Source organism: Bizionia sp. (assembly GCF_048259285.1).
Classification (GTDB): domain Bacteria; phylum Bacteroidota; class Bacteroidia; order Flavobacteriales; family Flavobacteriaceae; genus Algorimicrobium; species Algorimicrobium hallyeonense.
The window spans coordinates 1-57,671 of record NZ_JBLXHU010000017.1 but is presented as its reverse complement, the minus strand read 5'-3'; the positions used below and the strand labels follow the sequence as shown (position 1 = coordinate 57,671).

The following is a 57,671-nucleotide window of genomic DNA, read 5'->3' as shown; positions in this document are numbered from 1 at the left end:
GACAAGTTTTTGAAGGTGAAAAACGTTTTGATTTGGCCATTCGACTCGATGAAAAGAGCCGGCAGAACTTAAGCGACTTACAGAATTTGTATGTGGATATCCCTTCAGGTGGAAAAATTCCCTTAAGCGAGTTAGCCGATATTTCTTACACAACTGGACCAGCACAAATTTCTAGAGATGATACCAAACGACGCATTGTAATTGGTGTAAATGTTAGAAATAGAGATTTACAATCCGTTGTAAATGATATTCAAGCGCGTATTGCCTCAGATATTCAGTTACCAGTAGGATATAGTATAACGTATGGTGGTCAGTTTGAAAACCTACAAAGTGCAAAAGACCGATTATTGGTGGCCGTTCCTGTAGCGCTTGTTCTTATATTTATACTGCTCTATTTCGCTTTTAATTCTGTAAAAGATGCCTTGATGGTTTATTCCGCCATTCCATTGGCAGCCGTTGGTGGTGTTCTGCTATTATGGTTACGCGATTTACCGTTTAGTATTTCCGCTGGTGTTGGTTTTATAGCATTATTTGGTATTGCTGTTTTAAACGGTATTGTCCTTATTGAACATTTTAAAGAATTAAAATCTCAAGGTGTTACAGATATTGAAATACGTATAAAACGTGGAACAACGGAACGTTTACGTCCTGTTTTGCTTACCGCATCAGCAGCAGCTTTGGGTTTCTTACCTATGGCTATTTCTACCAATGCAGGAGCCGAGGTACAACGTCCTTTAGCCACAGTTGTTATTGGTGGTTTAGTAACAGCTACTATTCTAACCCTAGTAGTTCTCCCTGTTTTATACGCTTGGATTGAAGAAAAGAAAACACTAAAAATGAAGAAAAATCATATAACAACGCTAATCATTCTGTTCATTTCGTGGACCGGTTTTGCACAACAGAAACCACTAAACATTCAAGAAACTTATGAATTAGCTCTGAAAACCAATGCACAAATTAAAGCATCAGGTCTTCAAGCAGATGAAGTCGATGCGCGCATTTCAAGTGCCTTCGACTTTGATAAAACGGCTATTTATTATAGCTATGATCAAAGTAATTTAGGCGCAAATAATGAGCCGCTGAATGTGTTTGGTGTATCGCAAGATTTTTTATTTCCTACCCGGTATTTTGCCGAAAAACGCTTTAATCAAGCAGCTTATAGCTTAAAAATTTCTGAAAACAACATCCAACGTTTACAACTTAAACGTGATGTGTATGCTAGTTTTTATGAATTAAGTTACGCTAAAAATAAAGCGAAAACCTATGAATATTTAGATAGCTTGTACACCAAATTTGCTGAAAATGCGAAAAGGCGTTTTGAATTAGGTGAAACTAATTATTTGGAAATGCTAACTGCTGAATACAAAGAAAAACAAATGGAAACGCGATTCCTTCAGGCGCAGCAAGAAGTTTTAGTGCAAATGGAACAACTAAAAAAAGTGGTTCAAATAGATACTTTGCATATCGTTAGTGAACCACTAGAAAAATTGACATTAACAGCACTCTCAGTTTCTGAAGATAATCCTGGATTGCTTTATTTTGAAGAATCTAAAAATTACTTTCAAGCTTTAAAAAATAAAGAAAAGCAGGCTTTGTTACCTGATATTTCGGCCGAGTATTTCGTTGGCTCCAACAGTGGTTTAAACTCCAATATTCAAGGGTACCAAATAGGATTAAAGATTCCGTTATTTTTCTCTGGAAATGCTGCACGCATTAAGGCGTCTAAAATTGCTGAAGGCGTGGTAAACATGCAGGAGGTCGATTATAAAATTAAACTTCAAGGTGAGTACCAACGTCTTTTAGCGCAATTGGAACAGCATCAAGCTGCTATTTCATATTATGAAACTCAAGGCAGTAATTTGCAGGAAGAAATTATAAAAACGGCCAACCGAACCTTTAAAGAAGGTGAAATCGATTTCTTTCAGTACATCCAAAGTATTGAAACCGCCAAGGACATGGAGTTGGAATACTTAAACAATTTAAACAGTTACAATCAAACTATAATCACGTTAAATCATTTAACTTTATAATATTAATGAACATGAAACATATATATATACTACTTTTTTCCTTACTATTTATAGCTTGCGGCAATAGCGAGAAGGATTCCACAGACATTATAGAATCCGTTTCTCATGAGGACGAAATAAAACTTTCAGAAGCCCAATTTAATAGCGAATCCATGGTGTTGGGAACGTTATCTGAACGCACATTTGATGAAACCGTAACTATAAATGGAACTATTGATGTACCACCTCATAATAAATCACGAGTCACCACGTATATGGCTGGCTATATTGTTAAAACACCTTTATTGGTAGGCGATCAGGTTAAAAAAGGGCAACTTTTGGTAACATTGGAAAACACGGAGTACATTGAGCTACAACAGCAGTTTTTAGAAATCGCCGAACAGTTAAACTATTTGAAAAATGAATATACACGTCAGAAAACACTATTCGATGAAAATATTACTTCGGAAAAAAACTATTTAAAAGCTGAAAGTATGTACAAAAGCAATTTAGCTTTTTACAATGGAATAGAAAAAAAGTTACAGATGTTGAACATCAATCCGAAATCCATTTTAGCCGGAAATATGTCGTCCACTATCAATATTTACGCTCCAATAAGTGGCCATGTAACCAAAGTAAATGTAAGCAATGGCACCTTTGTTTCGGCAAGCGATGAAATCATGGAAATTGTAGATGTAGATCATATTCATTTAGAACTTTCGGTATTTGAAAAGGATATTATGAAAATAAAGAAAGGTCAGGAAATCACCTTTACTATTCCCGAAGCCTCGGAAAAAACCTATAATGCGGATGTCCACTTGGTTGGAACTACTATAGATGATGCAACTAGACGTGTTCAAGTTCACGGACACATCGATGATGTGGAAGGAAACTTTATAATTGGTATGTTTGTGGAAGCTCAAATTCATATCAATGAAGTAAGCGCTTTGGCCTTGCCACATGAAGCGGTCATCCAGTTAAATGACAATTATTATGTACTGGTTTTAGAAGAAAAAACAACAAATGGTTATGTCTTTGAAAAAACAGAGGTACAAATAGGTAAGCAAACCGAAGATTTTATGGAGATTTTAAATCCTGAAACCCTATTAGAGAAACAAATAATAACGCACGGAACCTCTATGCTTCTCAATGAAAGCGAAGGTGGACACAGTCATTAATTAAAACACTATGGCAGATAAACACAACCATCAGCATACCCAAGCTATTTTTGGCAAAAACACGGAGTTATACTTTTCAATGTTGTCCGGTTTGTTTCTGGCAATTGGATTTAGCTTGGATACATGGGCTAATTTAGAAACCTATTTACATCTAATTTGTTATATAATATCTTACGGTTTTGGTGGCTATTTCATTACGCAAGAAGCTATTCAAAAAATTGGCAAAGGTCTTTTTGAAATTGATTTTCTAATGATTGTCGCAGCTATAGGTGCTGCTTATATTGGAAGTTGGGCAGAAGGTTCGCTTTTATTATTCCTATTTAGTTTAGGACATGCTCTCGAGCATTACGCCATGAACAAAGCCGAAAAATCTATAAAGGCTTTAGGAAATTTATCAGCGAAAACCGCTTTGTTAAAGAATGGAAATTCATTAAAAGAAATTCCCATTGAAGATTTAGAAGTAGGCGATATTATTGTGGTACAACCACATACTAAAATTGCAGCCGATGGTGTTATCATTAAAGGCATCAGTAGCATAAATCAAGCGCCAATTACTGGCGAAAGTATGCCCGTTGATAAAAGTCCCTTTCCTAAAGATCAAGAAATACCCAACTTTTCTGATATTGATAAAAGTCACATCGTTTTTTCTGGAACCATAAATGGGGATAGCGCTTTAGAAGTTCGCGTGCTAAAACTAACAAAGGATTCTACTGTTTCTCGACTCATTAGTTTGGTGAATGATGTAGAAACGCAGAAATCACCAACCCAAAGACGCACAAAAAAATTCGAGAAAATATATGTGCCAATCGTTATTCTTTTAGTGACTGTTTTATGTTTTGCATTTTTAGTAATTGATGAATCTTTTGAAACCAGTTTATATCGTGCCATTACGGTATTGGTAGCTGCCAGTCCTTGTGCTTTAGCCATTTCAACACCAAGTGCCGTTTTAAGTGGTATTGCACGCGCGGCCCAACGAGGCGTTTTAATAAAAGGTGGTAAAGCATTGGAGGATTTAGGAAGTGTTACAACCATTGCTTTTGATAAAACGGGGACATTAACCGAAGGTAAGCCGAGTTTAAAACAGGTGGTTGCTTTTAATGATTTTGACAAAAAAGAATTGCTACAATTACTTTATGAAGTGGAACGCTTGAGTAATCATCCATTAGCAAAAGCCATTGCAAAAGCTATAAAAGAACAAGAGCAATTAGAAGCTGCTAATTTAGCATCCAATATTAGTGCTATTCAAGGGAAAGGTATTGAAGCCCTTTATAAAAACGAACCAGTTTACATTGGTAATACCCGTTTAATGACCGATCAGCAATTTACCATTCCTAAAGCCGTTGAAATGCAATTTAATCAACAGTTGGAAGCTGGCGAAACCGTGATGCTTGTTGGTTATCAAAATCAGATCATTGGTTTAGTAAGTGTTATGGATGTTCCAAGAAAAACGGCAGCAAACACCCTACTTCGGCTTAAAAAAATTGGCATTAAAAATATGATTATGCTTACTGGTGATCATGAAAGTGTTGGAAAAGCCATTGCCAAACAAATTGGTTTGACTGAAAGTCGCGGTAATTTATTGCCTGAAGATAAGGTAGATGCCATGCGTTTATTAATAGAACGCGATGGGAAAGTTGCCATGGTTGGCGATGGTGTAAACGACGCACCCGCTATGGCATTAAGTACAGTAAGTATTGCTATGGGAGCAGCCGGAAGCGATGTCGCTCTAGAAACAGCTGATGTGGCTTTAATGTCCGACAAATTAGAAATGTTACCCTTTGCTATTGGATTAAGTCGTGCGTCCAAACGTATTATAAATCAAAATATTTTTATCAGTTTGGGTGTGGTTGCCATTCTGGTGCCAGTTACCATATTAGGACTAACAAATATTGGACTTGCGGTATTATTTCATGAAGGCTCTACGGTTGTGGTTGTGATAAATGCTTTGCGATTGTTGGTTTATAAGGAAGGTTAGCAGGTTTATTCACAAATATAAAACTAATGTGAATTGAAAAATCCCAAGCAAATAATTACTTGGGATTTCTAATATCAAATAGACACCTGTTTTTACAGGTGTTGGTTACATTTTCATTAACCACTCTTTAACGTCTACTTCTTTTTTAATAATATCGCGTAAATCGGAAATCTTAACGCGACTTTGCTCCATAGTGTCCCGATGACGAATAGTTACCGTTTGGTCCTCCAACGTGTCATGGTCTACTGTAATACAAAATGGAGTACCGTTGGCATCTTGACGTCTGTAGCGGCGTCCTACAGCATCTTTTTCGTCATAATCCATATTAAAATCCCATTTCAAATCATCAAAAATCTGACGGGCTATTTCTGGTAAACCATCTTTTTTAACCAATGGTAAAATAGCAGCTTTTACTGGTGCTAAAACGGCTGGCAATTTCAATACGGTTCTGGTTGTATTGTTGTCTAATTCTTCTTCTTCCAGGGCATTGGAGAAAACAGCTAAGAACATACGATCTAAACCAATGGATGTTTCCAAAACATACGGGGTATAACTCGCATTATCTTCATGGTCAAAATACTGTAATTTTTTACCTGAAAATTCTTCATGTTGTTTTAAATCGAAATCCGTACGAGAATGAATACCTTCCAATTCTTTAAATCCGAATGGGAATTTAAACTCAATATCTGTAGCAGCATCTGCGTAATGGGCTAATTTTTCATGATCGTGGAAACGGTAGTTGTCGGCTCCCATGCCTAATGACAAATGCCATTTCATACGTGTTTCTTTCCAGTACTCAAACCATTCCATTTGTGTTCCTGGCTTAATGAAAAATTGCATTTCCATTTGTTCAAATTCACGCATTCTAAAAATGAATTGCCTTGCTACAATTTCATTTCTAAACGCTTTTCCAGTTTGGGCAATTCCAAACGGAATTTTCATACGACCCGATTTTTGAACATTTAAAAAGTTGACAAAAATTCCTTGCGCCGTTTCAGGACGTAAATATAAATCCATAGCATGTTCTGCCGATGCACCAAGTTTAGTTCCAAACATCAGATTAAATTGCTTAACGTCTGTCCAGTTTTTAGAACCTGTAAGTGGATCCGCAATTTCCAATTCTTCAATTAGTGCTTTAACATCTACTAAATCTTCAGCTTCTAAAGACTTCCCCATTCGCGTTAAAATGGTCTGAATCTTTTCAAAATAACCAACTACTCTTGGATTGGTACTTATAAATTCTTCTTTATTAAAAGCCTCACCAAAGCGTTTTTCAGCTTTTGCAACTTCTTTATCTATTTTTGATTCAATTTTTGCGCAATAATCTTCAATTAAAACATCGGCACGATAGCGTTTTTTAGAATCTTTGTTATCTATTAACGGATCATTAAACGCATCTACGTGTCCAGAGGCTTTCCATGTGGTTGGATGCATAAAAATGGAGGCGTCTATACCTACAATATTATCATGCATTTGTACCATGGCTTTCCACCAGTATTCGCGGATGTTCTTTTTAAGTTCTGCGCCATTTTGTGCGTAATCGTATACTGCACTTAGTCCGTCGTAGATTTCACTACTTTGGAATACGTAACCATACTCTTTTGCGTGAGAGATTACTTTCTTGAATTGATCGTCATTGTTTGCCATAGTGCAAAAATAGAAAACCGCTTCAACTAAATGAGCGGTTTTATGAAAAAAATAATAGGTTAATTAATTTAGTTTAATTTTTGAAGAACCAAGCACTTTATTATCATGAAAAACGGAAATTAAATAATCCCCTTTTTTTAGTGATTTTTCTTGATTAACATTAATTTTAGCACAAACAGCAATGTCATCATTCATATAATTTATAGCCGTTCTTCCGCTGTACGCAAGTATTTCTTGTCCAAATTCCATGACACCTCTACTAGACACAATAGTATTATCTGGGCCAATAATTTGAACATACAATTCTTTATTTCCTTTGGATGAAAATTCGTTTTTTAATACCGTAAAGCAAACTTCCATATTATCAGCTTGACGTGCTTTGGTCGTTTCTACGTTATATTCCAATGGATTGGTAATTATAGCTTTAACTTTTAGGTTATCGAGCGTTAGAGTTGAAATTCTATCAACAAAAGCCGTAAGTTCTAAATTTTGTTCTGTTAATGCTGCTATAGCTACCTGACTAGATTCCAATTTTAAGCTATTGGTTTTAGAAGCTTCATTTAAGGCTTCATTTTTATCTAAAAGGCGTGCAATTTTATTGAATAGTATTTTGCGCTCTTCAATGAGTGTAGCAATATCATCTTTATACTTTGTAATTAAAGGATAATCCGTTTTTACCAAGTTCAAAGAATCTAAAGTTGTTTCCAATTTAGATTTTGAAAGCTGCAACTGTGCTGTTAACTCGTTATTATCAACACGCTGAAAGTCATGAAGTTTCATCATATTAGACAACTCACTCTGAACAAGTTTAATTTCTTGTTCCATGAATTCCTCTTGACTTTTTAATGTGTTGTAACTCGTTAAACCATACGACCCTAATACAACAATGGCTATTACCAACGATCCAATAATTAATTTGTAGTTAAATAATTGAGGGTTAACTATCATCTTAATTAAATTATGGGAGCAAATCTAAAATTAAAGATTGAAAATCAACTTTTTAATCGATAAACAGAAAATAAACTTGTTAAAGTTCTTGTTTAAGTAACAAATTGTTATGCCTTGATAAAACATTGTAATATATTTAGAATTAAATAATTAGTTTGTTTCATTCATTACTCGCTTTATTCTTTCCTAAAGTTTGTTATAGTTGCAATGGTTTGTTGCACGATAATGAACAATATGCTTGTACAGCTTGTAGGCACGATTTTCCAGTTACCAATTTTCATTTTAATCGGGATGATACCGTATTAAAGGTTTTCTATGGCCGCTTACCCATTGAAACTGCTACGGCCCTATTGCGTTTTGAAAAGAAAGGAATTACCCAAAATTTACTTCACAACTTAAAATATAAAGGTTTTGAGGAAATAGGCGTTTTTTTAGGAGGCTGGCTTGGAGGTGAACTTCAAAGCCTTGCTGAATACCAAAATATTGATATAGTCATTCCGGTTCCATTACATAAAAACAAACTTCGGAAACGCGGTTATAATCAAGTCGCTAAATTTGGTCAGGAATTAGCTAAAAGTTTACACGCAGAGTACGTGGATGATGTTCTCGTAAAAGTTTCCAACACGAGCTCGCAGGTTACTAAAAACAGATTAACGCGTTGGTTATATAATGTAGAGGTTTTTAACGTTATAAATGCTCATAAAATTCAAAACAAACACATACTTTTGGTAGACGACATTATAACCACAGGTGCCACCATGGAGGCTTGTGGAACTGTGTTATTAAAAAATGCGCAAGTTCGAATTAGCATTGCTACCATGGCAATAGCATAATGGATGTTTCGTTAATGATAAATATGTTGTTTATTTGCAAATAAAGAAAAGTAGGTATGCGTCAAGCGTTTTCTCAAATAATAATAGTTGTTTTAGTCGCTTTAGTAATTGCTAGTTGTGCCAATCGCGGTACTCCAAGTGGTGGCATAAAGGATATAATACCACCAAAAATTACCAAATCAGAACCTGAAAATTACACGACCAATTTCACAGGGAATGAAATAAAGATTTATTTCGACGAGTATGTCAAAATTAAAAATGTTTCCAAACAGCTTATTATTTCGCCTCCAATGGATCCTGCACCAGATATTATTCCGCTTTCTAGTGCTAGCAAGTATATAAAAATTACTATTAAAGATACATTAGCGCCAAATACAACTTACGCGTTTAACTTTGGAAATAGTATTGTAGATAACAATGAAGAAAATCCATATCCATTTTATAAATACGTGTTTTCAACAGGTAATTACATTGATTCACTTTCTGTAAAAGGAATTATTGTAGATGCTACTTTAAGAAAACCTGACGATTATATCTCGGTCATGTTATACGAAGCAGATTCTACTTTTACAGACTCTATCATTTTCAAACAAAACCCAAGATACGTTACCAACACACTAGATAGTGCCACGACTTTTTCTCTGGAAAACTTAAAAGCCGGTAAATACAAACTGATAGCACTAAAAGATAATAACCAAGATTATAAATTTCAGCCTCAAACAGACAAAATAGCTTTTCATGAAGAATTTATAAACGTTCCTGTGGATTCCACGACGGCCTTTACTTTAAAATTATTTTCAGAAGATTTAGAACCAAAAATTATAAGACCTCGTTTAGTTTCTGGCGAAAAAATTGTTTTCCCTTATGAAGGCGATTATGAAAACATGCAAATTAAAACGATTGAAACCGTCCCTAATAATTTTGAATCTCGTATTACTAAAGATGCAAAAGCCGATTCTTTATATTACTGGTATAAACCACGACTACAAGCAGATTCACTTCAACTTAATGTTAGCAATTTAAATTACAATCAAAATTTTAATGTAAAAATAAGCGAGCAGAAACGGGACACCATGAATATTCAAGTCGAACCAAAAAGCCTTTTAAATTTTAATGATGAGTTTAAAATCACCAATGTTGTTCCTTTTACCAAATTTGAAAAAAGTAAAGTAACCATTTTGGATAAAGATTCGATTGCGGTTGATTATAACGTCAAGTTAGATTCGTTAACCAATAGCTATATTTTAAATTTTGAGAAAAAAGAAAGTGAAAAATACCAAATTCAATTATTGCCGGAGGCTATAACGGACTTTTTTGATAATAAAAACGATACATTAAACTATCAATTAAACACAAAAACGTATTCAGATTATGGGAATGCTCGTGTAATTTTACAAAACGCTACTTACCCTATTATTGCACAAATTACTGATGATAAAGGCGAAGTTATAGCCGAACAGTATAGTGAAAAACCCGAGCCTATTGATTTTAGACATTTAAAACCGGGTATTTTCTATTTACGTGTTATTTATGATACCAATAAGAATAAAAAATACGATACTGGAAACTACCTTAAAAATACACAACCAGAACGCGTTAGCTATTATAAAGACAAACTAGATATTCGTTCCAATTTCGATAATATCTACACGTTTACATTATTTTAAATTGATCCCTATCGTTTAGGAATTTCAATTTATTTCTATAACGATTAATGTGGGTTTTATCTAAAGTTATAACCTCAATATGATCCTTATGAGGTCTGATAGGTGTAATATTATTTCCTAACACGTCATACACTGCTGAATGGCCTGAATATTCATTTTGGGCGTCATCCTCACCAATTCTATTTACTCCAATACAGTAACACATGTTTTCTATAGCACGTGCTTTTAATAAAGCATCCCAAGCAGCAACACGTGGTTTTGGCCAATTTGCCACATAAATTAAAGCATCGTAATCCGTTGTATTTCTAGCCCAAACGGGAAAGCGTAAATCATAACAAATTTGTAAGCAAATATTCCAATCTTTATAATTCACAATAACTTTTTCTTGCCCAGCCGTAAACACCTTGTCCTCGCCAACTAGGGTAAATGAATGACGTTTATCATAGGTTGTAATAGCACCATCAGGAAATGCAAAAACCATCCGATTATAAAATTTGTTGTTTTCTTCAATAACAAGACTTCCGGTAATGGCAGCTCCCGATTCCGCCGCTTGCTTCTGCATCCATCTTACGGATTTTCCATCCATACTTTCAGCAACTGCTTGTGCGTTCATGGTGAATCCTGTGGTAAACATTTCCGGAAGCACAATTACATCCACGGGTTGTTTAATACTTTGGATTTTTGTTTCAAAATGTCCTCTATTTACTTTCGGATCTTCCCAAACTAAATGTGTTTGGATAATGGCTAGGTTCAATTCGTTACACATGTATTATAGTTTATTTAATGCCTTATCAGCTTTTTTCATTTGATTAGACAACTTATTTAATCTTTTTGTCCATTTTGCTTCCTCGTTAGGCGATAAATCTCCCTTCTTGCGAAGTCTATTATATTTTTTTTGAGCAGTATCTAAATTATTTTTAGCTTTTATATAATTCTTACGCGCTTTGGCTTCTGCCTTTAACTTTTTATCTAAAGCTTTGGCTTGTTTTTCAGCCTTTCTAGCTTCTTTCTAGACCTTTTCAGCCCGACTCCTAGCTTCTTTTAAAGCTCTTTGCTGTGAAGCTACTTCGGCTTCAGTCTCTAATTTTTTATTTAATTTTGTTACAATGTGGTCTTTTTCTTCAGCCGAAATTTTATCGGTCACCTCTTTTCCTTGATGATAAAACGTGTTTCCTTTTACTTCATATTTTTTTCCAGAATCTGTAATTATCTCATGTTTTGCCCCACAAGAACTTGCGCCAATCAACACAACCAAACACCATGTTTTTAAATATTTCATAACTTCTAATTTTTACATTAAAGGTTACACAATTTATGTTCAGTTTTACATTTCGAGTTACTTATTTATAAATAGTTTAACATATCATAATTTGTTTAAAATATCAGCTGCTTTTTTAAGAGTTTCGTCGGTTTTTGCAAAACAAAATCGCAACACCTTATCATCTTTATTTTCCAAATTAAAAACGGATAACGGAATGGATGCTAAACCGTTTTCGACTGTTAATTTTTTGGCAAAGTCCACATCATGTTCATTCGTAATTTCAGCATAACCAAGCACCTGAAAATAAGTTCCTTGAGCAGGTTTAAACCTAAAATTAGAATCCGCAATGAGATTTAAAAAATAGTCGCGTTTTTCCTGATAGAAATCGGCTAATTGCAAATAATGATTGGGTTCTTTTAAATAATCTGCCAATCCTTTTTGCATGGCGCTATTTACAGAAAAAACATTAAACTGATGCATTTTTTGAAATTCTTCCATCAATTGTTTTGGCGCACAGCAATACCCCATTTTCCAACCTGTATTATGAAATGTTTTCCCAAACGAAGCCACAATAAAACTGCGCTGTTTTAAACCTGAAAACAAACAGACACTTTGGTGTTTTAAACCATCAAAAATCATGTGCTCATACACCTCATCACTCAATAACAAAATATTAGTGCCTTCGGTTAAAGCTTGAAGTTTCAACATATCATCTTTGGACAAAACCGTTCCACTTGGATTGTGCGGCGTGTTAATGATAATCATTTTTGTTTTGTCGGAAATTTGGTGTTTTACCTCATCCCAATTTATTGAATAACCAGGTGCTTCCAATTGAATAGCAACAGGTTTTCCGCCATTAATTGTAATAGCAGGTTCGTAACAATCATAAGCAGGTTTAAAAATAAGCACCTCATCACCTGCATGAATAAAGGCAGAAATAATAGTATAAATAGCTTGGGTTGCTCCTGCTGTAACCGTTATTTCAGTTTCAGGATTATAACTGGTGTTATAAAGTAATTCGAATTTTTTAGAGATAGCTTCTCGCAATTCTAAATTCCCAGCCATTGGTGCATATTGATTAAAACCGGAATTCATAGCCTGACTGACTAAATCAATCAACTTCTGATCGCTTTTAAAATTTGGAAAGCCTTGTGATAGATTTATTGCACCATGTGTATGAGCTAAAGCACTCATCACGGAAAAAATACTGGTCTCAACCTGCGGAAGTTTGGAAATATGTCTCATACTTGTAAATATAATAAGTTATGTGTTAACTTCTCCATTCATACCCATTATAAATCGGGACACTAAAAATGCCTGAAAAAGGGAAGTAATAATGCAGAAGTAAAATAAGTAACCATAACTTTTTTATCTTTGAGGAATTCAAAATTTTTATACTATGAAATTAATTAGATTATTAGTTCTCTTTATTGTTTTTCAAGCATCAGCACAGCAAGGTGGTATGTGGATTCCTTCGCTTTTAGAAGGTATGAATGAAGACGAAATGACTGCTTTAGGTAGCAAATTAACTGCTAAAGACATTTATGATGTTAACAACTCCAGCCTTAAGGATGCTATTGGCCATTTTAATGGTGGTTGTACAAGCGAAGTGATTTCGGATCAAGGATTAATTCTAACCAATCACCATTGTGGATTTGGACAGATTCAATCGCATTCATCTTTAGAAAACGATTATTTAAAAGATGGTTTTTGGGCTATGAATCTAGAGGACGAATTACCAAATGATGGTCTTTATATTGAATTTATAGTACGTATTGAAGACGTGACAACGCAAGCACTAGACGGCGTAACGGATGCCATGACTGAAAGAGAAAAACAATCTACTATTGATAAAAACACCAATACCTTACAAACCAAAGTGACTAAAGAGGCTTGGCAAGACACCAAAGTAAAGTCGTTTTACAAAGGAAATCAGTATTTTCTATTTGTAACGGAACGCTTTAATGACGTGCGTTTAGTTGGCGCACCTCCAACCAGCATTGGCAAATTTGGTAGTGATACTGATAACTGGGTGTTCCCAAGACATACAGGTGATTTTGCTTTATTCAGAATTTATGCTGATAAAGATAATCGTCCAGCCGAATACAGTAAAGACAACGTACCTTACAAACCAAAACACCACTTACCAATTTCTTTAGATGGTGTTGAAGAAGGCGATTTTACTATGGTTTTCGGTTTCCCTGGAACAACGGATGAATATTTACCAGCTGTAGCTATTGAACATATTACCCAAGAATTTAATCCGAGTAATATTGCTATACGTGAAGCATCCTTAAAAGTAATTGATGCTGAAATGAAAGTGAATGATGATGTTCGGATAAAATATGCCTCTAAACAAGCACGTATTGCGAACGCTTGGAAAAAGTGGATTGGTGAAAATTTAGGTATTAAAAAGAGTAATGCCATTGCCGAACGTCGTGATTTTGAAGCAACCTTTACCAAAGCATTAAAAGAAAAAGGGCTAGAAGAAAAATACGGTCATATTCTACCAGATTTTGACAGGTTATATAAAGATTTTGCAGAGGTAAATATTAAACGCAGAAATTTTATTGAAGTGTTTTTGGTGACTAATGAGTTAATGACCATGACGTTTAGAGCTTACCAAGTGGAGCAATCCTTACAACGCGATCCAGAAAGTATGGATAAAAATCGTGCTTATATAACAGGTGTTTTAGAAGGAATTCATAAAAATTACGATGTAAAAGTAGACAAAGGTGTGTTTGAGAATGTGATGCCTTTTTATTCAGATAATGTAAACGCTTCCATTTATGACACGACGGCATTTACGAATTTAGATTCGGCATTAGCACTTTTTGAAGGTTCGGCAGATGATGTGATTAAAAAATTAAATAACGATGCCGCTTACAGCTATGCGAAACCGCTTATTGATGATTTTTTCAATAACCTGAATCCAGAATTCCAACAAAAAAACGATCCCATTACAGCGCTTCAAACGGAATACATGACGGCGCTTATGAAAGCCTTACCTAACGAACGCTACTTTCCAGATGCTAACGGAACATTGCGTGTTACCTATGGTCAAGTTAATGGTTATTCGCCAAGAGATGCCGTGTATTATAGTCCTGTGAGTTATTTAGATGGTGTGATTGAAAAGTATATTCCTGGTGATTATGAGTTTGATGTACCACAAAAACTTATCGATTTATACGAGGCAAAAGATTACGGTCAATATGCTGATAGTAACGGAAAAGTACCCGTTTGCTTTTTAGGAACCAACCACACAACTGGTGGAAATTCTGGAAGTCCAGCTATTGATGCCCATGGAAATTTAGTGGGTTTAAATTTTGATCGCGTTTGGGAAGGTACCATGAGTGATATGAATTACGATCCAGAAATTTGCCGAAATATTATGGTCGATTTACGCTACGTTTTATTCATCGTTGATAAATATGCTGGTGCCAAACATTTAATTGATGAAATGACTTTGGTTCATCCAAAAAGTGGAAAAAGTAAATCTAAAAACAAGAAAAAACGTAAGAACTAAGTTGTTCAAATAAATAAAAAGTAAAGCCTTACAATCCTGAAATAATGGAATTGTGAGGCTTTTTTAGTATCGGAAAAAAATAAAATAGACCTAACAGGTTTCAAAAATCTGTTAGGTCTGTCACATTAAATAATTTCCATTTTCTTCAATAAAAAACTCGCATTCATATTCTGGCAAATGCCTTTTTTGAATTTATAGTCGAAAAAGAGTTCGTCATTAATAATTTGCGCATCGAAATAGTAGTTTTTTACGGGCTCTAGTTCTGTTTCAATCGTGCATAAACTTAAGTCGTGAGTCGCAATAATCCCCGTGGCATTGGAAGCTACTAATTTCTCAACAAACTTTTTAGAACCAATGGCTTTATCAGTAGAATTGGTCCCTTTTAAAATTTCATCTAGAATAATAAAATACGGTTCCTCTTGAATAGCGTCTACAATAAATTTTAAGCGTGTTAATTCGGAAAAGAAATAACTACTTTCATCCGTTAGCGAATCGCTGGTACGCATGCTTGTAATTAACTTAATGGGTTGGTAATTGCTTGAGGCAGCACAAACTGGTAAACCCACATTTGCCATAACAATATGTAAGGAAACCGTTCTTAAAAACGTACTCTTCCCTGCCATATTAGCACCAGTTACAATTAAAAACTCCTGGTTGTTTATGGTTAAATCACTAGCAACCCGTTTTTTCGCATCTAATAAAGGATGTCCTAAATGTTTTGCTTCAATGGTGGTTTCTTTAGTAACAATATTTGGAAATACATAATCTGGATGATTAAACCCATAATTCCCTAAACTATTATAGGCATCGAAAAAAGAAACCACTTCAAACCAATGTGCAACCGTTTCATGGTATTGGGCAATCCACTGCTCTACTTTATAACTATTTTTTAAATCGATTAGAAAAAAACCATTCCCTAAAAGTGCGGAAATAAAATTATTCCGATTATCTAAGGCATCTAAATGTTTAGAGAACTTGGCAAAAATTTCGGATGCTTTTTGATGTTTTAATTGAATCTGTTCTTGCTTATCTTTTAATAACCTAGAGGTAAATGTTTCCTGTTCTATCTGATTTAAAAGCGTTGCATACTGTCTAAAAGTGTCTTTTACTTTATCCGTATTACTAGCCAGATTGTTTATTTTCTTTAAGTAAACTCCTGTAATGGTTAGTCCTAAAAGCAACCATAATAACACAAAAATAGGTGCAATAACTTGAAGTACGGCAAGTCCTACAATTACCAAAGAAGCTACGGTAAATACCAAGGGAAACCATGCCATCATTTTTGGTAGAAATATCTGGTGACTTTTTAACCACTCAATGATTTTTACAGCTGGTGTTTCCACATGAATCAACGATGCAACACCCGAAAAATGCTGACGCCAATCTGGTTTATCGGCTAATTCTTTGATGGCTTCTTGTCGAGATTTGACGTTGTCAATATCATTGGCATTTAAAGCGTTTGCAAGTGTTTTAGCACCTTCCTTAATAGAAGTTCTATTTATAAATTGAAAGAAGGACCCTTTCCCAAACAAATCGATATCTAAACTATAAAAGTGTGTTGGATTTTGAAACTCTAATCCATCTAATCGCTCATGAAAATTACCCGTAGCTATAGCCAATTCATCTTCATTTATAGTCACTAAAGCTTTATGAAGATTACGTTGGTATTTAATGTCGGTATATTTAGCAAGTGTAAAAATAAAGACTGCAGCCCCTACAACTCCTACTCCTAAAGTAACTTGCCAATTTTGAAACGTAAGATAAACGCCTAATACCGTTCCTAAAAAAATACCCAAACGCAACATGCTAAATGTAAAAAGCTTTTTATTAAACGTTTTTACAGCGGTTTGATAGTTTTCTAATTGTTTATTGTAATACGCGTTTGGTTGGTGTTTCATAGAAAAAATTAAACTTTTAGAATGTCATAGCATCTATAAGATAAAACATACTAATAATGCTTTCTACAGCATTTTTATAAAATTCTGGATGGATGTTTTCATAAACGTCTGTTGGCTGGTGGTAATCTTCATGATCTTCTACACCAAAATATAAAAACGGAATCTTTTTTAAATGAAAAGGCGCGTGATCCGAAGCAAACATCCAGTTTTGTTTTCCATCTGTTCCATCATGTCCAGCAATAACTGTTACACCTTCCGTTATTTTACGATCTGTATAAGCCGTTTCCAAGTGCGAATGGCTTTTAATTCCGGTAACATATAATTCTTGGTTTTCATTGCGCGATACCATATCCATATTGATATTAAGGATAATAGAGGTTATTGATACAATTGAATTATCTACAAAGTATTTAGACCCTTGAAGCCCTAATTCTTCGGCATCAAAAAAGGCTAAAATTACAGAGTGTTTTGGTGGATTATTTTTAAAAGATTCCGCAAAAGCAAATAAGGCACTGACTCCAGATGCATCATCATCTGCGCCATTATAAATTTGGCCATTTTTAATCCCTTCATGATCATAATGTGCCGTTAATACAATATATTTATCAGGATATTCCGTTCCTTTTATAGATCCAAGAATATTGACGCCATTATAGGATTTATTTCGACTCTCGAATGTAAAAGGCTGTTCAAAATTTGGAACTAAAGGTATAACTTCAAGTAATTCTAATTGCTTAATGATATACGCTTTTGCTTTGGTTGCTCCAGCTGTCCCCGTTCGTCTGCCTTCATAAGCATCAGATGATAATTCCTTAACATGATGGAGTAGATTGTCAGAATTAAAACTATAAGGTTGATTTATTTGCCCTGAAGACCTACAGGAATACAGTAAAACAAAGGCGGTTAACAGAATAAAATTAATGCGAGTCATTAGTATAAATTATAAGTATAAAGAAACAAAAAAATCCCAAGATTAAACTTGGGATTTTTTTGTTTTAATTAAAAATTTTTATCCTTTTAAACTTGCTTTTAAATACTCACGATTCATACGTGCAATATTCTCTAATGAAATTCCTTTAGGACATTCCACTTCACAGGCTCCGGTATTGGTACAGTTACCAAAACCTTCTTCATCCATTTGCTTAACCATGTTTAAAACACGATCTGTTGCTTCAATTTTACCTTGAGGTAATAAAGCAAACTGCGATACTTTAGCTCCCACAAATAACATAGCCGATGAGTTTTTACAGCTCGCTACACAGGCGCCACAACCAATACAAGTGGCTGAATCGAATGCAGTATCGGCATCGTGTTTGTTAACAGGAATAGCATTAGCATCAATGGTGTTTCCGGAGGTATTTACGGAAATAAATCCACCTGCATGTTGAATCCGATCAAAAGCAGACCTGTCAACCACTAGATCCTTAATTACAGGAAATGCTGTTGCTCTAAATGGTTCAATAACAATGGTGTCGCCATCTTTAAACATACGCATATGTAATTGACACGTAGTTACACCACGATCTGGACCATGGGCTTCCCCATTAATATATAATGAACACATTCCGCAAATTCCTTCACGACAATCGTGATCAAATTCTACAGGCTCATCACCTTTATTAATTAGACCTTCATTTAATACGTCTAACATTTCTAGGAAAGACATATCTGGAGAAATATCACTGATTGGATATTCAACCAATTTTCCTTTATCGTTAGCGTTTTTCTGACGCCATATTTTTAACGTTAAATTCATAGCTTTCCTTCTTATTTATAACTTCTTTCTTTCACTTCAATATTTTCGAAAACCAAATCTTCCTTGTGTAACAAAGCGTCTTTTGGTTCACCTTTATACTCCCAAGCTGAAACGTATTGGAATTCCTTTCTACGTTGTGCTTCACCTTCTTCGGTTTGATATTCTTCTCTAAAGTGTCCACCGGCAGATTCTTCACGTAAAAGCGCATCTTTAGCAAACAACTCACCTAGTTCTAGGAAATCGGCAACACGTAATGCTTTTGCAAGTTCTTCATTAAACTCTTCATTGGTTCCTGGTACGCGAACATCCTTCCAGAATTCTTTACGCAGCTCCGCAATCTCTACAATAGCAGATTTTAAATCTTCTGCATTACGAGCCATACCACATTTGTTCCACATAATTTTCCCTAAACGTTTGTGGAAATGGTCAACAGAATGCGTTCCGTTATTATTAATTAAGTGTTCAATATTATCACGAACACTTTTTTCAGCTTCATCAAATGCTGCTGAATTTGTAGGAATTGGGCCTGTTCTAATATCATCCGCTAAATAATCGCCTATTGTATAAGGTAATACAAAATAACCATCTGCTAAACCTTGCATTAAAGCCGAGGCACCAAGCCTGTTAGCACCGTGATCTGAAAAGTTAGCTTCTCCAATGGCATATAATCCTGGTACGGTAGTTTGCAAATTATAATCTACCCAAATACCTCCCATGGTATAGTGAACGGCTGGATAAATCATCATTGGTGATTCGTATGGATTTTGATCAACAATTTTCTCATACATCTGGAACAAGTTACCATACTTGTTTTTTACTACCTCTTGCCCTAATTTTTTAACAAGTGCCTCATCATTTTCATCTAATCCTTTTACGTGGGCTTGCTCTTTTCCGTAGCGCATAAATGCAGATGCGAAATCTAAATAAACCGCTTCGCCCGTAGCATTTACACCATAACCAGCATCGCAACGCTCTTTAGCGGCACGCGATGCAACATCACGAGGCACTAAATTACCAAAGGCTGGATAACGACGTTCTAAATAATAATCACGATCGGCTTCTTCTAATTGTGTTGGTTTTAATTTTCCAGCACGAATAGCTTCAACGTCTTTTTTATGTTTAGGCACCCAAATACGTCCATCGTTTCGTAACGATTCGGACATTAGGGTTAATTTTGATTGATGATCTCCAGAAACAGGAATACAAGTTGGGTGAATTTGTGTGTAACATGGATTCGCAAAATAAGCACCACGCTTATGCGCTTTCCATGCGGCCGTTACATTAGAACCCATGGCATTTGTTGATAAGAAGAAAACGTTTCCATAACCTCCAGTTCCTAAAACAACAGCGTGCGCTGAATGACGTTCTATTTCACCGGTTACTAAATTACGTGCAATAATACCACGCGCTTTTCCGTCTACTACAACAACGTCTAACATTTCATGGCGACTGTACATTTTTACTTTACCACGACCAATTTGACGATTTAATGCCGAATAAGCTCCTAATAGTAATTGCTGACCTGTTTGACCAGCTGCATAAAATGTTCTGGAAACTAATACACCACCAAATGACCGGTTATCTAATAATCCTCCGTATTCACGTGCAAAAGGAACACCTTGTGCCACACATTGGTCAATAATATTAGCAGATACTTCAGCTAAACGATATACGTTAGCTTCACGCGAACGGTAATCCCCACCTTTAACCGTATCATAAAATAAACGGTAGGTTGAATCACCATCACCTTGATAATTTTTAGCGGCATTAATTCCGCCTTGTGCTGCTATAGAATGCGCACGTCTGGCAGAATCTTGAAAGCAAAAAGCTTTTACGTTATAACCCAATTCCGCTAACGTTGCCGCTGCTGAACCTCCAGCTAATCCAGTACCTACAACAATAACGTCTATTAAACGCTTGTTTGCTGGGTTAACCAGATTGATTGAGTTTTTATGATTAGTCCATTTATCTTTAAGTGGACCTTTTGGTATTTTAGAATCTAAAGCCATATTAGATATATTTTTTAGTGATTTAGGTGATGAAATAGCGCAATAAAAATAAATCCTAATGGAATACCTATTGCATATACTTTTGCAAAACCTTTTAATCCTCGTGTGTATTTGTTATTTGCTCCAATGGATTGGAAGGCGGACATAAAACCATGCAATAAATGCAATGCTAAAAACACAAACGCTAAACAGTAAGCTGCAACACGTAGTGGGTTTTCAAATTTATGAACCAATTCTTCGTAGTATCTAAATCCTTCGCCATCGGCTAATAATCCAGACATATCTCCTTGGATATACTTGGTGTTAATTTCTGGAAACCAAAAATCGATAAAGTGAAGCACAATAAAAGCCAAAATAGCTGCTCCACTCCAAATCATGTTTCTACTCATCCATGATGAATTGGCGTTGCCATTATTTTTAGCATAACTAATTTTTCTAGCACTATTGTTTTTAATTTCTAGCACAAATCCCATTATAAAATGGAACATAACACCGAAAATTAAAATAGGTTGAAAAAGATACTGCACTAACCAGAAGGTTCCCATGAAGTGAGACACATCATTAAACGTATCAGAACTAAATACTGATAAGAGGTTTATAGCAAAATGCTGTAGTAAAAAAATCATTAGGAAGAGTGCCGAAAGTGCCATGGCAAATTTTCTTCCAATCGAAGAATTCAAAATTCCGCTCATTGTTGAAGTTTAATATTTATCAAACAAAGATACGTTTCAAATCAGTTTTAGACAAAATACAGACATTTATATTATCTATTTAGAATGATTTTAAACAGAAAAGCAAACCCGTTCAACTAATACTATCAAACGGGTTTAATATTTATTAAAGCTTAATGTTAATCAATCATTGGAATCAAGCCACGTACACCCATATCCACTAACTGCTCTCCCGCTTGCGGTTCATATTTGCCATCGGCTGTAATTTCGGTCCACTCGAAACTATTATTTACAGAAAATGATAAGGTAACAACGACATCTTCGGTTTCATTTCCAGTAATGTTTAGTCCATTTTCAAATTTGCCTGTCACCACACAAGAACCCTGCGGAATTGGTGAGGAATCAAATAACGGATTTGGAACTGTTGTTGCTCCAGGTGGAGCCTGACCTTGAGATGTAAAACCTAAAGCTTCAAAAGCCCAAAAGCCTTGAAGTTTATTAGCATTAACCGGAAAAGTAACACCATTAAATGTTAAGTCTGGAATATATGTATTATACCCAACAAAACTTGCTAATGTTCCCGAATACTCATTTCCATCAGCCGCTAAAAAATTAATAGCGCCTTCTTGATATGCTAAAGATACGCGTACCCAACTATAACTACCTGCTGCAATTTCACTTAACGGAATGGTTACAAACGTTTCATTACTTCCGGCAAATTTAGCCTGACTGAAATCTATAGCTTTTTCACCTCCTAAATTCGTTGATGGCCCTTCGTAAACGATGGCTCCTTCTCCTAATAAGGTATTTGCTGTAGGTGCTAATTCAATATAATTTGAACTCATCCTTGCAAAATTTGGCGATTGTGCCGCATTTCCATTTGGAATAGTTGCTGGCTGACCCAAATTATTCAAGCGAATTTGATTTGGATCAAATTTGAATTTAATAACCAAATTGGCTTCTTCAGGTGCAGGATTTCCTATAGGCTCGTTTATAGATTCATTACTACAGGAAGTAATTCCTAGAAGAACGATGCACATAATTAGATTTAAAATTTTCATAATTTAATATTTGGGGTTAATAACGTAAACTTAATAAAAAAAGTATGTTTACTGTATGCTTACTTAACTTCAAAATCCACAATTCCCCCTGATACTTGAACACTATAAAGACCTTTTGGCAGGTAGTATGTATCATTTTGCGCTTTCGGAATAGTTAAATCCGATTGTTGCTTCATCAGTGCTTTTCTGCCTTTTTCGGTTATCGACAAATCATAAGAAACATAATTGAAGCCTGCATCCAAATAAGCAGTAATACTATTTAGTAAATCGTTGTTTGCTGAACGAATTTCAATAGTGTGTTTTCCGGCATCCTTCACATAAACTTTAATACTAGTTTCTGGCACGTAAGGCTCTAAGTATTGACTCCAAGAACTTCCCCATCGTGAGGAATAACGCATAGATTCCATAGGAAATACCGTTACATTTTTAGCCAATAAAGCAGCATTCACTTTTTGAAGCGGCTCAATATTGGCGGTATATAAACTACGGCCATGAGTTCCTAATATTAAATCGTTAGCGTCTGGGTGAATAACTAAATCATGTACAGCAACAGCTGGCAAACCATTTGAAAAGGCTTCCCAATAATCACCTTGATTAAAGGACACATAAACGCCATTATCAGTCCCGACATATAAAATGTTTTCGTTTTTTGGATCTTCCTTAATCACATTTACAGGAGCCATAGGCATATTGGAAGCGATAGCTTTCCAAGTTTTTCCATAGTCATTTGACATATATATATAAGTGCTAAAGTCATCCCAACGATAACCATTGAGTGCTACATAAACGCGTTCCTTTTTATGTTGAGATGCAATTACGCGTGATACCCATAAATCCTTTGGAAAACTTTTAGAAATCAATTCCCAAGAACCACCAGCATTTTTAGATACCTGTACTAAACCATCATCACTTCCAGTATATATTAATCCAAAATTAAATGGCGATTCACTAATACTGGACAAGGTTCCATAGGCAACATTTCCTTTTTTACCGCCATTGGTTAAATCGGGGCTAATGGCTTGCCAAGTGTCACCTTGATTCATGGAACGCATGAGTTTATTGCCGCCCAAATACAAGATATCCTGATTATGTGACGACAACAAGATTGGCGTTTGCCAATTAAAACGATAGGGGGTTTCGCCTAATTCATGCTTTGGCTGAATGTATTTTCGTTCGTTGGTTTTTCTGTTTATTCTGTAATAATTACCAAATTGATACCCTGTAAAAACGATATTAGAATTTCTACTATCTATTTGAATTTGCATACCGTCGCCACCCATAAGTTCTTCCCATGGATATTGCCCACTTTGATGCCAACCTTTGCTTTCTCTAGCATTATGAGGACCAACCCAAACCCCATTATCTTGCAAGCCACCATAAATATGGTAAGGTTTTTGGTTATCGACATTAATGGCATAAAATTGTCCAACGGCATTCACATTTAGTTTTTCCCAGTTTTCACCATCGTCATAACTGATATTTAATCCTCCATCATTACCATCAATTAAATGACCTGATTTTTTAGGATTAATCCACAACGCTTGATGGTCAGCATGGACATTTTCGCGACTGATAGATGTGAATGTTTTCCCACCATCTTTCGATTTTAAAATGGGAACCCCTAAAACATAAATCCCATTTGCATCCTGGGGATCCACACGAATTTCACCAAAATAATAACCATAACTAAAGTACAAACCTTCTAAATAATCGTCATGTGTTTTTTTCCAAGATTTCCCCCCATCTGTACTTTTGTAAACTTCAGCACCAATTACTGGCGTATCAAATAACATGGCATTGGCATCCTCTAAATAATGCGCTAAATCTATGGGTTTTACGGTCCCAGTCCGCACGAGTTGCTTCACATTATCTGCGCGATATTTTTCTTGAAAACCATTGGTTTTTAAATAATTATTCAGCTTTTTATCATCTATATCTAGTAGCTGATTTACGGTCATGGTTTTAAAGTCTTCCTTTGTTAAGCCACGTATTTCGCTTTTTCCTTTTGAATCCGATCTGTGAAATTGACTATCGTGCAAGGCGTAAATTATGTTTTCATTAAAAACAGCTAGCCCTATTCTACCAACACCAATTCCCGTAGGAAAACCGCTAGCTTCAGTCGATATTTTTTGCCATGTATTTCCTGCATCTTCACTTTTATAAATTGCGGAATTAGCACCATTTCCTGAAAAATTCCATGCTTTTCGGTCTCGTGTCCAAGAAGAAGCATATAGGGTATTGAAATTATTTGGCTCCTGTTGCACATCAATTATACCACTAGAATCATCTACAAACAAGGTCTGTTTCCATGTTTTACCACCATCCAAAGTTTTATAGATTCCGCGTTCGTTATTAGACGAATATAAGTGACCTGTGGCGCCAACAATAACAGTATTTGGATTATCAGGATTTATTAAAATCCGACCAATATGATGCGAATCTGGCAATCCAACATGCTCCCATGTTTTGCCATTATCAATAGATTTTAAAACACCTATTCCTGCATAGCTAGAACGCGACGAATTATTTTCACCTGTACCAACCCAAATAGTTCTAGTAGGCCAATGCACAGCAATATCACCTACATTTTGTGTATGGGCCGAATCTAAAATTGGCACAAAAGACGCACCGTTATTTACAGTATGCCAAACACCTCCGGAAGCATAGGCCACATAAAACTCGATGGGGTTTTCGGGATTCACATCTAAATCCGTTACACGACCACTCATTACCGTAGGTCCAATATTAGTAAATGGGATATTTTTAACGCGCGATTGTTGCATTAAAACGTGTTTCAGTTCTAATGATTTTTCTATTAAAGTAGAAGGTGTTGCAGGTTGTTGGCTAAAGGCAGTTGCAACCATTAAAACAAAGCCATAATTGATTAGCTGAAGGCATTTCATAAAAAAGGAGTGCTTAATTGAATAAAATTGAAAATTAAACATAAAGCAACTAGCATCAAAATTTGGTGTTAAAATTAACCAAAAGTGATGTGATATTTTTCTTAACTATCTTGAAACATGTAACTTTGAATAAATCAAAATTAAGCACATGAAATGAGCGCTCTAAAAACATTATTACCAATGATAATTTTTTTATTGCGAACACATGTGACAATTAAAAAACAAACACATGAAATACCATCTTATAGACAATCAACTCTTTATTAAAAACAGAAAAAACTTTATGGCGCAAATGAAGTCAAATAGTTTAGCTGTTTTTAATTCGAATGACGTATACCCTATTGGTGCAGATAGCACCATTCCATTTCAACAAGACCGAAATATATTTTATTTAAGTGGTGTAGACCAAGAAGATAGCATCTTGGTCCTATTTCCAGATTGCCCAAACCCAAAGCATCGAGAAATACTATTTGTTACAGAAACCAACGATCATATTGCGGTTTGGGAAGGTGAGAAACTAACCAAAGAAAAAGCGTTTGAAACGTCTGGCATAAAAACCGTTTATTGGCTACAGGATTTTGATAAAATTTTTAAAGAAGTCATGGCACAATGCGAAACGGTTTACATAAACACCAATGAGCATTATCGTGCTAATACCGAAACGGAAACACGTGAAGACCGTTTTAATAAAAAACTAAAAGAGCAGTATCCAGCTCACAATGTAGCCAAAAGTAATCCTATCTTACAGCGTTTACGTTCTGTAAAGGATAAGATTGAATTGGACATCATGCAACAAGCCTGTAATATTACAGAAAAAGGTTTCCGCCGTCTTTTAAATTTCGTGAAGCCTGGTGTTATGGAATATGAAATTGAAGCGGAGTTAATGCACGAATTTTTAAGAAATCGTTCCAAAGGGTTTGCCTACACACCTATAGTAGCGTCTGGAAATAATGCCAATGTGTTACATTATATTGAGAATAATCAAGAATGTAAGGCTGGCGACTTAATCCTATTAGATGTAGGTGCAGAATACGCTAATTACTCGAGTGATATGACGAGAACTATTCCTGTTTCAGGAAAGTTTAACGACCGACAAAAAGACGTTTATAACGCGGTAAATCATGTAAAAAAAGAAGCTGAAAAAATGCTAGTTCCCGGAACTATTTGGGCGGATTACCATGTAGAAGTTGGTAAATTAATGACGTCTGAACTTTTAAAATTAGGTTTATTAGACAAAGCGGATGTTCAAAATGAAAACCCTGATTGGCCAGCTTACAAGAAGTATTTCATGCATGGAACGTCTCATCATATTGGTTTAGACACGCATGATTATGGTTTACTTCATGAACCTATGACAGCGAATATGGTCTTTACAGTAGAACCTGGGATTTATATTCCTAAAGAAGGTTTTGGTATCCGTTTGGAAGACGATTTAGTGATTCAAGAATCTGGAGCACCGAAAAACTTAATGGGCAATATCCCTATTGAATTGGAAGAGATTGAAGATATTATGAATTCATAATTAGTTTCAAATGTTTATACACTAAAAGAAGGCGCTTTTATAAAAGCGCCTTCTTTTAGTATATAATCCAGTCTATTTCCATCTGGTAAAAACAACGCGTCCTTTAGCTCGACTTATTTTAAACCGTCATTGAAAATTTGCCAGCTTCCACTTTTGGAAAATCGACAATTGTTTCAGCTATATGATTGACATAATTTGTTAATGTATTGGACACGACATTTAGTATAATTTCCATAACATCTTCATCGTTAAATCCAGCTGCTTTAAAGGTTTCTAAATCTTGCGTACTAATCTTTCCTTTATTATCAGTTACTTTTTTAGCAAACTGCAAAGCTACTTGTGTTTTAGAATCTGCCGACAATCCTTGACGGTTATTATTTATTTCTTCTTCACTTAAGCCTTGCTTGGATCCAATAAAAGTATGTGCTGACAGGCAATAATCACAACTGTTAGTTTCTGCAATAGCAAGTGCTAATTGCTCTCTAAATTGAGGCTGGAAATTTCCTTTTTCAGTTAATTGTCCAAGTACTAAATAGGTTTCTAAAGTGGCTGGTGAATTCCCCATAACCTTTAGAAGGTTTGGCACGATTCCCATTTTATTTTTTACGATATCAAAAAGCTCTTTTGATTTTCCAGTTGCTATTTCTGGATTTAATGTTTCAATTCTTGTATTCATAATATTATATTTTAAAGTTTTTAATTTATACGGTTGGCATTTGGTTGATTTTCTCCCTTAAACCTGTTTCTGTAAGCAATCCCGAATGTCTATCTATAACTTTTCCTTCATTGAAAAACACTAATGTAGGTATACTTCTAACATTAAATTGGGCAGCTAACTCACTATCCTGATCAACATTTACTTTCTTAATAACCACATTATCTTGCAACTCGGCGGCTAATTTGTTCACGATTGACAATAATGTCTGGCAAGGCCCACACCAATCCGCATAAAAATCAAATACCACATTTTTATTTGTTTCTATGGTCTTATTAAAGTCTGCTGTTTTTAATTGAATATCCATTATATATGTATTTAAGATTTGTAAATTATTTCAACTCTTTACTTTGAATTGCTAAACCTGCTAATGAGAAAAGTAAAGCAACATGAATCATGATATTCATCCAGTTACCAGAAGAAATATGTACTAATACTAATGCCATAAACATGATGAATGCTAAAAAGGCATACGCTTCAAATAATTTTCTGTTAGCAAATAATAAGATTCCTGCCACTAACTCTAAAGCCGCTAAAATAGCACCAAGAGCATAGGTTCCTGTATCGCCTAAAAAAGCCAAGCCGCTACTTTTTAAAAAGTCTGCCATGTTTTGAAGACCAACACCTCCTAAAAATCCTTCAATAAATTTTTCAACGCCTCCCCGAACAAATAATAATCCGAATCCGATGCGTATTAATAAGTTACCATTTTTCATAATCCTAATATTTAATGTGTTAATGATTGTTTTTTGTTACACTGCAAAGATGCGCACAATCATTCCCTAGAAAAATGGACAAAAGTTCCTAATGCTTGTAGAATAGCATTCAATAAGGCACTTAATAAGAATATTACTGGCTTTTGAAGTCTTTTTTATACTGAAGCGGAGACTGGGAAGTGGCTTTTGTAAAAAAGCGACTAAAATAAGCTGGATCATTAAACCCTAAACTGAAAGCTATTTGCTTAACAGATTCACCTGAATATATTAATTGACGTTTAGCTTCCAAAATAATACGTTTTTTAATAACATCACTCGGTGTGTCGGCACCTAATAATTGCAAATGTTTGGTCAATGATTTTGGTGATAATCCCAAACGTTTAGCATATTCTGTAACACTATGAAGCGTTCTAAAATTCTGTTCAACCAATAAGCTAAAATCTTTAAAGAGCTTGGTGTCTTCATCTGTTTTAATCCTACCGGTCTCTTTTTTTATTCTGACTGCATTTACAATAAACTGTTTTAAATATGCCTGAAGCATATCATATTGGGCTGTTTCGTTATTTTGAAATTCTTCAATTAAGCCTTCTAAAATAATTTCTAATTTTAAAGATTCTTTTACTGAAGGTTTTACAAAAGGTGTTTCGTATATATTATTAAAAAGCACACCGTTGCAGGACACTTCTTTATCATGCGTTTGAATGCAGTAAAAATCTCGAACAAAAGTCAATTTGTAAGCTGACTTAATCTTTTCATGTTCAACTGAAAAAACTTGTCCAGGTGTTAAAAAGAAAAGCACTTCACCATCAAATTCATAGGTGTTAAAATCTATGTTATAAGACCCCTTTCCGTCCTTAATCCAATACATATTATAGGCATGAACTTGCTCTGGCTTATTGACAACGCACGCTTTCTCAAAAGCAACTATACTTAAGGAGAAAATATCTTGATAATTATAGGATAGGATGTCTTGTAAAGCCATGATTTTTAATTCGCTAATCTTTTAGTCGTAAAATTCTTAAAATTTAACAAGAGAAATACAATTAAAGCTGGCAACACCCAACCCAAACTATGATTTGCTAACGGAATACTATTCAAGACACCTTGTAAATTATCTACAGGGATTAAAAACTTTAAAAAATCGGGAATACTGAAAATAAATGTGACCAATACAACGGCTTTAAAAACAGTTTCAGAAGCAAATTTTTGTGGCAACACATTCAACAGAATCAACACAATAGTAATAGGGTAAATAAACATAAGTGCTGGCAACGCGATATCAATAATAAAGGCCACATTATAACTCCCAACAATAACACCTATTACGGATGATAAAATAGCAGTTATAGTATATGCTTTTCGAGAATCCTGGAATAAGCCACTAACATAATCAGATGCGCCCGTTATAATACCAACGGCAGTTGTAAAACATGCCAAAGCGACTAAAACACTCAAAAAAGTGGTCCCTATATTACCCAACGTTAATTGACTTAAACTGGTTAAAACTTCCGTTCTGGTTGCATTTTCCGAAAAACTGGCTTGCAACAAATACCCACAGATTATAAGGCCGGCATAAATGATGAATAGTCCGAAGCCTGCAATGAATCCAGCTTGAGAGATTAGTTTTTTCTTTTCTTCGAAAGTACCTTCTCCATACGTTTTTAAAGACAACACAATAACAGCACCAACCACAACACCAGCAATAGCATCGAATGTTTGATAGCCTTCAAAAATTCCTGATGTTATTAGCGCAAATGGTGAACTAACAGCCGTAGTAACTGTTTCTGATGAGCCGCCATAAATTCCTAAACCAATTATGATTAATAATATGATAACAATTAGAGGCGTTAAATATTTACCAATTAAACTTAAGAGGCGCGAGCGATTCATAACAAACAGAAAAACCAAGGCGAAATAAATACAGCTTGTTAATAAGGTAGACGAATCAAAAAATGGTACAATTGCCATTTCATGTGTTACAGAAGCTGTTCGTGGTGCAGGTAAAGCAACGGCAATGGCATACATAAACACACAATAAACCGAACTAAAAATAGGTGATACTTTTTTGCCAAAATCGAACATAGTGCCTTGCAATTTAGCATGCGCATATATTCCTAAAATGGGGATTATAACAGCTGTTAAAGCAAAACCAAAAGCCACCAAGTACCAATTACCTCCAGCTTGCACGCCTAAATATGGCGGCAAAATTAAGTTACCTGCTCCAAAAAATAGTGAGAAAAGTGCAAAGGCAACAATCAGTGTTTGTTTGGTTTTATTCATATAATTTCTGAAAAACAAAAATGGATTAATCTATAAATATTTAAACTCTGCTATCTTTGTCCAAGATACTTTAAAAATGATATTAGACTATAAAGGTACTCCTGTTTTTTATTCCGACCAAGGCAAAGGAACACCAATCGTTTTGCTTCATGGCTTTTTAGAAAACAGCACGATGTGGGAACGCTTAACACTTGAACTTATCCAGACCAATCGGGTAATTGCCATTGATTTATTAGGACATGGTAAAACGGGTTGTTTGGGATATATTCATAGCATGGAACTGATGGCAGAAATGATTCATGCGGTTTTAGTTCATTTAAAAATTGATAAAAGTATTTTTATTGGTCATTCCATGGGTGGCTATGTGGCACTAGCTTTCGCTGAAAAATTCCCCACTATGATATTGCGATTATGTTTAGCGAATAGTACGGCAAAGGCAGATAGTCCTGAACGAAAAATAAATAGAACACGTGCTGTAAAAGCGGTTAAGCAAAACCACAGAGCTTTTGTTAGTATGGCTGTTACTAATTTATTCGCTTTAAAAAACCAGTCTTTACTTACTGACGAAATTTCTCATGTCAAAAAAGAAGCACTAAAAACACAGCAACAAGGTATAATAGCCGCTTTGGAAGGCATGAAAATTAGAGCTGACCGAACTGATATTCTCAAAACAGCTATATTTCCTAAATTACTAATTATTGGTCGTAATGATACGGTTATTCCATGTGATGATCTTGTAAAGGAAGCCGAAGAGACAAATACTAATTTTGTCATTTTTCCTGATGGACACATGAGTTATATTGAAAATGAAGGTTTATTCCTACATGAAATTGTGCATTTCATCGAATAATTATTGATTTTAACGGTTAAAGTGTTTTTTTTGATAGCTTTATGGAACCCAAAACCAAAAAGAATGAAACCTACTAATCAAAAAATCGCTTTCATACCGAAATTATATTGCAATATTTTTGGTCATGATTTTCACGTTTCGCGAAAAGTAACTTTACACGTTAAAGAGTACCAATGTAAGCATTGTAAAAAGCAAGCCACCACTAATGGAAATGGTAAGCTTACGGAACTGACCCCAAAATTTATGGAAATAAACAGTATCCTAGAGCAAATGTATTCACGTCGCGCTTTGCGCTTAGCCTCTAACAGCTACACAGACAATACACTACGAGTTACGGGTTAATTGCAAAACGGCTTATTCGTCATTAAAACTCTTCCAACCTTGAGCTTTTAATGGAATTTTAGTTTCAGCACGCGTAACTAAATGCATGCCAGCGCTAGCTTCTTGCATAAAACCTATAACACTAAAATTAGGATTTGCTTGTATTTTAGGGAAATCTTCTTGCGCAATGGTGAATAATAATTCATAGTCTTCACCTCCATTTAAAGCAACAGTTGTGCTATCTATATTAAATTCTTCGCAGGTAGAAATTACTTGAGGATCTAGAGGGATTTTATCCTCATATAAATCGCAACCTACCGCGCTGTGTTTACATAAGTGTAATATTTCAGATGATAATCCATCACTAATATCAATCATAGACGTTGGTTTCACCTCCAATTCTTTCAATAATGTAATAATATCTTTACGCGCTTCTGGCTTTAATTGCCTTTCAACAATATAGGTATATTGGTCTAAGTCAGGCTGACTGTTTGGATTCACTTTAAACACGGCTTTCTCGCGTTCTAAAATTTGTAATCCCATATAAGCACCACCCAAATCTCCTGAAACCACTAATAAATCATTCGGTTTAGCACCACTTCTGTAAACGGCTTCACCTTTAGCAACTTCCCCAATTGCGGTAACGGAAATTAATAATCCAGACGTCGAGGAAGTCGTATCACCACCAACTACATCCACACCGTATATATTGGCTGCTGTATGAATGCCTTCATATAACTCTTCCAAGGCTTCTAGCGGAAATCTATTAGAAACCGCAATGGAAACTGTGACTTGTGTTGCCATAGCATTCATAGCATAAATATCCGATAAATTTACCATAATGGCTTTGTAACCTAAATGTTTCAGAGGCATATAACTTAAATCGAAGTGCACGCCTTCCACTAATAAATCGGTAGAAACAACGACTTGGTTTTTACCAAAATCTAAAACAGCCGCATCATCACCTATACTTTTTATAGTTGATTTTTGAGTAATTTTAAAATTCGATGTCAAATGATCTATTAGAGCAAATTCGCCTAAATTCTCTAATTGGGTGCGTTGTTGATTTTTATCTTCTATCATAATGCAAAAATAAGAAGCTTGGAGTTATTTGTAGCCATGTTCATCTAAAAAAATAAGATCATGACTAAACACTAAATTCATTTTTAACACAAAAAAAAGCTTAATGCCACCTGTTTTACTAAATAATCCGTTAATTTTGTTCAGATTAAACAATGAAACCTTGTAAAGTCCAAGTTAATTTAAAATATGACATATAATTCATGTTTTAATTTAATATCCAGTCTTAATCAAGGCAATAAAATTGCACGAAAATCGTTTATAATTAAAATTCAATGCGGTGTATAATACCCTTTAAGCCGCAACAAAAAAACCTATGAAACACCTTTTTAAATTCCCCCTAACTATCAAACTCTTATTTATTTGCGTTATTGTTTTCTCAACGCTACAAGCATGTGATGATGAACCTGTAGAACCAATTGTTGTTGTAGATACCGATAACGACGGTATTCCCGACAATGAAGATAATTGTCCTGAATTATCAAATCCAAATCAAGAAGACGCCAATAACAATGGAATTGGTGATGCCTGTGAAGATATTATCATCATAGACACAGATAACGATGGTATTCCAGACAGTGAGGATAACTGTCCAACTATAGCCAATCCAAATCAGGAGGATGATGACAATGATGGTATTGGAAACGCCTGTCAAGACACCCCTGCTACTACGCCATTATTTCCTTGTGAAAATGGTATAGCTGGACCTTACCCATGTAATGGCTATGACTTAATGAGTCATATTCCCGTTAACATTATCGGTGAACCTAATGCCGAGGGTAACGATTCTTGGGGCTGGACAGATAGCACAACAGGTAAGGAATATGCACTTGTTGGCACCACACAAGGAACAGCATTTGTGGATGTTACAGACCCGATAAACCCTATGTTTTTAGGCCGTTTAGCTTCTGCTAATCCTGGTGACAGAGGCAATATTTGGCGCGATGTTAAAGTGTATAATGATTACGCTTTTATTGTTAGTGAAGCTAGTGGTTATGGTATGCAAGTTTTTGATTTAGGTCGATTGCGTAATGTGCCAAATCCGCCAGAAACGTTTACAGCTGATACCCATTATACAGGTTTTGGAAGTGCTCATAATATTGTTATTAATGAAGATTCTGGTTATGCCTACATTGTAGGAACTAGCCGAAGTGGAACCTATGCGGGAGGCCCTTTATTCATTAATATTCAGAATCCGTTAAGCCCAGTTGAAGAAGGTGGCTTTTTTGGATATTCTCATGATGCACAAGTTCTAAACTACAATGGTCCAGATGCCGATTATAACGGTCAAGAAATTTTAATTGGAAGCAATGAAACTGAAGTTGTAATAGTAAATGTAACAGACAAAGCAAATCCTCAAATTATTTCTAGTATTGACTATACCAATATAGGCTATACTCATCAAGGTTGGTTTACGGATGATTTACAATATTTCATTTTAGGAGATGAAACTGACGAACAAAGTTTTGGTGGTAATACGCGAACCATTGTCTTTGATTTTACAGATTTAGACAACCCGTTGTTTCACATGGATTATTATGGACCAACAGCTGCAATTGACCATAATGGCTATGTAAAGGGCGATACATTTTATATTGCTAATTACACAGCAGGCGTTCGATTTGTAGATATTTCCGGAATTGGTAATAGCACCATGACCGAAGTTGGCTTCTTTGATTCTTATCCAGCGAATAATAGCACTAGTTTCCATGGTGCCTGGAACGTATACCCTTATTTTGCTAGTGGTAATATTATTATTAGCGATATTGAAGGTGGCTTATTTATAGTAAGAAAGCAAAATTAAATTCACCTTGAAACTAAAAATATTAAGTTTATTAACGACACTATTCATATTGGGTTGCTCATCAGATAATGATACAACCCCAGCTTCTGCTGTGGACTCCACCATAACCGTAACAACATTAGGTGGATCTAAAAATGAAAGTGGTCAATCCATAATCAAAACTATGGATGGCGGCTATGCTATTTTAGGATTTACTCAAAGTTCGGATGGCGATATTGCCGATAAGACTAATGAAAGTTATGATTATTGGGTGCTAAAATTTAATGCGAATCATGACATACAATGGTCCAAAACTTATGGTGGATCGGGTGATGATCGCGGTGAAGATATAGTTCAGACATCAGATGGCGGTTTTGCCGTTTTAGGTTATAGTGATAGTAATGATGGCGATGTAACCAGCAATGCAGGCGCACAAGATTACTGGTTGGCAAAACTAGATTCTAACGGAAATTTATTATGGCAACATTCCTATGGCTATTTAGGAGCTGACCGTGGCAAATCCATTTTAATAACACAAGATGGCGGGTTTTTTATAACAGGTATTTTAGATGTTACAGCTTCTGGAGGCGCAGGAAATACTAAAAACGCCAGTTTTAAACACGCAGGTGGTGATTATTGGGCTTTAAAATTGAACAGTGAAGGCACCATTGAATGGAGCAAATACTATGGCGGAAGCTTTACCGATTCCCCGTTTGATGCCATTCAAACCACTGAAGGTGATTTCATAATTGTTGGATCCTCTGATAGTGATGATGTTGACATTGCTAATAATATAGGTGATTATGATTTTTGGGTGGTGAAAATATCTAATTCAGGAACCATAATCTGGGAAGAAAATTTTGGTGGCACTCAAATAGATGAAGCGCGCAGTATAGTGGATTCTGGAGATGGTAATTTTCTCATTATTGGAGACACACGCAGTAGTGATATTCATATTTCAAATAATTTAGGTGCTGCAGATTTATGGCTTATAAAAATATCACCTTCCGGAAATATTATTTGGGAAAAAACGTTTGGTGGAAGTGATTTTGATGCTGGATTATCCATTGCTAAAGCAACTAATTCAAACTTTATAATATCAGGGAGTTCTAGAAGTGCCGACGGGAATTTGTCCAGCAATAAGGGACAAAATGATGCTTGGTTATTAAAAATTGATGCCAATGGCTCCATTATCAAGCAAAATTCCATTGGTGGTTCTGCTATTGATTTTTGTCTAAGCGCAATAGAGTTAGAAGATAACACCATAATTGGTGTTGGGAAATCTAGTAGTTCAGATGGTGATATTCTAGAAAATAAAGGTTTTACAGACTTATTAATAATAAGAACAAAATGAAAAAAGCAATTTCAATATTAATGTTAACTTTTGTTATTTTTTCCTGTGGTGAAGATAATGACGATCTCCTAACGCCTGTCCAAACCAAGGCTGCAATTACATTTAATTTTACCCATAATTGGGATGCTACGGCTATAAATAGTAGCAATATTCAAACTGAAACCGTGACAAACGCGCATGGTGAAATTATGAATATGACAAGTTTGCGCTATCTGGTTTCACGATTTGAACTAACAAATCAAAACGGCGATATTTATAGTTTCAATGGGTATAAATTTACTGATTTATCCAATGAAACAACCTATAATTTTTCACCTGACAACAACATAATTCCAATTGGAACTTACACCTTAAAATTTATTTGGGGTTTTAATGAAACAGATAATATGGATGGTGCTTATCCCGACTTAAATAGTGCATCTTGGAATTGGCCAGAAATGCTAGGTGGCGGTTATCACTTTATGCAGCTAGATGGCATGTATAATGTAAACACAACACCAATGCCATATAATTTTCACAATGGCACAGCACGTGTAAGCGCAGATGTTTTTGAGCAAAATTTTGCCGAAATAATGCTACCAACACCAATCACAATTACAAATAATGCTACCATTGAGATAAAAATGAATATTGCTGAATTTTTCAAAAACCCAAATACTTGGGATTTAAATGTTCTTGACACCTCATTAATGCCAAATTACGATGCGCAAAAAATGATGCAAGCCAATGTCAATACCGTGTTTTCTATTGGAAACATCACGCAGTAAAATATTGTAAATGAAAACAGCATTAACATACACACTTTTAATTTTCTGTATTTTTATTACGTCTTGTAGTAAAGATGATTCAGACGAATATGTTAATAAGCCAACGGCCCAACCTTTGGCTATTCCACCATTATTTGCGCAATTTATAATCAACCCTGTAATTCCCATTGATAATCCGCAAACTGTGGAGGGTGTTGCTCTTGGTAAAAAATTATTTTTTGACCCCTTACTGTCCGCTAATAACACACAAGCATGTGCAACGTGCCATAGCCCACAAAATGCCTTTTCAGATAATTCTCAATTTAGCACAGGTATTGACGGTATTCTTGGGAACAGAAATTCCATGCCACTCTTTAATTTAGCTTGGAATTATGACGAACAATTCTTTTGGGATGGTCGCGTTTTCAGTTTGGAACACCAAGCGTTAGTTCCTGTAGAGGATCCCGTAGAAATGCATAATACATGGGAAACCGTTGTTACAAGATTACAACAACATCCTGAATATCCAAATCTATTTAATAATGCATTCGGTGAAGGCGTGATTACCAAAGAAAAAGCTACCAAGGCTTTAGCGCAATTTGAGCGCACACTCATTTCGGCCAATTCAAAATTTGACAAATATTTGCTAGGTGAGGCTACGTTAACACCTCAAGAAACCAACGGTTTAAATGTTTTTATGGATGAAACCCGAGGCGATTGCTTTCACTGTCATGGCAATCCCAACAACCCGTTATGGACCGATAATATGTTTCATAATAACGGTTTGGATGCCACAATTACCGATTTGGGACTTGGAGCCGTAACAGGAGATCCCGCTGACAATGGCAAATTCAAATCGCCTTCCTTACGTAATTTAGCATTTACCGCGCCATTTATGCACGATGGTCGTTTTGCAACCTTGGATGATGTTATTAATCATTATAGTGAAGGCTTACAAAATTCACCAACCATTGATCCGTTGATGAAAAAAGTAGCACAAGGTGGTGTGCAGCTTTCTACTCAAGACAAAGCCGATTTAAAGGCTTTTTTACTGACTTTATCAGACCCTTCCTTTATTAATAATCCAGCATTTCAAAATTAACAGCCGACAGGAACTGCTGTTTAAATCGTATATTTTTTTCAAGATTATCCACTAGAAATTAAAGATAATTTCGCATAATTTTTATCTATGCTTCCATCTGTTAATATCATGTTAGGTTATATGGTAATCCATGACATATATTGTATATTTGCATACTATTTAGAGTAAATCTAATTAAGACTATGATAAAAGTATCTGAAACAGCAAAAAAGAAGGTCGTTGAATTAATGACTGAAGATGGCTATAATGCGGTAACCGACTATGTACGTGTTGGTGTAAAAAGCGGCGGCTGCTCTGGTTTATCTTACGATTTAAAATTTGACAAAGACCAGGTTGATGGCGATAAAGTTTTTGAAGATAATGGTGTAAAAATCATTATTGATAAAAAAAGCTTTTTATACCTCATTGGAACCACCCTAGAATATTCTGGCGGATTGAATGGTACTGGTTTTGTTTTTAATAATCCCAATGCAAATAGAACGTGTGGTTGTGGTGAAAGTTTTTCATTATAATAATCCCATCCTAACCTTCCCAAATGGAAGGACTAAAAAAGAAAATACACATGAGTAAATATACAGAGGACGATTTAAGAGAAGAATTAAAAACCAAGGAATACGAATACGGTTTCTACACAGATATCCAATCCGATACATTTCCTGTTGGTTTGAATGAAGATGTTGTTCGTGCTATTTCAAAACGAAAAGAAGAGCCGGAATGGATGACGGAATGGCGTTTAGAAGCCTTTCGCGTTTGGCAAGACATGATAGAACCTGAATGGGCAAACGTTCATTACCAGAAACCCGATTTTCAAGCCATCTCCTACTATTCTGCTCCTAATAGCAAGCCTAAATATGACAGTTTAGATGAAGTGGATCCAGAATTACTGGAAACCTTTAAAAAATTAGGCATATCTATCGATGAGCAAAAAAAATTAGCCAACGTGGCCATGGATGTTGTTGTGGATTCGGTTTCAGTAGCAACAACCTTCAAGAAAACTTTAGGTGAAAAAGGTATTATTTTTATGAGTATTTCGGAAGCCATTCAAAAGCATCCAGAATTAGTCAAAAAATATTTAGGAACCGTTGTTCCACAAAAAGATAATTTTTATGCCGCTTTAAATTCAGCCGTATTTAGTGATGGTTCTTTCTGTTATATTCCAAAAGGCGTTCGTTGTCCAATGGAATTATCAACCTATTTCAGAATTAACCAAGCAGGAACTGGTCAGTTTGAAAGAACCTTAGTTATTGCAGACGAAGGCAGTTATGTAAGTTACTTAGAAGGGTGTACAGCTCCAAGTCGTGATGAAAACCAACTTCACGCAGCCGTTGTAGAACTTATTGCATTGGATGATGCCGAAATAAAATATTCAACCGTACAAAACTGGTATCCAGGAAATGCGGAAGGCAAAGGCGGTGTTTTTAACTTTGTAACCAAACGTGGAATTTGCCAGAAAAATGCTAAAATATCTTGGACACAGGTAGAAACAGGATCGGCTGTAACGTGGAAGTATCCAAGTTGTATTTTAAAAGGTGATAATTCTGTAGGTGAATTTTACTCAATAGCAGTAACAAATAACCATCAACAAGCAGATACGGGAACCAAGATGATTCATTTAGGAAAGAATACCAAATCCACCATTATTTCCAAAGGTATTTCTGCTGGAAATTCACAAAACTCATATAGAGGATTAGTTCAAATTAGCTCCCGAGCAGAAAATGCACGAAATTTTTCACAATGTGATAGTTTATTAATGGGTAATGAATGTGGCGCACACACCTTCCCATACATTGAAGCTAAAAATAAAACGGCCATTATAGAACACGAAGCAACCACGAGTAAAATTGGTGAAGACCAAATATTTTATTGCAACCAACGTGGTATAGATACTGAAAAAGCCATTGCACTTATAGTAAATGGGTTTAGTAAAGAGGTATTAAATAAACTCCCAATGGAATTTGCTGTAGAAGCTCAAAAACTATTGGAAATTAGTTTAGAAGGTTCCGTGGGATAAAATCAAATAATCAATCTTTTTAGTGATATTTTATGAAAAAACTAGCCACACTTTTAATAATATCTATTGTTTTTATCAGTTGTAAAAATGATAGTAAAACCGCAGAAACCACTATAGAAACAGAATCTATTGATATGGATAGCCCCAATCGTACCAAAAAACAAAGCGATGGACTAACCTTATTAAAAGGTGAATTTGTTTACTATTCAGATGCAGCCGTATTACAAACGCATCGTGAAGTTTATGGCGTTATTATGGACGATAAAATGATGGAACTTAATAAAATGGCAGAAGCCTATAAAAAAGAACCAACAGATTACGCCACAGTTTCCATACGTGGAAAAATAGTACCAAAACCAGAAAACGAAGAAGGCTGGCCTTTTCGTGTAGAAATAAAAGAAATTTTAAGCGTTTCAGCTTCAAACCCTGAAACCAATAATGTAGTAAAATTGGAATCCAAATAACATGTTAAAAATAACAAATTTACACGCAAGTGTTAACGATAAAGCCATTTTAAGAGGCATCAATTTAGAAGTAAACCCAGGTGAAGTTCACGCTATTATGGGTCCTAACGGATCTGGTAAAAGTACACTAGCTTCGGTAATTGCAGGAAAAGAAGAATACGAAGTAACAGATGGCACCATTTCTTTAGGAGATGCTGTCATTGATGATTTAGCCGCTGAAGAGCGCGCACATAAAGGTATTTTCTTATCCTTTCAATACCCTGTTGAAATTCCAGGTGTTTCCGTTACCAATTTCATTAAAACAGCCATTAATGAAACACGTAAAGCTAAAAGCCTTGAAGATATGCCTGCCAAAGACATGCTGAAATTAATTCGTGAGAAAGCAGAAATGCTAGAAATTGATAGAAAATTTTTATCACGTTCATTAAACGAAGGGTTTTCTGGTGGTGAGAAAAAACGTAACGAAATTTTTCAAATGGCAATGCTGGAACCTAAATTGGCTATTTTAGATGAAACCGATTCAGGATTAGATATTGACGCCTTACGTATTGTAGCTAATGGTGTAAACAAGCTTAAGAGCAAGGATAATGCCGTAATAGTTATTACGCATTACCAACGTTTATTGGATCATATTGTTCCAGATTTTGTTCATGTATTACACGAAGGCCGCATTGTAAAAACAGGTGGAAAAGAGTTAGCCCATGAGCTTGAAGAAAAAGGTTACGACTGGATTAAAGAAGAAGTAAACGCATAAATTAGTTTGTAGTGTTCAGTCGCAGTTTGCTAATGCTTACTCCAACTGATCACGCCAATTAAAACGCTTTACATTTATAAAATAGCAAACAGCTTTCTTTAGTAAGTTCAGGATTATTTGAACACGAAATAGAAATCTGAAAACTGAATTACATGGAATTAAAAGATAAATTAGTATCCTCATTTATGGTATTGGAAGATCGACTTGATATCGATTCACCAGTGCATGATATTAGAAGCGAAGCAATAAAAACATTCGAAACGAACGGATTCCCTGGCAAAAAGGATGAGGCTTGGAAGTACACCTCTTTAAAAAGTGTCTTAAAACATGATTATAGTGTATTTCCAAAACAGGAAAATGCATTAGATTATCAGGATGTTAAAAAATATTTTATCCATGATATTGATACCTATAAAATTGTATTTGTGGACGGAAAATATTCGTCGTATTTATCAGAAACTACCCACGAAGGTATTGATGTTTGTCTCATGTCATCAGCTTTAAACAAGCCTAAATACCGCTTAATTATTGAAAACTATTTCAATAAAATAGCAACTAAAGATAGTGTTACTTCTTTAAATACCGCTTTTTCACAAGAAGGTGCTTATATTCATATTCCAAAAAATAAATTGGTTGCAAAACCTATCCAAATTATCCATTTTGCTACCGGAAACGAATCGGCTTTAATGTTACAGCCTCGAAATTTAATTGTGGTGGATGAAAATTCGCATGTGCAAATTATCGAGCGCCATCAAAGTTTAACAGAAAATCCTGTTTTAACCAATAGCGTAACGGAAATCTACGCCAACAAACGTGCAATTGTTGATTATTATAAAATTCAAAATGACAATGAGCATGCATCATTAATTGATAGCACTTTCATTAATCAGAAGCGCGAAAGTCATGCCTCTGTACACACCTTTTCGTTTGGCGGAAAATTAACGCGTAACAATCTGAATTTTTATCAAAACGGGGAACGTATTGATTCTACATTAAAGGGCATTACAATTATTGGCAATAAGCAACATGTAGATCACAACACTTTGGTGCATCATATTGAACCAAATTGCGAAAGTCACCAAGATTATAAAGGTATTTTTGCAGATAGTTCAACCGGCGTTTTTAATGGAAAAGTACTTGTGGACAAAGAAGCGCAGAAAACCAATGCGTTTCAGGCCAACAACAACATTCTAGTGAGCGATAAAGCTAGTATCAATACCAAGCCACAATTAGAGATTTTTGCTGACGATGTTAAATGCTCACACGGTTGTACCATTGGACAATTGGATGAAAGCGCTATGTTTTACATGCGTTCTCGTGGAATTCCCGAAAAGGAAGCTAAAGCATTACTTATGTTTGCTTTTAGTAATAACGTAATGAGCTCGGTAAAAGTCCCTGAAATAAAGGAACGTATTACCAAAATTATTGCCAATAAATTAGGCGTAAATATTGGTTTCGATTTGTAGTTAAATTAAAATCTAAAATTACGAGTAGTGGGAAATACCTATTTTTTTTGAAGCTATTTCCCGCTATCCGCTAAATCTTTTTGTTAAAAAACGCAAAAAGGATACCGCTACTATCGGGGCTATTTAAAACAAAACTATGTTTAACGTAGAAAAAATTAGACAAGATTTCCCCATTCTTCAAAGGCAAGTAAATGGTAAACCGTTAGTGTACTTAGATAATGCCGCCACATCACAAACACCGCAACAGGTTATTGATGTTATTGTAGACTATTACAGCAATTACAACGCTAATATCCACAGAGGCGTTCACTCCTTAAGTCAAGAAGCTACCGATAAATACGAAGCAGGAAGACACACCATTCAAAAACATTTTAATGCCAAACATGCCCATGAAATTATCATGACTGCTGGAACAACACATGGTATTAATTTGGTTGCCAATGGTTTTTCATCACTTTTAAAAAAAGACGATGAAATTATAGTTTCAGCATTAGAACATCATAGTAATATTGTGCCATGGCAAATGTTATGCGAAAAAACAGGAGCCACTTTAAAGGTAATTCCTATGAATATGGCTGGCGAATTAATTATGGATGATTATGGTACGTTGCTGTCTAAAAACACCAAACTTGTATTTGTAAATCACATTTCAAATGCATTAGGAACCATCAATCCAATAGAAGAAATTATTAGAAAAGCACATCAAGTTGGTGCAGCCGTTTTAGTAGATGGCGCACAAGCTTGCCCACATATAAAAGCTGATATGCAAGCCTTGGATGTTGATTTCTATGTAGCTTCAGCTCATAAAATGTGCGGACCAACAGGCGTTGGTTTTTTATATGGAAAAGAAGATTGGCTTAACAAATTACCTCCTTATCAAGGTGGTGGTGAAATGATTGCCGAAGTAACGTTTGAAAAAACAACCTATGCAGATTTGCCGCATAAATTTGAAGCCGGAACACCTAATATTTGTGGTGGTATTGCTTTTGGAGCAGCCATTGATTATATGAACAACATTGGTTTTAATGCTATTGCAAAATATGAACATGAATTGTTAGAATATGCAACAACCGAACTATTAAAAATAGAAGGCCTAAAAATTTATGGAACTGCCAAAAATAAAACGTCAGTTATTTCCTTTAATTTGGAAGGAATCCATCCTTATGATATTGGTACACTTTTAGATAAAATGGGTATTGCTGTTCGTACTGGTCACCATTGTGCGCAACCTATTATGAACTTTTATAATATTCCCGGAACAGTTAGAGCATCCTTTGCTTTTTACAACACAAAAGCTGAAGTAGATGCTTTAATTACAGGTGTTAAAAAAGCACAAATGATGTTATCATAAATATCCGAAGCTATGAAATTAGAAAACGTACTATTTGGGCTTATTGTTTTAATCACATTTTCTTGCAGCCATACAGATGCCACAACCATGTATATTGCCAATGAGCAAGTAGATTGTGTTGGTGTAAGCCCGCAAAAATGTATGCAGATAAAATTTAACAGTCAAGACGATTGGACATTTTATTATGGACAAATAGAAGGTTTCACTTTCGAAACTGGTTATTATTATAAATTAAGCGTCTCTAAAGAAACCATGGCTAATCCACCTGCAGACGCCTCTAGCATTAAATATACCTTGGTCGAAATTTTAGAGAAATCAACTACAGCAATTGACTAGTTTGGCTTTCTTTTTGTAATAAAGATATAAAAAACAACCATTATGAAATATATCAGCTTACTTTTCACCTGCCTTTTTATAGTTTCCTGTGGGAATAGTAAAAACGCCTCTGCTATGAATAAACAAACACCTTTATCCGGTAATTATAGTATTATAGCTGTGGGAGAAAACGCCTTAATTGATGAAAATCTAAACATTATGTTTAACCTAGAAACTAATATGGTTGCAGGTTTTTCAGGTTGCAATCAGTTTTCCGGCAGTTATTCATCTACGGGTTCTGGTTTGGAATTTGGACCATTAGCAAGCACGCGAAAAATGTGTCGTCCAGAAGCAAATAAAATTGAACAACACGTTCTAAAAGCATTACATGAAACCATTCGTTTTTCAGAAAATAACGGTGTAATTTCTTTTTATAATAAAGAAGGAGCCGTTTTAATAACCATGAATAAATCAGAAACTTCAAACACCGAAAAAATGAGTGATCAAAAAGAATATCAGGTAGAATATATGGCAGTTTCTCGTGGTTATTATTTAATGATTACTTATGAAAATAAAAGTATATCATTTCAAAAAGACCGAACTTCTAAAATGCAAATTAAATCGCTTTCAGAAACCGAAATAACGGCACTTAACAACAAAATTGCCGATTTAAATTTAGAGGCGCTTGAAACGTTGGAGCCACCTTCCAAAGCACATCAGTATGATGGTGCAGCTGGAGCCACTTTAAAAATCACGAAAAATGGCTCAAACTACCGTACGCCAACTTTTGATGCTGGCAACCCTCCAAAAACCATTGAAGCACTAGTTTCAGAATTAATTACCCATACTGAAAAGCAGTAAATAATTGAATAGCTGCTTTACTTATTGTATTTTTGTATAAAATTATGACGATGGAAATTGAAGACATACAAAACGAAATTATAGACGAATTCTCTATGTTTGAGGATTGGGAGGAACGCTATCAATACATGATTGATTTAGGGAAAGATTTACCTTTAATTGATGCACAATATAAAACCGACGACAACCTTATATCAGGGTGTCAAAGTAAAGTTTGGGTGCATGCAGATTTGGTAGATAATAAAATTGTTTTCACAGCAGATAGTGATGCTATTATCACCAAAGGTATTATTGCTATTCTAATTCGTGCATTTTCAAATCAAGCACCAAAAGATATAATAGACGCAAATACAGCTTTTATTGATGATATTGGCTTGAAAGACCATTTATCACCAACGCGCGCCAACGGTTTAGTAAGTATGATAAAACAGTTAAAAATGTACGCCATAGCGTATCAAACACAGCTTAATTAATTTAAACTGTAATAGTTGATTTGTTTAAACGACAAATCATAGTAAGCAATCAACTTAACAACAAAAAAGATGAGTGAAACAATAGATACAACTGCATTAGGCGAACAAATAGTTCGCGTTATTAAAACCATATTCGATCCAGAAATCCCTGTCGATATTTACGAATTAGGATTAATTTACGATGTATTCGTTAATGAAGATTGCGATGTTAAAATCCTAATGACCTTAACAACGCCAAATTGTCCGGTAGCTGAAACATTGCCTTTAGAGGTTGAAGAGAAAGTAAAATCCATTGACAGTGTAAAATCTGCCGAAGTTGAAATTACATTTGATCCACCTTGGAGCCAAGAATTAATGAGTGAAGAAGCCAAATTAGAATTAGGCATGCTGTAAACAGCACTTTCGCCTTATACTTTTCTTTTGATTGTTTAAATCATTTTTAGGCACCTAAAACTATATTTTTAAATCTGGAATCTTGAACCTTCAATCTTGATCCCTTAACCTAACGCATGGCAAGATCTAGACTTAAATCATTAAAAGACAAAGAAAGAACAAGTTTAAGAAAGTCATTTAGTGCCTTAATATATATTCCGCGGTTTTTTAAAGAAATTTGGAAAACGAATAAAAAACGATTCCTTTTATCTGCCATTTGCCGATTAATTGGGGCTTTTTTGCCTGTAATAATTCTTTGGGTTGGTAAGATTATTATTGATGAAATTATCCTTCAATCTGGTAGCGACGTAACCAATTTCACAAGACTTTGGACCTTTGTTGGTCTCGAGTTTGCTTTAATAGTTCTTTCAGATTTAGTAAGCCGCGCCATTTCACTTACAGATAGTTTACTGGGAGATGCCTACGCCATTAATTCATCTGTAACCATTATAAAAAAGACAAATCAAATAGATATTAGTCTTTTAGAAGATTCTGAATTTTATGATAAGTTGGAACGCGCCAGAACGCAAACGGCAGGACGCGTTGGGCTTATGTCCAATGCCTTGGGCGAAATACAAAGTCTTATATCCATAGCCACACTGGTTGCTGGATTAATATATTTTGAACCTTATTTAATAATTTTACTAGTACTCAGTATTATTCCTTCTTTTATTAATGAAATTTGGTTTAGTCAGCAGCAATACTCATTAGCTAGAGGTTGGACAGCCGAAAGACGCGAATTAGATTATCTCCGTTTTATAGGTGCCAACAATCAAACAGCAAAAGAAATTAAACTTTTTGGTCTGACGGATTTTATTGTAGATCGTTTCAAAAACCTCTCCGAAGAATATTTTCAATTAAATAAAAAACTAGCTGTAAAACGTTCCGCTTTGGGTTTCGTATTTAATGTTCTAGGAACCTTAAGTTATTATGGCGCTTATATTTTTATAATTTACCGCGTTGTTTCTGGTGTTATCACGCTAGGTGAATTGACATTTTTATCGGGATCATTTAACAGATTAACGCGAAATCTTCAAGACTTCTTTTCAAAGTTTACAAGGATAACAGAAAGTGCACTTTATTTAAAAGATTACTTTGAGTTTATTGATTTATCTATTGTTCCAAAACACAAAGAAGATCAACCAATTCCTGAAAAAATTATGTCAGGTTTCGAATTTAGGGATGTGCATTTTTCCTATCCAGATTCTGATAATGACATTTTGAAAGGTGTGAATTTTAAAATTTCCGTTGGCGAAAAAATGGCCTTTGTTGGCCAAAATGGTGCTGGAAAAACAACACTTACAAAATTGCTACTGCGCTTTTACGAACCTACTTCTGGAGAAATTTTATTAGATGGTATTAATATTAATCGCTTTAAAAAAGACGCTTATCAAAAATTTTTTGGAGTCATTTTTCAGGATTTCTTCCGGTATGAATTCACTGTAAAGGAAAATATTGCCGTGGGTGATATTGCGGAACTAGATAATCAAGAAAAAATTAAACATGCTGCCGAATTAAGTTTAGCAAGCGAAGTCATTTCAGAATTAAAAAAAGGTTACGACCAGCAACTTGGAAAACGCTTTGCTAAAGGGCAAGAACTCTCTGGAGGGCAATGGCAAAAAGTAGCTTTAGCTAGAGCATACATGAAAAATGCCGAAGTCATGATTTTAGATGAACCAACTTCCGCATTAGATGCTAAAGCCGAGAGTGATGTTTTTAAGCGTTTTATTGGCTTAACCCAGGGGAAAACAAGCCTTATTATATCCCATAGATTCAGCACGGTCAGACAAGCGGATCGTATTTTGGTTTTGGATGAAGGCAAAATTTTAGAAATTGGCACCCACGAACAATTGATGGCTAATCAAGCGTTGTATGCACAACTCTTCCAGCTACAAGCTGAAGGGTATCAATAAATAATTTAACTTTGTATTATGGAAGAAGAAATAATTAATCGCGTTGCCAATAGCAAACTCGTTACCTTTGATTTAGAAGATTATTACCCAAAAGGGTCTCGTATGACTTTAGATATTAAGGACTGGTTGCAGGAAGGAATTGTGCTCCGTGAAAAGGATTTTAGAGAACAGGTTAAAAATCATGAATGGCAACAATATCAAGATGCCTATGTGGCTATTTATTGTTCTACAGATGCTATTGTGCCAGCTTGGGCTTATATGCTTATCACTATTTCTTTAGCGTCTATTTCCCAAAAAACGGTTTTAGGCGATTTGGACTTATTAGAAACCACTTTGTATGAAGAAATTATTTCAAATTTAGATGTTTCTGAGTTTCAAGACAAAGCTATTATTATTAAAGGCTGCTCTAAAAAACCGGTTCCGGTAAACGCTTATCTCATGATTACCAACAAATTAAAACCGGTTGCAAAATCCATAATGTTTGGCGAAGCTTGCTCAAGTGTGCCATTATTTAAAAGAAAATAGTACTTTTGTATGAGAATTAATCACTAATTAATCCATAAAACCCTATGAAAAGAATCTTTACTATCGGTTTAGTGCTGCTTGCGACAGTCTCGTTTTCGCAAACAAAGGAAGAGCTAAAAGAGCAAAAAGCTGAAAAACAAGCCGCTGCAGATGCGTTGCAAGCAGAAGCTGATGATTTACAGAAACAAATAGACGCCTTTCCTGGTTGGAAATTTGGTGCTTTTGGTACCATTGGTGCTAGTTTTTCTGAATTTAACAATTGGTATGGCCAAGGAACACCTAACAATGCTTCTGGAAACATAACGATTACAGTTAATCCTTATGCCAAATTAGACCGCGAAAAATATTTCTGGTATAACACAGGAAATATTAACTTAAGCTGGGTAAAATTTGATGACAAAGACGATCCAACTGATGATAGTAGCTTTAGAGAAGCTAATGATGTGTTTAACGTAACCTCGCTATTTGGTTATAAAATAGCTAAAAATTTAGCAGCTTCTACGCTTGCTGAATACCGTACAACTTTAATCAACAACTTTAATGACCCAGGTTATCTAGACGTTGGTGTTGGTGTAACTTGGACGCCTCTTGAAAATTTAATAGTAGTGGTTCACCCATTAAACTACAACTTTGTATTTGCTGATAATGATGCTATTTTCGAATCGTCTTTAGGTGCAAAAGTAGTGGCTAATTATGGTCGTTCATTTGGAAAACTAGATTTCAACTCGAATCTTTCTGCTTTTATGAGTTATGAAGATTCTAATCTATCTAACTGGACTTGGATTAACGCTATTGGATATAAGCTTTGGAAAGGCATCGGATTAGGTTTTGAGCTTGGTTTAAGAGACAACAAGCAGGAGGCTGTTAACTTTGCTAACAAACAATATGAAGTACGTTTGGCTAACAATGGAGGTGTTATAGACCCTACAGATCCGCAACCAACTTTCGACAATGTAGATAATGATTTACAAGTTTACTATACCTTTGGTTTGAGCTATTCGTTCTAAAACAAACGTATTATTTTAAAATAAAAAAGCTCCGAAGTTACGCTTCGGAGCTTTTTTATTTAACGTCATTTTGCTATTCGTCCCCTTTAAATTCTTCGGTTTTTTTCTTACTCTTGAATAGTTTTTTCAACCAACCATCTTCCTTTTCCAATTTACAATCCAAATCGTTTAACACATCATTACTTGGTGTTTCAAAAGTGCTTTTGGTAATCGGGTTCCATTTAGAATCCTTGTTCAATTTTTGATAAAAATGAGCAAACATGGGTAAAGCCGAGTTTGCACCTTGACCTAATGCCGTGGTTTTAAAACCCAAGTTGTAATTATCATTCCCAACCCACGTTATGGTTACTAATTGGGGTGTTATGGCTACAAACCAACCATCTTTGTTATCTTGTGTCGTTCCTGTTTTTCCTGCAATGGCGTTGTTCAGTTTATAGGTATTTCGCAATCGTGAAGCTGTTCCACTATTAACCGTTGCTTTCATCATTTCCAATAAAACTTGTCTGGTATAATCGCTAAACGCTTGTTTTTCTAAAATTTCAGGTCTAAAATCAACAATTACGTTACCGTTTTTATCTTCAATTTTGGTTATCATATACGGCTTCACACCATAACTGTTGTTTACAAAGCTGGCATAAGCACCTACTAATTCCTTCAAAGTAATTTCGGCAACACCTAACGCTAATGACGGTTGCGAAGGCAACTCTTTAGTAATACCCATTTTTTGCACTTGCTCTTGAACTATAGAAATACCAACATCATTTAAAACTTTTACGGCAATGGTATTTACCGAATTGCTCAACGCCATTTCCAAATTGTAATTAATATCCGTTTTTTCGTTGGGATCTTGACCAGCATTAGTTGGTGTCCAGTTTTTGTAGTTGGTATAAGTTACAGCATCTACAGAATAATATGAACAAGGTTTCATGCCATTTTCAATAGCTGCTGTGTACACAAATGGTTTAAAGGTTGAGCCCACTTGACGTTCACTTTGAGACACGTGGTCATACTTAAAGTAGCGGTAATCAATACCACCAATATAAGTTTGAATAGCACCCGTTTTTGGGTCGATTGATAACATGCCAGTATTTAAGAGTTTAAGGTAATGTTGCAAGCTATCCTTTGCCGAAAGCATTGCAGTACTATCACCTTTCCAAGAAAATATATCCATGTTGCGTTTTACAGATAACGAATCGTCTATGGCTTTTTCTGAAATACCTGTTTTTTTTAAGCGCTGATATTCTGGTAAACTTTGTATGGCTTTTTTAAATACGCTTTTATTGGATGTCCAAGGTGCATTTTTGCCATAAGATGCTTCGTAAGCCACTTGCAGTTTGCTAAGATGCTCCGTCATGGCTTCTTCCGCCATAGTTTGCATGGTAGCGTTCAATGTGGTGTAAACAATTAATCCATCCTTATAAATATTGTACGCGTCGCCATTTGGCTTTTTATATTCTTTAATAACTGCTTGCAATTCTTGTTTAACTTGTGCTCTAAAATAGGGTGCCAGTCCTAAATCATGATTAAAAGAATGATACTTTATAATAAGAGAATCCGTTTTTAGTTTGGCGGCTTTAGGTGCTTCTAAATAATCATATTTTACCATTTGGTCCAAAACCACGTTGCGTCGTGACTGACTTCTTTCAACCGATTTTCTGGGATTAAAATAAGTTGTTGCCTTTAAGGTTCCTACCAAAGTTGCAGCTTCTGGAATAGTTAAATGCACTGCCGATTTATTAAAAAACTTTTGCGAAGCACTTTCTATACCATAGGTGTTATCTGAAAACGGAACCGTATTTAAATAAAGCGTTAAAATTTCTTGTTTGGAATACACATCTTCAATACGTTGGGCTACAATAGATTCCTTAAATTTATTAATGAGCATGCTAAAAAGCGCATAGTCTTTCCGGCCATATAAGTTTTTAGCTAGCTGTAAGGTGATGGTGCTTCCACCTCCTGCCGATTTATCTTGAAGTAGTATATTTTTAATAAACACACGCAGTAAACTTACATTATCCACGCCATCATGTTCGTAAAAGCGTACATCTTCAGTTGCTACCAACGCATCAATCAAATGTTTAGGAAACTCCTCATATTCGAGCGGCTGCCTATCATAGATATAAAATTTACCAATTAGTTTTTTATCCTGATCTAATACTTGGGTGGCTTCTGCTTGTTTTAAAGCTCCTAATTCCGCATGTGTTGGCACTTTTCCAAACAATCCAAAATAAATACTCGCATAAAGCAATACAAAGAATAAAATGATAACAGCCAATACAATTAGCGACCATTTTACCCAAGTTTTTTTAAGGAATACGTTTAGTTTTTCCATGAATTATAGAAACGTTAGAATCAAAATTTTATGCAAAATTCGTGTAGAAATTCTATTGTGTTTTATTCTTCTTCCTCGTAATCTGGATATAAAAAGTGATTATAAGGAAAACGTGTTACGTGAATATCCCGGACCTCGTCATAAACCCGCTTTTTAAATTCTTTCATATTCTGCTTGTTTAAAGCTGAAATAAATAACGCATTATTACCAACCCGATTCATCCAAGTTTTTTGCCATTCTTCCAATGAATAATGTGCTTCGGTACGTTCTACTTCTAAATCTGTTTCGTCATATGGTTCTGCTTGGTAGGCATCTATTTTATTAAAAACCATAATGGTTTCTTTGTCAGCACTATCAATTTCACCTAATACTTTATTAACCGAATCTATATGTTCTTCAAAATTAGGGTGCGAAATATCCACGACGTGCAATAACAAATCGGCTTCGCGAACCTCATCCAAGGTACTTTTAAAACTATCTACCAATTGGGTTGGCAGCTTTCTAATAAATCCTACGGTATCGGTTAATAGGAATGGTAAATTTTGGATGACCACTTTCCGAACCGTTGTATCTAATGTGGCGAATAGTTTGTTTTCGGCAAACACATCACTTTTACTAATGGTGTTCATCAGTGTAGATTTTCCAACGTTTGTGTAACCAACAAGTGCTACACGAACCATTTTACCACGATTACCACGTTGCACAGCCATTTGTTTATCTATGGTCTTAATTTTATCTTTAAGGAGGGCTATTTTATCCCGAACAATACGTCTATCTGTTTCAATTTCTGTTTCACCAGGTCCGCGCATGCCAATACCACCTTTTTGGCGTTCCAAGTGTGTCCACATCCCTTTAAGTCGTGGCAATAAATATTCACATTGCGCCAATTCCACTTGCGTTCTAGCATAGCTTGTTTGGGCACGTTGGGCAAAAATATCAAGTATTAAATTAGTTCTATCCAGAACTTTACATTCTAAAATTTTACTAATATTTCGTTCTTGAGCAGCGGATAATTCATCATCAAAAATGGCTGTTCCAATATCGTTTTCTTCAATAAATTTTCGGACTTCCTCCATTTTACCTTTTCCAATAAAGGTTTTTGGGTTTGGCAAATCCATTTTTTGAGTAAAGCGTTTTAAAACCTCTCCACCTGCGGTGTAGGTAAGAAACTCCAACTCATCCAAATATTCTTTAGATTTGTCTGCGTCCTGACTCTTGGTAATGACGCCAATTAATACGGCACGTTCGTGCGTGATGTCTATTTTTTCTATCATAAACTGTGTAAAGCACAAAGTTAATCAATTGCAATCACTTTAATTTGTATATTTTTAACGCGAATACTGAAATTTGTGCGTGAAATGAAAAAACAGCCATAAAGAAAGAAGCGGTTATACCTCATTCTTTATGGCTGTTTACATTTATAGTGTTTATTAATAATTTATTGCTTATTAACAATTATTTCCGTTGGTAGCGTGAAATTATAATTATATGCAGGTTCTCCATCAAATCTTCCAGGAATTTCTTTTGGGTTTTCTATTTTTACATTTAATTGATTTAAATTTCCCGATAAAAATTCAAAAGTTGCGTAACAATAACCTTTATTAAGTACAATGTCATTAAAAATAAATATTAATTTGCCATTTTCTACACAGCTTGTATACATCGGGTTTTCACTTAGGTTCTCGTTAACTGGACTAATAATTGAATTAACAATAAATGAATTTCCCGAGTCAATCGAATAGCTGTAGTTACCAATCATATAGTCTTCGAATATTTTGTGTTCAGGAAAATATTTTTGAGTTACTTTGGTTAATTCGAAAACCACTATTTGGTTCCCATATTCCCATTTCCAAGTACCAATAAAGTCATTAAAAGTTCCGTTTAAATCAGAGAAATATGTATAGTTGGGCACATCTTCTCCTGTCAAACCACTACAAATATTTTCTGTTACACTAGGAATAGGTGCTGGATTTTGACTATAAATGTTGATTCCTAATAGTAAAGCTAAGGTTATAAGTATTGTTTTCATGTTTTGAAAATGTAGACTTGGGTTTCAACGTAAGATAACAGTAATTGTTGAAAATAAAAAAACCTCTTAAATGCATGAGAGGCTTTAAAGTTACTTATTGTTTTATCATGACATACTTACCATAAGGTATTCTGCTATCTGTTGGTGAGCCTTCCGGTATTATAGAATAACTACCGGTTATAACCGCTTTTAAATCGTTAACGTTACTGTTTTGAGTATTAGGTATAGTTCTTAAAACAAGTCCACACTTTATATAATCTCTTAACGGATCCCGAAAACTCAAAAATACACTTCGTTCATTAGGACCACAGTTTTCACAACCTGGTAGAAACTGGGATGGATTTATTCTGTTACCAAATATCTGGTGTTGAGATACGCCTATAGTTGTATTATCAATATTTGAAAGCGTGTTAACGAGTTCTACTCCATTTGAATCTATATATTGGAATTCACCATAAATGATATCTTCATAATATGAAATATTCTTATAGTTAGTATGATAATCCGATAATTTCTTGTTTATAATTATAGTAAGCTCTTCTTGTCCATTGGTATATTTCCAAGTACCGATAAACCTGTCGAAATCGTTATCAGTATCTTTATAATAGGCATTTTCTTGTCTAGGAACCTTCAAATCATCATAAATTGAAATAATTGGACTTTGCGCCTTACAAGAAACTATTGAGAAAATAAATAAGAGTATAATATAAATTGGTGTTTTCATAGTTTGAAAATGTATACTTGGTATTCAACGTAAGATAACTGTAATTTTTAAAATTAAAAAAGCCTCTCAAATGCATGAGAGGCTTCAAAGTTATTTATTGTTTTATCATAACATATTTGCCATAAGGTATTCTGCTATTTGTTGGTGAGCCTTCCGGTATTATAGAATAACTACCGGTTATAACTGCTTTTAAATCGTTAACGTTACTATTTTGAGTATTAGGTATAGTTCTTAAAACAAGTTCACACTTTATATAATCTCTTACCGGATCATAAAACGCTAGAAAAATACTTCGTTCATTAGGATCACAGTTTTCACAACTCGGTAAATATTGAGACGGATCTATTGTATTACCAAAAATTAAATGTTCAGATATATCCGTGGGATTACTATCAATATTTGTTAAGGTATTAACTAATTCATTCCCATTAGAATCTTTGTAAAGATATTCTCCATATAGATAATCTGCATAAAAGGCTGGTATATTGCCTACACCATTATAATAATATTGTTCTTTTTTTCTAATAATAATTCTTAATTTTTCACTTCCGTTGTTATATTCCCAAGTTCCAATAAACCTATCAAAGTCATTATCAGTATCTTTATAATAGGCATTAGCTGTATTAGCATAATCCGAGCCGTCATACAAAGATATTATAGGACTTTGAGCCTTACATGAAACTATTGATAAAGTGAATAAGAGTATAATATAGATTATTGTTTTCATAATTTTTAAATTTTAATTACAGTTAGTAGGTGTTATATTGCCATTGGTATCTAAAGTTAATTTTTGCCAAGTTGCATTTTGGCTTATCATATCGTCCGTATTCGCTTTATAAAGTGCAATACCAAAATCGTTAGTTTCGCTTACAAATTTCAGAAAGGCTTGTGCCAGTTCCTCTTGGTCAGCATCTGCAGGATTTGGTCTTCTATTTCCATTGGAATCTCTATTAGCATCTTTGAAAACCTTATCTAATTGTCTTTTAAATATTTCTTCTGCACTTTCATCAACAAAATATTGCTGAATTGAAGCTAGTTTATCTATATCTTCAATTTTAATAGCATAGGTATGGTTTCTAACGGTCATGAATATGGTAAACAAGGAGTTGTCAAATTGATAATTAGGCAATAAGCTTGGGTTAAAATTATTAGCGTATCTAAACAAGGTGTGAATATCACCATGGCCAAACATTTCAAATTTACCAATAAAATGGTTATGCAAAAAGGCAAAGCTAAACGGGTTTTGACCAGCGGTTACTTCACTGTCGCTTATTAATTGTTTGGGAATCGGTGCGAAATTAGGGAAATTTGGTCTGATGTCAAGGGAGAATCCTGTTTCCGTATTTTGAGAAAGATTGTTATTTAAAGTATTGAAAGCACTTGCGGTATAAGTAGAATTTCCAATGCGGTTGAGTTCATCACAATTCTTTTGGTCTATTTCTACTTGAGAAGGTATGGGATCTGTATCAACAGGCACACATTTTCTTCCACCACAACTTGTAGGTGCAGTTGTATTTCCTCCAGTACCATGAGGATTGTCATTCGTATCTCCTGGATTATAACCTGGTGGATTCCCTCCTGGCAATCCACCATCATTTGGAGAGCCACCTTGTTGCGAACCACCACCTTGAGAACACCCTAAATCTGTAATTATTAGATCTCCAGAATTAGGAGGTGGAAACGTATTAGGATCATCATCTCCTATAAATAAACAAGCTTCTCCATAAACATGACCACCAGATCCAGGACCTGAACATGTATCAGGCACATACTCCAAAATAGTGCAATTATCTTGATAAAGTATTTTAGAAAACAATTGCTCACTAAATTCACTCTGTATTTCCGTCATAGTAAAACGGTCTCCAAAATCAACTGCTTGACCATTGCCTATAAGTTCTATTTCTTGATCAGTTATGCTATAATGAACCAAGAATCCTTTGTAACTTCCGTCCTCTTGTAGGCTTAATAGAACGTTTCGTAAACCTTCACCTTCTGGTGTATTGTTAACTAAAAAAGTATACGAGTGGTAGCCGTTTTCGAATTCAATAAAGGTTGCAAATTCAGTGTTAATAGTAAGACCATTACCGTTAGAATAAACGGTTCTATTTTGAGAGGAAGTATTGAATTTCGTTAGTTCTGTTTCCAGCTTTTCAATATTGTTCCAAACTTTTTTGTTTTCAAGAATCTGATTTCTTTGAATTGAAGATACAGTTATTGGCCTAATTACGACTTCCTCCTTAATTTCAATATTCTGAAAATTGTCATCTTTCTGACAATTAACTAGTAATAATGAAATTCCAAAGAGCAGAATTCCCAATTTTAAATAGTTTGCAATTTGGTTTTGTTTCATAGGTTAAACTGGTTTAAAGTTAGTAAAAAATGATAAAATTCTACTTGAAATAACCGATTAAGATATCCGTATTTAACCAAATGATTTCTTAACAATCCAAACCTACTAAAAAAAAAAAAACGACTAGAACAAGCTTTTTTGGTGAATCATGTGCCGTTCATCGAAAACCTAAAAAACCGTTACGGTTTTCCCGTAAAATGGTCCGGTTTCAGCACTTTGAGGTTTTAACCAAAATGAGTTTTTGAGTATAATAACTGTTTTTTAATTCCCATTTAATACTTTTAACGCAAATACGAAAATTAATGAATGACGAGCTAAAGCAATCACTTTCTCCTGACACCTTTACTATTGCTTTTTACAATACCGAAAACCTGTTTGATATTTACAATGACCGCAGTAAACACGATCGGGATTATTTACCAAATTCCGAAAGACGTTGGACCAAAAAACGCTATCAAAACAAGCTTAATAAAATTGGCTTGGCTATATCCAAAATTGGCCTTGCTGAAACTGGCAATTTACCCAGTATTATTGGTTTAGCCGAAGTGGAAAACGGTAAAGTGATTCGGGATTTATTGGATACAACACATTTAAAAAATTCGCCTTATGATTATGTTCATTTTAATTCCAAAGATGAGCGTGGAATGGATGTCGCGTTTATTTATAATACAACGGAATTTACAGTGACCCACTCTGAAATTTATGCCATTCAATTTGAAAGACCCGAAGGTGGTGACGATTTTACTCGAGATATTCTTTTAGTAACTGGAATGCTGCAAGGCGAAACGATTTCGGTATTGGTAAACCACTGGTCGTCCAGACGTGAAGGCACACAACTATCTGAAGTGAAACG

Annotated in this window: 49 protein-coding genes and 1 pseudogene (1 of these 50 running past the window's edge); 26 read left to right on the top strand and 24 right to left on the bottom strand. The window is 35.0% G+C overall.

From position 1 onward, the window contains the following. The 3 genes in view from ACN0QX_RS09815 to ACN0QX_RS09805 are tightly spaced (at most 11 nt apart) and all read left to right on the top strand, a layout consistent with a single transcriptional unit that may run on beyond the window. Positions 1-2,030, top strand: partial view of a CusA/CzcA family heavy metal efflux RND transporter gene (locus ACN0QX_RS09815; RefSeq protein WP_417196702.1) — the end only. The gene continues 2,275 nt to the left of window position 1, outside the view; the window shows 2,030 of its 4,305 coding nt (coding positions 2,276-4,305); its start codon lies beyond the left edge, outside the window; the stop codon is at positions 2,028-2,030. Positions 2,031-2,041: 11 nt separating this feature from the next. Next, positions 2,042-3,187: an efflux RND transporter periplasmic adaptor subunit gene (locus ACN0QX_RS09810; protein ID WP_417196700.1), complete on the top strand. Its 1,146-nt coding sequence runs from the start codon at positions 2,042-2,044 to the stop codon at positions 3,185-3,187. Positions 3,188-3,197: 10 nt separating this feature from the next. Continuing rightward, entirely contained in the window at positions 3,198-5,162 is a 1,965-nt protein-coding gene (locus ACN0QX_RS09805; RefSeq protein WP_417196698.1) for a heavy metal translocating P-type ATPase, read from the top strand. Between the two features lie 105 nt (positions 5,163-5,267). Here the strand turns inward: ACN0QX_RS09805 and ACN0QX_RS09800 are convergent, their stop codons facing one another. Next, entirely contained in the window at positions 5,268-6,809 is a 1,542-nt protein-coding gene (locus tag ACN0QX_RS09800) for a glycine--tRNA ligase (RefSeq protein WP_248396392.1), read from the bottom strand. A gap of 63 nt (positions 6,810-6,872) precedes the next feature. After that, complete coding sequence (locus ACN0QX_RS09795) at positions 6,873-7,757, bottom strand: hypothetical protein (protein WP_417196696.1); 885 nt, start codon at positions 7,755-7,757, stop codon at positions 6,873-6,875. Positions 7,758-7,912: 155 nt separating this feature from the next. Here ACN0QX_RS09795 and ACN0QX_RS09790 point away from each other — a divergent pair, with 155 nt between their 5' ends. Together ACN0QX_RS09790 and ACN0QX_RS09785 are read left to right on the top strand one after the other, a co-directional pair. Next, positions 7,913-8,590, top strand: a complete 678-nt coding sequence (locus tag ACN0QX_RS09790) for a ComF family protein (RefSeq protein WP_417196694.1) — start codon at positions 7,913-7,915, stop codon at positions 8,588-8,590. A gap of 56 nt (positions 8,591-8,646) precedes the next feature. Further along, positions 8,647-10,257, top strand: coding sequence for an Ig-like domain-containing protein (locus ACN0QX_RS09785; RefSeq protein ID WP_248396399.1), 1,611 nt, complete (start codon positions 8,647-8,649; stop codon positions 10,255-10,257). On the opposite strand, the gene ACN0QX_RS09780 is transcribed toward ACN0QX_RS09785, so the two are convergent. The 3 genes from ACN0QX_RS09780 to ACN0QX_RS09770 form a co-directional block, all read right to left on the bottom strand. Then, positions 10,244-11,023, bottom strand: a complete 780-nt coding sequence (locus ACN0QX_RS09780) for an amidohydrolase (protein ID WP_417196692.1) — start codon at positions 11,021-11,023, stop codon at positions 10,244-10,246. The genes ACN0QX_RS09785 and ACN0QX_RS09780 overlap by 14 nt on opposite strands. Before the next feature lie 243 nt (positions 11,024-11,266). Next, the gene (locus ACN0QX_RS09775) at positions 11,267-11,536 is read right to left on the bottom strand and encodes a hypothetical protein (RefSeq protein WP_417196690.1); all 270 of its coding nucleotides are present in this window, start codon (positions 11,534-11,536) and stop codon (positions 11,267-11,269) included. Between the two features lie 84 nt (positions 11,537-11,620). Then, positions 11,621-12,763 carry a methionine aminotransferase gene (locus ACN0QX_RS09770; RefSeq protein ID WP_417196688.1) on the bottom strand — a complete coding sequence of 381 codons (1,143 nt, stop codon included), beginning with the start codon at positions 12,761-12,763 and terminating at the stop codon, positions 11,621-11,623. A 154-nt stretch (positions 12,764-12,917) separates the two neighbouring features. Here ACN0QX_RS09770 and ACN0QX_RS09765 point away from each other — a divergent pair, with 154 nt between their 5' ends. Continuing rightward, on the top strand, positions 12,918-15,044 hold the full coding sequence (locus tag ACN0QX_RS09765) for a S46 family peptidase (RefSeq protein ID WP_376858175.1): 2,127 nt from the start codon (positions 12,918-12,920) through the stop codon (positions 15,042-15,044). 125 nt (positions 15,045-15,169) lie between these two features. On the opposite strand, the gene ACN0QX_RS09760 is transcribed toward ACN0QX_RS09765, so the two are convergent. The 7 genes from ACN0QX_RS09760 to ACN0QX_RS09730 all read right to left on the bottom strand — a co-directional run bounded on the left by ACN0QX_RS09760 (position 15,170) and on the right by ACN0QX_RS09730 (position 25,342). Continuing rightward, on the bottom strand, positions 15,170-16,942 hold the full coding sequence (locus ACN0QX_RS09760; RefSeq protein ID WP_417196686.1) for a MutS-related protein: 1,773 nt from the start codon (positions 16,940-16,942) through the stop codon (positions 15,170-15,172). Positions 16,943-16,958: 16 nt separating this feature from the next. After that, entirely contained in the window at positions 16,959-17,873 is a 915-nt protein-coding gene (locus tag ACN0QX_RS09755; RefSeq protein WP_417196684.1) for a M20/M25/M40 family metallo-hydrolase, read from the bottom strand. A 78-nt stretch (positions 17,874-17,951) separates the two neighbouring features. Beyond that, on the bottom strand, positions 17,952-18,698 hold the full coding sequence (locus ACN0QX_RS09750; protein ID WP_248396413.1) for a succinate dehydrogenase/fumarate reductase iron-sulfur subunit: 747 nt from the start codon (positions 18,696-18,698) through the stop codon (positions 17,952-17,954). Positions 18,699-18,709: 11 nt separating this feature from the next. Next, the gene (locus ACN0QX_RS09745; RefSeq protein ID WP_417196682.1) at positions 18,710-20,707 is read right to left on the bottom strand and encodes a fumarate reductase/succinate dehydrogenase flavoprotein subunit; all 1,998 of its coding nucleotides are present in this window, start codon (positions 20,705-20,707) and stop codon (positions 18,710-18,712) included. Positions 20,708-20,721: 14 nt separating this feature from the next. Beyond that, positions 20,722-21,399, bottom strand: coding sequence for a succinate dehydrogenase cytochrome b subunit (locus ACN0QX_RS09740; RefSeq protein WP_248396417.1), 678 nt, complete (start codon positions 21,397-21,399; stop codon positions 20,722-20,724). A gap of 158 nt (positions 21,400-21,557) precedes the next feature. Next, entirely contained in the window at positions 21,558-22,439 is an 882-nt protein-coding gene (locus ACN0QX_RS09735; RefSeq protein ID WP_417196680.1) for a hypothetical protein, read from the bottom strand. Between the two features lie 59 nt (positions 22,440-22,498). Next, on the bottom strand, positions 22,499-25,342 hold the full coding sequence (locus ACN0QX_RS09730; protein WP_417196678.1) for a VPS10 domain-containing protein: 2,844 nt from the start codon (positions 25,340-25,342) through the stop codon (positions 22,499-22,501). Positions 25,343-25,571: 229 nt separating this feature from the next. Here ACN0QX_RS09730 and ACN0QX_RS09725 point away from each other — a divergent pair, with 229 nt between their 5' ends. Next, entirely contained in the window at positions 25,572-26,864 is a 1,293-nt protein-coding gene (locus ACN0QX_RS09725) for an aminopeptidase P family protein (protein ID WP_248396424.1), read from the top strand. Between the two features lie 118 nt (positions 26,865-26,982). On the opposite strand, the gene ACN0QX_RS09720 is transcribed toward ACN0QX_RS09725, so the two are convergent. The 5 genes from ACN0QX_RS09720 to brnQ all read right to left on the bottom strand — a co-directional run bounded on the left by ACN0QX_RS09720 (position 26,983) and on the right by brnQ (position 30,575). Beyond that, entirely contained in the window at positions 26,983-27,540 is a 558-nt protein-coding gene (locus tag ACN0QX_RS09720) for a carboxymuconolactone decarboxylase family protein (protein ID WP_417196676.1), read from the bottom strand. Positions 27,541-27,565: 25 nt separating this feature from the next. Next, entirely contained in the window at positions 27,566-27,886 is a 321-nt protein-coding gene (trxA, locus tag ACN0QX_RS09715) for a thioredoxin (protein ID WP_417196674.1), read from the bottom strand. Positions 27,887-27,911: 25 nt separating this feature from the next. Beyond that, the gene (locus ACN0QX_RS09710; protein WP_417196672.1) at positions 27,912-28,295 is read right to left on the bottom strand and encodes a DoxX family membrane protein; all 384 of its coding nucleotides are present in this window, start codon (positions 28,293-28,295) and stop codon (positions 27,912-27,914) included. 133 nt (positions 28,296-28,428) lie between these two features. Next, the gene (locus ACN0QX_RS09705; protein ID WP_417196671.1) at positions 28,429-29,277 is read right to left on the bottom strand and encodes a helix-turn-helix domain-containing protein; all 849 of its coding nucleotides are present in this window, start codon (positions 29,275-29,277) and stop codon (positions 28,429-28,431) included. A gap of 5 nt (positions 29,278-29,282) precedes the next feature. Beyond that, positions 29,283-30,575, bottom strand: coding sequence for a branched-chain amino acid transport system II carrier protein (gene brnQ / locus ACN0QX_RS09700; protein ID WP_417196669.1), 1,293 nt, complete (start codon positions 30,573-30,575; stop codon positions 29,283-29,285). A gap of 76 nt (positions 30,576-30,651) precedes the next feature. On the opposite strand from brnQ, the gene ACN0QX_RS09695 reads away from it, so the two are divergent. After that, a complete protein-coding gene (locus ACN0QX_RS09695) occupies positions 30,652-31,425 on the top strand; it encodes an alpha/beta fold hydrolase (RefSeq protein WP_417196667.1) in 774 nt (257 codons plus the stop codon). A gap of 354 nt (positions 31,426-31,779) precedes the next feature. On the opposite strand, the gene thiL is transcribed toward ACN0QX_RS09695, so the two are convergent. Next, entirely contained in the window at positions 31,780-32,829 is a 1,050-nt protein-coding gene (gene thiL, locus ACN0QX_RS09690; RefSeq protein WP_248396441.1) for a thiamine-phosphate kinase, read from the bottom strand. 313 nt (positions 32,830-33,142) lie between these two features. Between thiL and ACN0QX_RS09685 the strand changes: the two genes are divergently transcribed. From ACN0QX_RS09685 to ACN0QX_RS09605, 17 genes are all read left to right on the top strand, one after another. Then, positions 33,143-34,630, top strand: a complete 1,488-nt coding sequence (locus ACN0QX_RS09685; protein WP_417196665.1) for a choice-of-anchor B family protein — start codon at positions 33,143-33,145, stop codon at positions 34,628-34,630. 7 nt (positions 34,631-34,637) lie between these two features. Then, positions 34,638-35,963, top strand: coding sequence for a hypothetical protein (locus ACN0QX_RS09680; RefSeq protein WP_417196663.1), 1,326 nt, complete (start codon positions 34,638-34,640; stop codon positions 35,961-35,963). After that, positions 35,960-36,730 carry an MbnP family protein gene (locus ACN0QX_RS09675; protein ID WP_417196661.1) on the top strand — a complete coding sequence of 257 codons (771 nt, stop codon included), beginning with the start codon at positions 35,960-35,962 and terminating at the stop codon, positions 36,728-36,730. Before ACN0QX_RS09680 ends, ACN0QX_RS09675 begins: the two co-directional genes overlap by 4 nt. 10 nt (positions 36,731-36,740) lie before the next feature. Continuing rightward, positions 36,741-37,811, top strand: coding sequence for a cytochrome-c peroxidase (locus tag ACN0QX_RS09670; protein ID WP_417196659.1), 1,071 nt, complete (start codon positions 36,741-36,743; stop codon positions 37,809-37,811). Between the two features lie 182 nt (positions 37,812-37,993). Next, entirely contained in the window at positions 37,994-38,323 is a 330-nt protein-coding gene (locus ACN0QX_RS09665) for a HesB/IscA family protein (RefSeq protein WP_248396452.1), read from the top strand. Positions 38,324-38,373: 50 nt separating this feature from the next. Next, complete coding sequence (sufB, locus tag ACN0QX_RS09660) at positions 38,374-39,822, top strand: Fe-S cluster assembly protein SufB (protein WP_417196657.1); 1,449 nt, start codon at positions 38,374-38,376, stop codon at positions 39,820-39,822. 32 nt (positions 39,823-39,854) lie between these two features. Further along, the gene (locus ACN0QX_RS09655; protein WP_417196655.1) at positions 39,855-40,286 is read left to right on the top strand and encodes a hypothetical protein; all 432 of its coding nucleotides are present in this window, start codon (positions 39,855-39,857) and stop codon (positions 40,284-40,286) included. Between the two features lies 1 nt (position 40,287). After that, positions 40,288-41,040, top strand: a complete 753-nt coding sequence (gene sufC / locus ACN0QX_RS09650; RefSeq protein WP_417196653.1) for a Fe-S cluster assembly ATPase SufC — start codon at positions 40,288-40,290, stop codon at positions 41,038-41,040. A gap of 152 nt (positions 41,041-41,192) precedes the next feature. Next, a complete protein-coding gene (sufD, locus tag ACN0QX_RS09645) occupies positions 41,193-42,506 on the top strand; it encodes a Fe-S cluster assembly protein SufD (protein ID WP_376858191.1) in 1,314 nt (437 codons plus the stop codon). A 136-nt stretch (positions 42,507-42,642) separates the two neighbouring features. Continuing rightward, entirely contained in the window at positions 42,643-43,857 is a 1,215-nt protein-coding gene (locus ACN0QX_RS09640; protein WP_417196651.1) for an aminotransferase class V-fold PLP-dependent enzyme, read from the top strand. A gap of 12 nt (positions 43,858-43,869) precedes the next feature. Then, positions 43,870-44,193: a DUF4377 domain-containing protein gene (locus ACN0QX_RS09635; protein WP_417196649.1), complete on the top strand. Its 324-nt coding sequence runs from the start codon at positions 43,870-43,872 to the stop codon at positions 44,191-44,193. Positions 44,194-44,307: 114 nt separating this feature from the next. Beyond that, entirely contained in the window at positions 44,308-45,033 is a 726-nt protein-coding gene (locus ACN0QX_RS09630; RefSeq protein ID WP_417196647.1) for an META domain-containing protein, read from the top strand. 50 nt (positions 45,034-45,083) lie between these two features. Beyond that, entirely contained in the window at positions 45,084-45,506 is a 423-nt protein-coding gene (locus tag ACN0QX_RS09625; protein WP_248400663.1) for a SufE family protein, read from the top strand. A 69-nt stretch (positions 45,507-45,575) separates the two neighbouring features. Then, positions 45,576-45,899 carry a DUF59 domain-containing protein gene (locus ACN0QX_RS09620; RefSeq protein ID WP_248396468.1) on the top strand — a complete coding sequence of 108 codons (324 nt, stop codon included), beginning with the start codon at positions 45,576-45,578 and terminating at the stop codon, positions 45,897-45,899. 116 nt (positions 45,900-46,015) lie between these two features. After that, positions 46,016-47,851, top strand: coding sequence for an ABC transporter ATP-binding protein (locus ACN0QX_RS09615; protein WP_417196645.1), 1,836 nt, complete (start codon positions 46,016-46,018; stop codon positions 47,849-47,851). 18 nt (positions 47,852-47,869) lie between these two features. Then, on the top strand, positions 47,870-48,376 hold the full coding sequence (locus ACN0QX_RS09610; protein ID WP_417196643.1) for a DUF2480 family protein: 507 nt from the start codon (positions 47,870-47,872) through the stop codon (positions 48,374-48,376). Positions 48,377-48,420: 44 nt separating this feature from the next. Beyond that, positions 48,421-49,383, top strand: a complete 963-nt coding sequence (locus ACN0QX_RS09605) for a DUF3078 domain-containing protein (RefSeq protein WP_417196641.1) — start codon at positions 48,421-48,423, stop codon at positions 49,381-49,383. A gap of 73 nt (positions 49,384-49,456) precedes the next feature. On the opposite strand, the gene ACN0QX_RS09600 is transcribed toward ACN0QX_RS09605, so the two are convergent. From ACN0QX_RS09600 to ACN0QX_RS09575, 6 genes are all read right to left on the bottom strand, one after another. Then, positions 49,457-51,715, bottom strand: coding sequence for a transglycosylase domain-containing protein (locus ACN0QX_RS09600; protein WP_417196639.1), 2,259 nt, complete (start codon positions 51,713-51,715; stop codon positions 49,457-49,459). A gap of 62 nt (positions 51,716-51,777) precedes the next feature. After that, a complete protein-coding gene (hflX, locus tag ACN0QX_RS09595) occupies positions 51,778-52,989 on the bottom strand; it encodes a GTPase HflX (RefSeq protein ID WP_248396476.1) in 1,212 nt (403 codons plus the stop codon). A gap of 164 nt (positions 52,990-53,153) precedes the next feature. Beyond that, on the bottom strand, positions 53,154-53,744 hold the full coding sequence (locus ACN0QX_RS09590; protein ID WP_417196636.1) for a DUF6705 family protein: 591 nt from the start codon (positions 53,742-53,744) through the stop codon (positions 53,154-53,156). Positions 53,745-53,838: 94 nt separating this feature from the next. Next, positions 53,839-54,468 carry a DUF6705 family protein gene (locus ACN0QX_RS09585; protein ID WP_417196634.1) on the bottom strand — a complete coding sequence of 210 codons (630 nt, stop codon included), beginning with the start codon at positions 54,466-54,468 and terminating at the stop codon, positions 53,839-53,841. A 94-nt stretch (positions 54,469-54,562) separates the two neighbouring features. Further along, positions 54,563-55,195 carry a DUF6705 family protein gene (locus ACN0QX_RS09580; protein ID WP_417196632.1) on the bottom strand — a complete coding sequence of 211 codons (633 nt, stop codon included), beginning with the start codon at positions 55,193-55,195 and terminating at the stop codon, positions 54,563-54,565. Between the two features lie 12 nt (positions 55,196-55,207). Beyond that, positions 55,208-56,818 (bottom strand): hypothetical protein, encoded by a 1,611-nt coding sequence (locus ACN0QX_RS09575; RefSeq protein ID WP_417196631.1) that lies wholly within the window; start codon positions 56,816-56,818, stop codon positions 55,208-55,210. Between the two features lie 302 nt (positions 56,819-57,120). Here ACN0QX_RS09575 and ACN0QX_RS09570 point away from each other — a divergent pair. Continuing rightward, positions 57,121-57,671, top strand: a pseudogene (locus tag ACN0QX_RS09570) (endonuclease); the annotation flags it as partial.

Excerpts from the sequence above, each read along its gene's own strand:
- ACN0QX_RS09640 (WP_417196651.1), top strand. The coding sequence starts at position 42,643 with ATGTTTAACGTAGAAAAAATTAGACAAGATTTCCCCATTCTTCAAAGG.
- ACN0QX_RS09800 (WP_248396392.1), bottom strand. The coding sequence starts at position 6,809 with ATGGCAAACAATGACGATCAATTCAAGAAAGTAATCTCTCACGCAAAA.
- ACN0QX_RS09770 (WP_417196688.1), bottom strand. The coding sequence starts at position 12,763 with ATGAGACATATTTCCAAACTTCCGCAGGTTGAGACCAGTATTTTTTCC.
- ACN0QX_RS09675 (WP_417196661.1), top strand. The coding sequence starts at position 35,960 with ATGAAAAAAGCAATTTCAATATTAATGTTAACTTTTGTTATTTTTTCC.
- ACN0QX_RS09585 (WP_417196634.1), bottom strand. The coding sequence starts at position 54,468 with ATGAAAACACCAATTTATATTATACTCTTATTTATTTTCTCAATAGTT.
- ACN0QX_RS09575 (WP_417196631.1), bottom strand. The coding sequence starts at position 56,818 with ATGAAACAAAACCAAATTGCAAACTATTTAAAATTGGGAATTCTGCTC.
- ACN0QX_RS09590 (WP_417196636.1), bottom strand. The coding sequence starts at position 53,744 with ATGAAAACAATACTTATAACCTTAGCTTTACTATTAGGAATCAACATT.
- ACN0QX_RS09745 (WP_417196682.1), bottom strand. The coding sequence starts at position 20,707 with ATGGCTTTAGATTCTAAAATACCAAAAGGTCCACTTAAAGATAAATGG.
- thiL (WP_248396441.1), bottom strand. The coding sequence starts at position 32,829 with ATGATAGAAGATAAAAATCAACAACGCACCCAATTAGAGAATTTAGGC.
- ACN0QX_RS09755 (WP_417196684.1), bottom strand. The coding sequence starts at position 17,873 with ATGACTCGCATTAATTTTATTCTGTTAACCGCCTTTGTTTTACTGTAT.
- ACN0QX_RS09620 (WP_248396468.1), top strand. The coding sequence starts at position 45,576 with ATGAGTGAAACAATAGATACAACTGCATTAGGCGAACAAATAGTTCGC.
- ACN0QX_RS09740 (WP_248396417.1), bottom strand. The coding sequence starts at position 21,399 with ATGAGCGGAATTTTGAATTCTTCGATTGGAAGAAAATTTGCCATGGCA.
- ACN0QX_RS09670 (WP_417196659.1), top strand. The coding sequence starts at position 36,741 with ATGAAAACAGCATTAACATACACACTTTTAATTTTCTGTATTTTTATT.
- sufC (WP_417196653.1), top strand. The coding sequence starts at position 40,288 with ATGTTAAAAATAACAAATTTACACGCAAGTGTTAACGATAAAGCCATT.
- ACN0QX_RS09705 (WP_417196671.1), bottom strand. The coding sequence starts at position 29,277 with ATGGCTTTACAAGACATCCTATCCTATAATTATCAAGATATTTTCTCC.
- ACN0QX_RS09730 (WP_417196678.1), bottom strand. The coding sequence starts at position 25,342 with ATGAAATGCCTTCAGCTAATCAATTATGGCTTTGTTTTAATGGTTGCA.
- trxA (WP_417196674.1), bottom strand. The coding sequence starts at position 27,886 with ATGGATATTCAATTAAAAACAGCAGACTTTAATAAGACCATAGAAACA.
- sufD (WP_376858191.1), top strand. The coding sequence starts at position 41,193 with ATGGAATTAAAAGATAAATTAGTATCCTCATTTATGGTATTGGAAGAT.
- sufB (WP_417196657.1), top strand. The coding sequence starts at position 38,374 with ATGAGTAAATATACAGAGGACGATTTAAGAGAAGAATTAAAAACCAAG.
- ACN0QX_RS09610 (WP_417196643.1), top strand. The coding sequence starts at position 47,870 with ATGGAAGAAGAAATAATTAATCGCGTTGCCAATAGCAAACTCGTTACC.
- ACN0QX_RS09625 (WP_248400663.1), top strand. The coding sequence starts at position 45,084 with ATGGAAATTGAAGACATACAAAACGAAATTATAGACGAATTCTCTATG.
- ACN0QX_RS09760 (WP_417196686.1), bottom strand. The coding sequence starts at position 16,942 with ATGAAACACCAACCAAACGCGTATTACAATAAACAATTAGAAAACTAT.
- ACN0QX_RS09710 (WP_417196672.1), bottom strand. The coding sequence starts at position 28,295 with ATGAAAAATGGTAACTTATTAATACGCATCGGATTCGGATTATTATTT.
- ACN0QX_RS09655 (WP_417196655.1), top strand. The coding sequence starts at position 39,855 with ATGAAAAAACTAGCCACACTTTTAATAATATCTATTGTTTTTATCAGT.
- ACN0QX_RS09765 (WP_376858175.1), top strand. The coding sequence starts at position 12,918 with ATGAAATTAATTAGATTATTAGTTCTCTTTATTGTTTTTCAAGCATCA.
- ACN0QX_RS09635 (WP_417196649.1), top strand. The coding sequence starts at position 43,870 with ATGAAATTAGAAAACGTACTATTTGGGCTTATTGTTTTAATCACATTT.
- ACN0QX_RS09805 (WP_417196698.1), top strand. The coding sequence starts at position 3,198 with ATGGCAGATAAACACAACCATCAGCATACCCAAGCTATTTTTGGCAAA.
- brnQ (WP_417196669.1), bottom strand. The coding sequence starts at position 30,575 with ATGAATAAAACCAAACAAACACTGATTGTTGCCTTTGCACTTTTCTCA.
- ACN0QX_RS09580 (WP_417196632.1), bottom strand. The coding sequence starts at position 55,195 with ATGAAAACAATAATCTATATTATACTCTTATTCACTTTATCAATAGTT.
- ACN0QX_RS09735 (WP_417196680.1), bottom strand. The coding sequence starts at position 22,439 with ATGAAAATTTTAAATCTAATTATGTGCATCGTTCTTCTAGGAATTACT.
- ACN0QX_RS09785 (WP_248396399.1), top strand. The coding sequence starts at position 8,647 with ATGCGTCAAGCGTTTTCTCAAATAATAATAGTTGTTTTAGTCGCTTTA.
- ACN0QX_RS09795 (WP_417196696.1), bottom strand. The coding sequence starts at position 7,757 with ATGATAGTTAACCCTCAATTATTTAACTACAAATTAATTATTGGATCG.
- ACN0QX_RS09780 (WP_417196692.1), bottom strand. The coding sequence starts at position 11,023 with ATGTGTAACGAATTGAACCTAGCCATTATCCAAACACATTTAGTTTGG.
- ACN0QX_RS09600 (WP_417196639.1), bottom strand. The coding sequence starts at position 51,715 with ATGGAAAAACTAAACGTATTCCTTAAAAAAACTTGGGTAAAATGGTCG.
- ACN0QX_RS09630 (WP_417196647.1), top strand. The coding sequence starts at position 44,308 with ATGAATAAACAAACACCTTTATCCGGTAATTATAGTATTATAGCTGTG.
- ACN0QX_RS09775 (WP_417196690.1), bottom strand. The coding sequence starts at position 11,536 with ATGAAATATTTAAAAACATGGTGTTTGGTTGTGTTGATTGGCGCAAGT.
- ACN0QX_RS09750 (WP_248396413.1), bottom strand. The coding sequence starts at position 18,698 with ATGAATTTAACGTTAAAAATATGGCGTCAGAAAAACGCTAACGATAAA.
- ACN0QX_RS09665 (WP_248396452.1), top strand. The coding sequence starts at position 37,994 with ATGATAAAAGTATCTGAAACAGCAAAAAAGAAGGTCGTTGAATTAATG.
- hflX (WP_248396476.1), bottom strand. The coding sequence starts at position 52,989 with ATGATAGAAAAAATAGACATCACGCACGAACGTGCCGTATTAATTGGC.
- ACN0QX_RS09685 (WP_417196665.1), top strand. The coding sequence starts at position 33,143 with ATGAAACACCTTTTTAAATTCCCCCTAACTATCAAACTCTTATTTATT.
- ACN0QX_RS09695 (WP_417196667.1), top strand. The coding sequence starts at position 30,652 with ATGATATTAGACTATAAAGGTACTCCTGTTTTTTATTCCGACCAAGGC.
- ACN0QX_RS09720 (WP_417196676.1), bottom strand. The coding sequence starts at position 27,540 with ATGAATACAAGAATTGAAACATTAAATCCAGAAATAGCAACTGGAAAA.
- ACN0QX_RS09605 (WP_417196641.1), top strand. The coding sequence starts at position 48,421 with ATGAAAAGAATCTTTACTATCGGTTTAGTGCTGCTTGCGACAGTCTCG.
- ACN0QX_RS09810 (WP_417196700.1), top strand. The coding sequence starts at position 2,042 with ATGAAACATATATATATACTACTTTTTTCCTTACTATTTATAGCTTGC.
- ACN0QX_RS09725 (WP_248396424.1), top strand. The coding sequence starts at position 25,572 with ATGAAATACCATCTTATAGACAATCAACTCTTTATTAAAAACAGAAAA.
- ACN0QX_RS09615 (WP_417196645.1), top strand. The coding sequence starts at position 46,016 with ATGGCAAGATCTAGACTTAAATCATTAAAAGACAAAGAAAGAACAAGT.